This is a genomic window from Cupriavidus sp. 207A1 (genome assembly GCF_057798955.1).
This window is the reverse complement of record NZ_JBYOJO010000018.1, coordinates 110,503-155,129: the sequence shown is the minus strand read 5'-3', so window position 1 is coordinate 155,129 and position 44,627 is coordinate 110,503. Positions and strand designations below refer to the sequence as shown.

Annotated in this window: 42 protein-coding genes and 1 tRNA gene (1 of these 43 running past the window's edge); 24 read left to right on the top strand and 19 right to left on the bottom strand. The window is 66.2% G+C overall.

What is annotated here, in order from left to right; genetic code table 11:
• Positions 1-358 precede the first annotated feature (358 nt).
• Positions 359-1,057: a hypothetical protein gene (locus AC3FMM_RS27250; RefSeq protein ID WP_488686212.1), complete on the top strand. Its 699-nt coding sequence runs from the start codon at positions 359-361 to the stop codon at positions 1,055-1,057.
• Here the strand turns inward: AC3FMM_RS27250 and AC3FMM_RS27245 are convergent.
• From AC3FMM_RS27245 to AC3FMM_RS27215, 7 genes are all read right to left on the bottom strand, one after another.
• A complete protein-coding gene (locus AC3FMM_RS27245) occupies positions 1,054-1,482 on the bottom strand; it encodes a hypothetical protein (protein WP_488686213.1) in 429 nt (142 codons plus the stop codon). The two genes, AC3FMM_RS27250 and AC3FMM_RS27245, sit on opposite strands and share 4 nt — an antisense overlap.
• Positions 1,439-3,436: an integrase gene (locus tag AC3FMM_RS27240; protein WP_488686214.1), complete on the bottom strand. Its 1,998-nt coding sequence runs from the start codon at positions 3,434-3,436 to the stop codon at positions 1,439-1,441. Before AC3FMM_RS27240 ends, AC3FMM_RS27245 begins: the two co-directional genes overlap by 44 nt.
• A gap of 4 nt (positions 3,437-3,440) precedes the next feature.
• A complete protein-coding gene (locus tag AC3FMM_RS27235; protein ID WP_488686215.1) occupies positions 3,441-5,081 on the bottom strand; it encodes a hypothetical protein in 1,641 nt (546 codons plus the stop codon).
• Positions 5,078-6,274 (bottom strand): tyrosine-type recombinase/integrase, encoded by a 1,197-nt coding sequence (locus AC3FMM_RS27230; protein WP_488686216.1) that lies wholly within the window; start codon positions 6,272-6,274, stop codon positions 5,078-5,080. Before AC3FMM_RS27230 ends, AC3FMM_RS27235 begins: the two co-directional genes overlap by 4 nt.
• 137 nt (positions 6,275-6,411) lie before the next feature.
• Positions 6,412-6,882, bottom strand: a complete 471-nt coding sequence (locus AC3FMM_RS27225) for a toll/interleukin-1 receptor domain-containing protein (RefSeq protein ID WP_367394840.1) — start codon at positions 6,880-6,882, stop codon at positions 6,412-6,414.
• A gap of 606 nt (positions 6,883-7,488) precedes the next feature.
• Positions 7,489-8,031: a single-stranded DNA-binding protein gene (locus tag AC3FMM_RS27220; RefSeq protein ID WP_488687727.1), complete on the bottom strand. Its 543-nt coding sequence runs from the start codon at positions 8,029-8,031 to the stop codon at positions 7,489-7,491.
• A 216-nt stretch (positions 8,032-8,247) separates the two neighbouring features.
• A complete protein-coding gene (locus AC3FMM_RS27215; RefSeq protein WP_115708071.1) occupies positions 8,248-9,510 on the bottom strand; it encodes an MFS transporter in 1,263 nt (420 codons plus the stop codon).
• 226 nt (positions 9,511-9,736) lie between these two features.
• Here AC3FMM_RS27215 and uvrA point away from each other — a divergent pair, with 226 nt between their 5' ends.
• Positions 9,737-12,601, top strand: coding sequence for an excinuclease ABC subunit UvrA (gene uvrA, locus AC3FMM_RS27210; RefSeq protein ID WP_116312118.1), 2,865 nt, complete (start codon positions 9,737-9,739; stop codon positions 12,599-12,601).
• Between the two features lie 27 nt (positions 12,602-12,628).
• Here uvrA and AC3FMM_RS27205 read toward each other — a convergent pair whose 3' ends face one another.
• Positions 12,629-13,222: a histidine phosphatase family protein gene (locus tag AC3FMM_RS27205; RefSeq protein WP_115708067.1), complete on the bottom strand. Its 594-nt coding sequence runs from the start codon at positions 13,220-13,222 to the stop codon at positions 12,629-12,631.
• Between the two features lie 115 nt (positions 13,223-13,337).
• On the opposite strand from AC3FMM_RS27205, the gene AC3FMM_RS27200 reads away from it, so the two are divergent.
• Positions 13,338-13,823 carry an adenosine-specific kinase gene (locus AC3FMM_RS27200; protein WP_115708065.1) on the top strand — a complete coding sequence of 162 codons (486 nt, stop codon included), beginning with the start codon at positions 13,338-13,340 and terminating at the stop codon, positions 13,821-13,823.
• Positions 13,824-13,832: 9 nt separating this feature from the next.
• Here AC3FMM_RS27200 and AC3FMM_RS27195 read toward each other — a convergent pair whose 3' ends face one another.
• From AC3FMM_RS27195 to AC3FMM_RS27185, 3 genes are all read right to left on the bottom strand, one after another.
• Positions 13,833-15,512, bottom strand: coding sequence for a Na/Pi cotransporter family protein (locus tag AC3FMM_RS27195; protein ID WP_115708063.1), 1,680 nt, complete (start codon positions 15,510-15,512; stop codon positions 13,833-13,835).
• Positions 15,513-15,717: 205 nt separating this feature from the next.
• The gene (locus AC3FMM_RS27190) at positions 15,718-16,329 is read right to left on the bottom strand and encodes a LysE family translocator (protein ID WP_116312116.1); all 612 of its coding nucleotides are present in this window, start codon (positions 16,327-16,329) and stop codon (positions 15,718-15,720) included.
• A gap of 40 nt (positions 16,330-16,369) precedes the next feature.
• Positions 16,370-16,942: an adenine phosphoribosyltransferase gene (locus AC3FMM_RS27185; RefSeq protein WP_111518227.1), complete on the bottom strand. Its 573-nt coding sequence runs from the start codon at positions 16,940-16,942 to the stop codon at positions 16,370-16,372.
• Between the two features lie 205 nt (positions 16,943-17,147).
• Here AC3FMM_RS27185 and AC3FMM_RS27180 point away from each other — a divergent pair, with 205 nt between their 5' ends.
• A complete protein-coding gene (locus AC3FMM_RS27180; RefSeq protein ID WP_115708061.1) occupies positions 17,148-17,726 on the top strand; it encodes a DJ-1/PfpI family protein in 579 nt (192 codons plus the stop codon).
• Positions 17,727-17,829: 103 nt separating this feature from the next.
• Positions 17,830-18,204 (top strand): ribbon-helix-helix domain-containing protein, encoded by a 375-nt coding sequence (locus AC3FMM_RS27175; protein ID WP_062802030.1) that lies wholly within the window; start codon positions 17,830-17,832, stop codon positions 18,202-18,204.
• Positions 18,205-18,231: 27 nt separating this feature from the next.
• Here the strand turns inward: AC3FMM_RS27175 and AC3FMM_RS27170 are convergent, their stop codons facing one another.
• Positions 18,232-20,211, bottom strand: coding sequence for a monovalent cation:proton antiporter family protein (locus AC3FMM_RS27170; protein WP_116312115.1), 1,980 nt, complete (start codon positions 20,209-20,211; stop codon positions 18,232-18,234).
• A 143-nt stretch (positions 20,212-20,354) separates the two neighbouring features.
• Between AC3FMM_RS27170 and AC3FMM_RS27165 the strand changes: the two genes are divergently transcribed.
• The 11 genes from AC3FMM_RS27165 (at position 20,355) to AC3FMM_RS27115 (ending at position 29,760) form a co-directional block, all read left to right on the top strand.
• A complete protein-coding gene (locus tag AC3FMM_RS27165; protein ID WP_115681373.1) occupies positions 20,355-21,338 on the top strand; it encodes a KpsF/GutQ family sugar-phosphate isomerase in 984 nt (327 codons plus the stop codon).
• Between the two features lie 46 nt (positions 21,339-21,384).
• Positions 21,385-22,014 (top strand): LPS export ABC transporter periplasmic protein LptC, encoded by a 630-nt coding sequence (gene lptC, locus AC3FMM_RS27160; protein WP_115679311.1) that lies wholly within the window; start codon positions 21,385-21,387, stop codon positions 22,012-22,014.
• 120 nt (positions 22,015-22,134) lie between these two features.
• Positions 22,135-22,779 carry a lipopolysaccharide transport periplasmic protein LptA gene (gene lptA / locus AC3FMM_RS27155; protein ID WP_116312114.1) on the top strand — a complete coding sequence of 215 codons (645 nt, stop codon included), beginning with the start codon at positions 22,135-22,137 and terminating at the stop codon, positions 22,777-22,779.
• Positions 22,780-22,787: 8 nt separating this feature from the next.
• The gene (gene lptB / locus AC3FMM_RS27150; protein WP_115708053.1) at positions 22,788-23,588 is read left to right on the top strand and encodes an LPS export ABC transporter ATP-binding protein; all 801 of its coding nucleotides are present in this window, start codon (positions 22,788-22,790) and stop codon (positions 23,586-23,588) included.
• Between the two features lie 122 nt (positions 23,589-23,710).
• A complete protein-coding gene (locus AC3FMM_RS27145; protein WP_115679308.1) occupies positions 23,711-25,189 on the top strand; it encodes an RNA polymerase factor sigma-54 in 1,479 nt (492 codons plus the stop codon).
• Between the two features lie 48 nt (positions 25,190-25,237).
• Entirely contained in the window at positions 25,238-25,588 is a 351-nt protein-coding gene (gene hpf / locus AC3FMM_RS27140; RefSeq protein ID WP_010814386.1) for a ribosome hibernation-promoting factor, HPF/YfiA family, read from the top strand.
• 346 nt (positions 25,589-25,934) lie between these two features.
• Entirely contained in the window at positions 25,935-26,390 is a 456-nt protein-coding gene (locus tag AC3FMM_RS27135) for a PTS sugar transporter subunit IIA (protein WP_018008706.1), read from the top strand.
• A gap of 82 nt (positions 26,391-26,472) precedes the next feature.
• Entirely contained in the window at positions 26,473-27,444 is a 972-nt protein-coding gene (hprK, locus tag AC3FMM_RS27130) for an HPr(Ser) kinase/phosphatase (RefSeq protein WP_012351664.1), read from the top strand.
• A 171-nt stretch (positions 27,445-27,615) separates the two neighbouring features.
• Complete coding sequence (locus AC3FMM_RS27125) at positions 27,616-28,014, top strand: PsiF family protein (RefSeq protein ID WP_488687726.1); 399 nt, start codon at positions 27,616-27,618, stop codon at positions 28,012-28,014.
• Positions 28,015-28,129: 115 nt separating this feature from the next.
• Positions 28,130-29,008, top strand: a complete 879-nt coding sequence (rapZ, locus tag AC3FMM_RS27120; RefSeq protein ID WP_115679306.1) for an RNase adapter RapZ — start codon at positions 28,130-28,132, stop codon at positions 29,006-29,008.
• A gap of 92 nt (positions 29,009-29,100) precedes the next feature.
• Positions 29,101-29,760, top strand: coding sequence for an LON peptidase substrate-binding domain-containing protein (locus AC3FMM_RS27115; RefSeq protein WP_115708051.1), 660 nt, complete (start codon positions 29,101-29,103; stop codon positions 29,758-29,760).
• Positions 29,761-29,790: 30 nt separating this feature from the next.
• Here the strand turns inward: AC3FMM_RS27115 and mutY are convergent, their stop codons facing one another.
• The 3 genes from mutY to mutM form a co-directional block, all read right to left on the bottom strand.
• Positions 29,791-30,966 carry an A/G-specific adenine glycosylase gene (mutY, locus tag AC3FMM_RS27110; protein WP_326347017.1) on the bottom strand — a complete coding sequence of 392 codons (1,176 nt, stop codon included), beginning with the start codon at positions 30,964-30,966 and terminating at the stop codon, positions 29,791-29,793.
• A 107-nt stretch (positions 30,967-31,073) separates the two neighbouring features.
• Positions 31,074-33,026, bottom strand: coding sequence for a dynamin family protein (locus AC3FMM_RS27105; RefSeq protein ID WP_326347018.1), 1,953 nt, complete (start codon positions 33,024-33,026; stop codon positions 31,074-31,076).
• Between the two features lie 259 nt (positions 33,027-33,285).
• Positions 33,286-34,176, bottom strand: coding sequence for a bifunctional DNA-formamidopyrimidine glycosylase/DNA-(apurinic or apyrimidinic site) lyase (gene mutM, locus AC3FMM_RS27100; protein WP_488687725.1), 891 nt, complete (start codon positions 34,174-34,176; stop codon positions 33,286-33,288).
• Between the two features lie 153 nt (positions 34,177-34,329).
• Here mutM and AC3FMM_RS27095 point away from each other — a divergent pair, with 153 nt between their 5' ends.
• The 8 genes from AC3FMM_RS27095 to AC3FMM_RS27060 all read left to right on the top strand — a co-directional run bounded on the left by AC3FMM_RS27095 (position 34,330) and on the right by AC3FMM_RS27060 (position 42,619).
• Positions 34,330-36,273 (top strand): tetratricopeptide repeat protein, encoded by a 1,944-nt coding sequence (locus AC3FMM_RS27095; protein ID WP_414249810.1) that lies wholly within the window; start codon positions 34,330-34,332, stop codon positions 36,271-36,273.
• 89 nt (positions 36,274-36,362) lie between these two features.
• Entirely contained in the window at positions 36,363-36,974 is a 612-nt protein-coding gene (gene lolB, locus AC3FMM_RS27090) for a lipoprotein insertase outer membrane protein LolB (RefSeq protein WP_488687724.1), read from the top strand.
• Positions 36,975-36,993: 19 nt separating this feature from the next.
• Positions 36,994-37,872, top strand: a complete 879-nt coding sequence (ispE, locus tag AC3FMM_RS27085) for a 4-(cytidine 5'-diphospho)-2-C-methyl-D-erythritol kinase (RefSeq protein ID WP_116312108.1) — start codon at positions 36,994-36,996, stop codon at positions 37,870-37,872.
• A gap of 59 nt (positions 37,873-37,931) precedes the next feature.
• Positions 37,932-38,008, top strand: a tRNA-Gln gene (locus AC3FMM_RS27080).
• 96 nt (positions 38,009-38,104) lie between these two features.
• Positions 38,105-39,058, top strand: coding sequence for a ribose-phosphate pyrophosphokinase (locus AC3FMM_RS27075; protein ID WP_115663107.1), 954 nt, complete (start codon positions 38,105-38,107; stop codon positions 39,056-39,058).
• A 133-nt stretch (positions 39,059-39,191) separates the two neighbouring features.
• Positions 39,192-39,809 (top strand): 50S ribosomal protein L25/general stress protein Ctc, encoded by a 618-nt coding sequence (locus AC3FMM_RS27070; RefSeq protein WP_012351653.1) that lies wholly within the window; start codon positions 39,192-39,194, stop codon positions 39,807-39,809.
• Between the two features lie 148 nt (positions 39,810-39,957).
• Entirely contained in the window at positions 39,958-40,554 is a 597-nt protein-coding gene (gene pth, locus AC3FMM_RS27065) for an aminoacyl-tRNA hydrolase (protein ID WP_115711530.1), read from the top strand.
• A gap of 205 nt (positions 40,555-40,759) precedes the next feature.
• Positions 40,760-42,619, top strand: coding sequence for a PhoX family protein (locus AC3FMM_RS27060; RefSeq protein WP_115708037.1), 1,860 nt, complete (start codon positions 40,760-40,762; stop codon positions 42,617-42,619).
• A gap of 129 nt (positions 42,620-42,748) precedes the next feature.
• On the opposite strand, the gene AC3FMM_RS27055 is transcribed toward AC3FMM_RS27060, so the two are convergent.
• From AC3FMM_RS27055 to AC3FMM_RS27040, 4 genes are all read right to left on the bottom strand, one after another.
• Complete coding sequence (locus AC3FMM_RS27055) at positions 42,749-43,009, bottom strand: YfhL family 4Fe-4S dicluster ferredoxin (RefSeq protein ID WP_012351650.1); 261 nt, start codon at positions 43,007-43,009, stop codon at positions 42,749-42,751.
• Between the two features lie 67 nt (positions 43,010-43,076).
• The gene (coaD, locus tag AC3FMM_RS27050; RefSeq protein WP_012351649.1) at positions 43,077-43,562 is read right to left on the bottom strand and encodes a pantetheine-phosphate adenylyltransferase; all 486 of its coding nucleotides are present in this window, start codon (positions 43,560-43,562) and stop codon (positions 43,077-43,079) included.
• A 245-nt stretch (positions 43,563-43,807) separates the two neighbouring features.
• Complete coding sequence (gene rsmD / locus AC3FMM_RS27045) at positions 43,808-44,455, bottom strand: 16S rRNA (guanine(966)-N(2))-methyltransferase RsmD (RefSeq protein WP_488687723.1); 648 nt, start codon at positions 44,453-44,455, stop codon at positions 43,808-43,810.
• Positions 44,456-44,528: 73 nt separating this feature from the next.
• Positions 44,529-44,627, bottom strand: the final stretch of a protein-coding gene (locus AC3FMM_RS27040; RefSeq protein ID WP_115708033.1) for a M16 family metallopeptidase. 1,284 nt of this gene lie beyond the right edge of the window; 99 of the gene's 1,383 nt are visible here — the last part of the coding sequence; its start codon lies off the right edge, out of view; the stop codon is at positions 44,529-44,531.

Sequence of the window (44,627 nt, the reverse complement as noted above, 5' to 3'; positions counted from 1 at the left end):
GAACGGTTCTGTTATGCAACGGCGTAAACATTGACCGCCAACCGGCGTGGATGGTCGCTTTGGGAGAGCTGCGACCCGGCCATCGTAAAGATTGAGGATCGTGGGGGCCCAGGCTAGGACCGAGGATCGATGCGCGGTTCGCGCTGCGGTGATGCTATTTTGCGCCGCTCGCGAGCTCATTTGGGCGTGAATGCTCGGCAATTTCAGGTAGCGTTCTCAGAAGCCCTATAAATCACATTTTCCAATGGCAGAATGCTGCAGTTCCCCCGCGCGAACGGAGTCGCCCGTGTCTGCCATGCCTAAAGGAATCGCCCCGTCGTCCCCTCGCGAACTAGTTGAACGCGCTATCGGCCACTGGATGAAGCAGTTGGAGACCTACCCCGGGTGGTCCGACTGGCGCAAGGGGCGCTTGGCGCGAACTCTCTACGACGACGACTTCCCGCTGCCAAAGGACGACATCCATCCAGAGGAATTCGCTTTCGCTCCGGAGATCGAGCAACAGCGCGACCTGGTTGTCCAGTACCTGGGCATCGAGCAAGCCCTTCAAGCCCTAAGGGACTGTGAGTACTATTTCCGCCGGTTTCCCTTTCATGGCCTGCCCGTGAGCAAGCACGAACATCTCACGTACATGTGCGAGATGTACTTCAATCGGTTCTACGAACTCAAGGAGCGGATCAAGAGATACCTCAATTCGATGAAGAAGGCTGAACCACATCACCGAATCGATATCGGACAGTTCCTCAAGTTGTTCGAGAGGGATTTTGACCAGGAGCTTCGCGAGCGGAACCAGGTGCATCACCACCGCCGCTTCGAGGATCTCGCCATTGACCGCGTCTACCTCGCCTACGTCATGTCCGATCGAAGCAGCGACTGGAAGGAGGAGTCCGAGCGTTTTTATCGCAAGGCCACCAACGAATGGGCACAGCGGGTTCGAAGGCGAGCAGCCCAAGCAGAGAAGTACGTCGATGCCGTTGCCCAGACGACGTTGGACGGCTGCACCTTTCTCAAGGCCGCGACACCGAACGCTGATGTCGCCGCAACCGCTAATTCCGCCTAGGCTTTCCGGTTCAAGGGATCCAGCGGACGATCCAGATCATCGATACTGAGTCCGCGCTGCAGGCATTGATTGGCAATGCGTTGCCAGCGCTGTAGCCACAGCGCTTCAAGGTTTTCATACCAGCGTATCTTTGCGCGCAGGCTCTCCACCGTTTGATCGAGATAGGCAAGCTCGTCGCGACGCGTGCGTGATCTGGATTTTCGGCCGCTGTCGGCCAGCGCACGCTTGGCCTCCTGGTATGCGTGCACGATCTCCGGATGACGGCTCAGCGCCTGGCGGGTGTATCCGGAGAACGCTTCGACACGCTCCCAGGTCAGTCGCGTACCCAATTCCCTGCCCTGCCAGCGCTCAAGCTCGGCGATGATGCCCGCCTTCTTACTCTCATTTATCTTTGCGCTTGCCCGGATGCTTTTCGGCACTTCCATACTCCTCTACGTATCGCACCAGATCAGCTTGATGGAAGCCTATCGTTGCAAGCTGCTCCGTCAGCTGTCCATATCGAGTCTCAAGATGCCGGTACCAATCCGAGTGCATCAAGGATAGCGACCTCGCACGTGCCGTCACTGCATGCAGGCTGATGTATGCCACCGCAGCCTGTCTTTTCAGTTCATGCGCTCTGGCCGCTTCGCCCTTGATCCACAGATATTCCTCGCATTTCGCCGTGCATTGCAGATGGCGCTCGCAGGGGGACATCTGGAAGTCGTGGACGCATAAGCCCGGCCCTACATCGTGGACTGCCTGGATGCGTGCAGTCAGGAATGTCTTTGCCACTTCAAGCGGCAGGGCTTTGGCAACCTCAACAATGCCTCCCGCCAACTTGTCTTCCAGAACCTCCTTAACCACCTGCGCCGCGCGTTGGGCAGTCGTCAGATGTTGATAGGCTCTCGTGTCCGCCTCATGCTTTCGCCCAAACCATTTCGTTTGCACGAGATCCGGCGCTCCACCTTCGTCCAGCAGATGGTTAAGGAAGTGCCGGAGTCCATGCGATCGCAAACGCAGTACCAGGCCGTCTTCACCCGCAAGCCCATATCGCTCGAACGCCGACCGAATGGCGGGCCGTCCGGTCAGGAAGTCCGTTACGTTCTGGTCCGATACGGGTCGAGCGGCATACTTAAGCGTTGTCCGCGTCCCGCGATGGAACTGATTCGCGTAAGCCACGCACAACGCTTCGTGAAGCTTGAGCCCTTGACCGGCAGGCCCCGGGATCATCGGCCCAAACCAATGGTCTTTGGCGATGCCACACAGCAAAGCTTCCCGATCAACACGTAGCCCCCGGTTTTCTATCTCGAATGGAATTTCCCTACTCCTAAGGAACTGCGCAATATTTCGACTCTCCAACCCAAGTGCAGTTTGTATGTCACACGTGTAGAGCCTCTCGGGAAGGGAGCGTAGTAACAGCAGCGACCCGCGGCGACTGGCTTTCAGGGCGACCTGCCGCGGCCCAGCCGTTGCTTTCTGCAGTTCCGCCAGCGCAGCCTCCACCAATTCCACCGTCTCGGATAGCAATGGCTTCGTATGCCATTCGACCATCACGTCGTCAGCTCGACCTTTCAGCCTTGCATAGCGCAAGTTCCGACTACCGTCCTTCGCAATGGAGATCGGATTCACCGGCAGCGTCAGCATCTCGCCAACTCTGAGGCCAGTGCATGCCATGATCGTGGCGATCAGAACCAGCATGCGGTCGCCGGTGCCCGCATCATCCGTGGGTTCGGCTTGCGGGATCTTCTGGTAAAGCCATCCAAGCGCCCGGATCGCTTCCTCTTTTGGCAGCCTGTCCGATACCTCTGTCGAGCGGTCTCCAATCCTGTCCGGCGTCAGTGATCGGGGCCGCGCTTTTCGCCTGCACCGCCAGTCCAGCCTCACGCGGCTGAGACGATATCGGTCCAGCATATCGGCGAACTCTTCCATGTGACCAAGGACCTTGTACGCGGATGTCTCCAGTTCTCTTTGGATAACCATGGCCGCCGCCCGGTCCAGGTCATCCTTGCGCAGTTCGCCGAGTTGATGCCCAGTCCTTCGGATTGCCTCACACACGTAGCGTGTAGCCCGGATGAACACGCTGTGGCTGCTCACAGACTGGCCTCGCTTCTGATGCCGGACGCATACAAGAGCCTTGACGAGATCCGCGAAGGCCTCTGGCAGCGGCTCGCCCACACCCTTGGCCGTTCGCCTATGCTGGGTGAATGGCAGTCGCAGTCCCCCGGCGTTGGCCTTGTATCCTCGCGTGCGATGTTCATAGGCAGCCGAGACATCCCAGACCGGTGCATCCCACTCGACATCACCGAACGGCATCAACGCTTTCGCCTTGCCGATCAGCTGCATTCCATTCTCGATCCAGTCATCTCCTGCGGGTGCTTCCAGGCGGCCGACGGCCGCCATCGTCTTACGCCTTCCCGCCGTTCCGTTTACCATGGTGGGCCACCAGTTGTACAACCTCCGCTACTGCGTAGATCACCTCATCCATCTGGACTGACAGGCGCATGCCGAGCCGACCACGACGCTCATCCCTCCCTTTGAGCAGCGCATCCAGTACGGCCTGATGGTCGGCTTCCAGGTACGGCTGGAACTTGGGACAGACGTAGCAAGAGAATGGTGGGTCCAGCAGGCAGCGAGGTGACTGGCCACATGCGCCGATCTCAACCGGCTCCACAGCGTCTACGTCACCGACGAAGCGGACCCTTTTTTCCTGGCAAACGTCCCTCGCCGCTTCGGAGTCCACTCCGATGGGCATCCCTTTGAACAGCTTCATGAGGGGGCCTAGCCGTAGTGCAGCGGCGCGGTTCAGAATGCGGGTCAGACGGGCTCCCTTCAAAGCGTAGTAGACCCGCACATGTTGCGTATCGGAATGGTCCAACATCGTGGCGAGCATGGTCTTGGATGCGCCGAGCTCCACCATCGTCGTGGCAAACGTGTACCGCAAGCGGCGTGAACTCAAGCGGAGCTGCCGTCCGGTGCGCGGCGATTGGATTGCCATTCGTGTAGCGAACCCCCGTATGAGTCTCAGGAATTCCTTTCCTGTCATGTGGTACGCATACTCCTCGACACCAGTACCGACCCGCCATTCGTCCACACTATCGCGCATAAACAGCGGACGCGGATACCCTTCACAATCGATACTCCCGTTGGCCACTAGCAGGTCATGTATCAACGGCAGCAGATCGTTGCTCACCCGCTCTTGCACGAACTGCTGGCGCACACCGATCCCCCATTTCTTGATGCGGGGAATGGACAGTCTCCACTGTGGCGGCACGTCGAACCCGGCCAACTGATTTGACAGATCCTCCTCTCTGAGGAGGCAATAGTTCGATGGATTCCGACCATATGCCAAGCTCAATGCAATCGCGGCACGCTGCATCACGTGCGAGCGCTCTTGGGAGCGATCACCCACCAATGCGGCACGCAGAACAGCCACCTCCGTGTCCCAGAGCGGTCCGCGCTCCTCGTCTTCCAACTCCACCGCAAGTAGAGACGAGCGTGCGGGTATGGAAACCTCATCTAGTTCAAGCGCGAACTGTTCATCGAACCCCAGGCTCGCAAGCATTGTTGCTGACCAACGATACCAGCTGCGCAGAAGGTAGAACTCGTCCATCGCCTTCCTGGTCCGTAGTGCGCAAACAGCTGCCTCGACATGCCGGCACAACGCATCCTTCAGATCTTCCGTCTGTTCCTCCGACGCCAAGGCTCGCCATTGCTCCAACAGCAATAGCCCCTGCGTACCAATGCCTGATGATCTTCCTCTCAGGGCCCCTAGCACTTTGGTCAACGCATTCATGACGCTCCGGCTCGCTTGTTGCGTCATTAGCATCGATGCCCATCGACGCAACGCGTAGCCCACTACGGCGCTTCCGTCCGACTGCCTCTCCCAGTGAAACGCGACGTTGTTGGTAGGCACATTGAACTTCCAGTACGTTCCACTCATCTCCATACGACGACCATCTCGGTCGATGACGTAGCTCGGCAACGGTGGAAGGTTGTTCTTTCGCAGCAACGACATGATTGCGCGATTGATCTCGGCGTTCGTCATTCGATATCCGACGTCGATGCATTAAAGACCGTGGACTGGTATTCAAGGCTGAGCTCACAGGACTCCCGCCGGATCGCATGCCAGACGTACGGCCGGATAGACTCTGACGAGCGCCAACCGAAGAAGTACATCATGTGTTTCTCGACGCGCTCCTCGTCCAGCCCGTTGCGCAACGCTTCCGCACGGAAGTTCGTTGCGCACGTGCTACGCAGGCAGTGCGGATGCAAATCGCGGAATTCGGCGTGTGCTGCGCCAACTTGGGTGAGCAATCCGTTGACGCGCGCCAGGCTCATCGGCATCCCATTCCGGCCCAGGAACAGGAACGGACTTTTGTCTGAACCCGGTATGGCTCGACGGGTACGACAGATATAGGCGTTCAACAGTCCAGCTAACGCCCGATCGCAAGGCAACTGTCGCGACTCCGTCTTCACCTGGGGTTCATTGCGACGAGGATCCCTAGCGTCGTCGGGCGAGCGCTCAACCCTGATCTCCGGAATGGCGCCCGATAGGACGCAGTCAGCAACGCGCAGTTTGAGGAGTTCGCCCCGCCTGATACCCAACAGCAGCAACACCAGGACGATGAGGTAATTGCGGTCCTGATAGGGGACCTTCCAGGGATTTTCGTCGTTGCCGGGACGGCAGATGCTCAGCAGACGGTTCACACGCTCCTCGGACAGCGGGGAGGCATGATGCACTGGCGCGGCGCGCCTTGGCCCGGCCGTGGCAATCGTGTGCTGCATCGTCGCCAGTCGTTGTCTGATATCAGTCAGTTCCCGGCTACCGATCGGCAGACGCCCCATGGCGCCTTCCACATGCCAACGAATGAACTGCATGACGACTTGAAGACGCTGCGCTACGGTGGTCGGAGCCACGACCAGCCGGCGTACCGCCCCTCGTGACTTGAAGTCGCGTCTTAGCCAGGGGTAAAGTTGGCTGGCAATTTCGTCCGGTGAGAGTCCCTCGCCGGTAATCAGTCTGGCCTGTAGCGGAATGCCATGCTGGACCGCCCACTGCCACAGCAACCCGATGACCTGCAGTGATTTTGACAGACTGTTGGCCGACAGCCGTGAACGCAGTCGCTGAATCGCATACTCGTTGATCCAGCCGATAGGTTGCCGGTCTGCGTCCAGCAGGATCGGCAGGCGCTCGCCGTCCGGATGCCGGACCGTCACCACATGAAATTGGGCATGCATTGGCGCTCCTTCGGCCGACGCGTCCCAATTACCGTAGACAATGTTTACGACTTTTCCATGTCACGAAGCGGTGATCGCAGCCCCAGAAGCAAAAAACCGGCTCTCGCCGGCGTTTCCCCCCACGGAAGCTTCACCTGTCAGCTCCAGATAGCGACCAGCTCGGCAATTTTGGTTGCGACCACCGCCATCGTGTCTTCGGACGTGTCAAGTCCGCTTCGCGAAGCAAGCATGGGGCTAACATCGCGGAGCGCAGTGTACGTAGTGCCATGCACGATGGGCACGAGACGGTTACCCTGCAGAAGAGTCGAAAGCTCTTTGTCGGCGACGCCCTCTTTCGGAAGGCGTGCCAACAATGCGGGGGTCACCAGGACGAGTCCAATTTTCGAGGCCGCCAAGCCTTTATCGATGGCTCGCATCATCGGTACGCCCAGACCTAGATCCTTCTCGCTGAACCAGACCTTGACCCCAGCCGCCTCGAGCAAATCGTGCAGCTCCTTGGCCGCGCCCTGCCTGTCATCCCAAGCGTGGCAGAGGAAGCAATCCCGAAGGTCCGGCTTCGCCGCCGCTTCTTTTTCAACAGCCTCGCGAATCGGAGTGAGGGACGCCACCTGAGCGGGCGTGTACGAAACGGACGAACCGGCACGCGACCAGCGCGGCCTTGAACTGCCGCCTCCGCTGGACCTGCCACCGCTGCTGTAGCTGCTCCCGCCACCAGAAGCGTAGGACGAGCCATAGCCACTGCCGTACCCGCCTCCATAGCTGCTGCGGTACCCGCCATAGCGGGAACTACATGCCGGACAGGCTGCTGCCGCGGCCGCCGAGTGGTGCCCTCGAACTGGTGCTGTGCATCGTGCCATTGCTGTGCAATCTCCCTTGTGGTGATGGCGATGTCTCTAATGATAAGCGCAGTAATGGAAGCGATCGCTGTCACAGCCCCAGCTGCACCTGAACAACAGCAGAGTGTCGTTATCCAAGTATCAGCAGTGGTGAGCACTAGCTCACGTTCTTCCCTCGTTGGAGGTTGAAGATCCCGCCTGAGATCTTAGCTTCTGGGCGCCGAAGTTGACACTTTCGCTTCCTGACGAAAATCTCATGCCCTTCCGCAAAACCACCTTCTGATCTTTCCAACGCACCACCGCCCATAAAGTACTGATCAAAAAGAAAAACCCCGCGCGAACACGGGGCTAATCTTTACAAGTATTACTTACTCAAGGTTAGAACGGAATATCGTCGTCCATATCCTCGAAGCCGTTCGAGGCCGGTTGCTGCGGACGGCGCGCCGCGCCGCCCTGCTGGCCACCGCCGCCCTGGGCACCACGGCCGCCGCCATAGCCGCCGCCCGACGATTCGCGGCTATAACCGCTACCGCCGCCGCCGCCACCGCCGTAGCCGCCTTCATCGCCGCCACCGCCGCCACCGCCCTGGCGCGAACCCAGCATCTGCATCTGGTCGGCAACGATCTCGGTGGAGTACTTGTCCTGGCCGGACTGGTCCTGCCACTTGCGGGTGCGGATGCGGCCTTCGATATAGACCGACGAGCCCTTGCGCAGGTACTGGGCGGCAATCTCGGCCAGCTTGCCGAACATCGCCACGCGGTGCCATTCGGTGGCTTCCTTCATCTCGCCGGACTGCTTGTCCTTGTAGCGGTCGGTGGTCGCCAGGCGCAGGTTGGTGACGGCGTCGCCGCTGGGCATGTAGCGCGTTTCGGGGTCTGCGCCGAGGTTGCCGACGAGAATGACTTTGTTGACCGATGCCATGTAAATGTTCTCCAAAAGCCACGCGCGGTGTTGAAAAGCGTGGCAATACGATGACGGTGAAAGCGGGTTGTAGTTTGACGCGATCGTGCCGCGACGTAAACGAACACGCGACGTAAACGAACATCGCGCCCCCGCCAGAATGCCGGGTGGCGCGATGATGCTAGGCCTCTTTCCGGCCCAAATGCTTTACGAAATGATGCGAAACCAGGCGCCGGATCAGGCCGCGGCGGCCGGTGCGGCTTCCTGCCCGCGCGCCGGCGGCGCCTTCATGCTCCAGGCGATTATAAGCCACAGCAACAGCACCGCCGCGCAGCCCACGAACACGGCACTGCGGCCCTCGTGCTTGAGCAGCCAGCCGCCGGCGGCACCGCCCAGGAACAGGCCCAGGGCCTGCGTGGTGTTGTAGACGCCGAGCGCCGCGCCGCGCGCGGCCGCGGCGTAGCGCGACACCAGCGACGGCTGCATTGCCTCCAGCACATTGAAGGCGACGAAGAACAGCAGCAAGACCCCGACGATCGCCCACAGCCCGTGCACCGCGGCAAACAGCAGCTGCACCGCGGTCATCAGCGCGACCGCGCCCAGCAGCACCGGGCGCACGCGGCCGTAGCGCTCGGCCGCCATCATCGGCCCCAGCATCAGCACGAATGACACCAGCACGACGGGCAGGTAGACCTTCCAGTGCTGGTCCAGCGGCATGCCGGCATCGGCCAGCATCGCCGGCACCACCATGAACATCGCCACCTGCGACGCGTGCAGCGCCAGCACGCCGACATTGAGCCGAGCCAGGTCGCCGTTGAGCAGCACCTTTCGGAAAGGCAGCCGCACCGGGTGCGGCGGCGGCGGGGTCGGCACCAGGAACACGGTCACGCCGATGGCGACCAGCCCCAGCACCGACATCAGCCCGAAGATGCCGGACATGCCGATGCTGTGCAGCAGCGGCGAGGCAATCACCAGCGACAGCGCGAAGGTCAGCCCGATGCTGCCGCCCACCATCGCCATGGCCTTGGTGCGATGGCGCTCGCGGGTCAGGTCGGCGATGCAGGCGGTGATGGCGGCCGAGATCGCGCCCATGCCCTGCAGCGCGCGCCCGGCGATGATGCCGGAGAGCGTGTCGGAAAACGCGGCGACCAGGCCGCCGGCGATAAACAGCAGCAGGCCGCCCACCATCACCGGCTTGCGCCCGACGCGGTCGGACAGCCAGCCCAGCGGGATGTGCAGGAAGGCCTGCATCAGGCCGTAGATGCCCATCGCCAGGCCCACGCGCTGGGCGTCCTGCCCGTCGGGCAGCGTCCGGGCGTATTCGGCAAAGACCGGCAGGATCAGGAACAGGCCCAGCATGCGCAACGCGAAGATGCTGGCCAGCGATACCGCGGCGCGCAGTTCGGCGCGCGTCATGCGTTCGCGCGCGGGAGCCTGGGATGCGTCGGCGGCACCCGTTTCCGGGGAAGTTTCCGTGGAAGAAGAAGGGATCGACGGCATTGCGATCGTGGGATCGTGTGGGATTCGGGGTCGGGCTGGTTGCCGTTGGGCGGCAATGGTCGGGTCCGCTGGTGGCCGGACAACCCCGGAAACCGAAGTTGGGTATATTAACAGGTTTGCTCCTTCGCGCTTCCCGGGTCACCTGGCCATGCCGGCTGCCCCCGAGAGGTGCGCCCGGGCGCGCATTCCGGCCGGGGCGGCCCGCCTGGCGACGACTTTTCGGCATATGGAAGAAATCAAGATCCGTGGGGCGCGTACCCACAACCTGAAGAACATCAATCTCGACCTGCCGCGCAACCGGCTGATCGTGATTACGGGGCTGTCCGGCTCGGGCAAGTCCTCGCTCGCCTTCGACACGCTCTATGCCGAGGGCCAGCGCCGCTACGTGGAATCGCTCTCCGCCTACGCGCGCCAGTTCCTGCAGCTGATGGAGAAGCCCGATGTCGACCTGATCGAAGGGCTGTCGCCGGCGATCTCGATCGAGCAGAAGGCCACCAGCCACAACCCGCGCTCGACCGTCGGCACCGTCACCGAGATCCATGACTACCTGCGCCTGCTGTACGCGCGCGCCGGCACCCCTTACTGCCCCGACCACAACCTGCCGCTGCAGGCGCAAAGCGTGTCGCAGATGGTCGATGCGGCGCTGGCGCTGCCGGAAGACACCAAGCTGATGATCCTGGCGCCGGTGGTGGTGGACCGCAAGGGCGAGCACTCGGACCTGTTCGACAGCATGCAGGCGCAGGGCTTCGTGCGCTTCCGCATCCGCTCGGGCGGCGGCACCGCGCACGAGGCGCAGGCCAGGGTTTATGAAGTCGACCAGCTGCCCAAGCTGAAGAAGACCGAGAAGCACAGCATCGACGTGGTGGTCGACCGCGTGAAGGTCCGCGCCGACATCAAGCAGCGCCTGGCCGAATCGTTCGAGACCGCGCTGCGGCTGGCCGACGGCCGCGCGCTGGCGCTGGAGATGGACAGCGGCAAGGAGCACACCTTCAGCTCGCGCTTTGCCTGCCCGATCTGCTCGTATTCGCTGCAGGAGCTGGAGCCGCGGCTGTTCTCGTTCAACAACCCGATGGGCGCGTGCCCGAGCTGCGACGGGCTGGGGCAGATCACGTTCTTCGACCCGAAGCGGGTGGTGGCGTTTCCCAACCTGTCGCTGGCGTCGGGCGCGATCAAGGGCTGGGACCGCCGCAACCAGTTCTACTTCCAGATGCTGCAAAGCCTGGCGGCGTACTACGACTTCGATACCGACACCGCGTTCGAGGACCTGCCCGAAACGGTGCAGCAGGTGGTGCTGCACGGCTCGGGCGAGCAGGAAATCCCGTTCACCTATATCAACGAGCGCGGCCGCGCCACGGTGCGCGAGCATGTGTTCGAAGGGATCATTCCCAACCTGGAACGTCGCTACCGCGAGACCGATTCCGTCGCCGTGCGCGAGGAACTGGCCAAGTACCAGAACAACCAGCCCTGCCCGGCCTGCCACGGCACCCGGCTGCGCACCGAGGCGCGCCACGTCAAGCTGGGCGAGAACGAGCAGGCACGCGCGATCTTCGAGATCAACGGCTGGCCGCTGCGCGATGCGCTGACCTATTTCCTGACGCTGGACATGCACGGCGCCAAGCGCGAGATCGCCGACAAGATCGTCAAGGAGATCACCGCGCGGCTGAACTTCCTTAATAACGTGGGGCTGGACTACCTGTCGCTGGAGCGCAGCGCCGACACGCTGTCTGGCGGCGAGGCGCAGCGCATCCGGCTGGCGTCGCAGATCGGCTCGGGCCTGACCGGCGTGATGTACGTGCTGGACGAGCCCTCGATCGGCCTGCACCAGCGCGACAACGACCGCCTGATCGGCACGCTCAAGCACCTGCGCGACATCGGCAACTCGGTGCTGGTGGTCGAGCATGACGAGGACATGATCCGCGCCTGCGACTACGTGGTCGATATCGGTCCCGGCGCCGGCGTGCACGGCGGCATGATCGTGGCCGAGGGCACGCCGCGGCAGATCGAGGCGTCGCCGGCCTCGCTGACCGGGCAATACCTGTCCGGCCAGCGGCGCATCGAAGTGCCGAAGCAGCGCACCGCGCCCGACGACGAGCGGCTGCTGCGCATCGTCAACGCCAGCGGCAACAACCTGCGCAACGTCACCGCCGAAGTGCCGGTTGGCCTGCTGACCTGCATCACCGGCGTGTCCGGCTCGGGCAAGTCGACGCTGATCAACGACACCCTGTACCACGCGGTGGCGCGCCACCTGTACGGCTCGACGCCGGAGCCGGCGCAGCACGACCGCATCGAGGGGCTGGAGCATTTCGACAAGGTCATCAACGTCGACCAGAGCCCGATCGGCCGCACGCCGCGTTCCAACCCGGCTACCTACACCGGCCTGTTCACGCCCATCCGCGAGCTGTTCGCCGGCGTGCCCTCGGCCAAGGAGCGCGGCTACGATCCGGGCCGCTTCTCGTTCAACGTCAAGGGCGGGCGCTGCGAGTCCTGCCAGGGCGACGGCGTGCTCAAGGTCGAGATGCACTTCCTGCCCGACGTGTACGTGCCCTGCGACGTCTGCCACGGCAAGCGCTACAACCGCGAAACGCTGGAGGTGCTGTACAAGGGCAAGAACATCTCCGAGGTGCTCGACCTGACCGTCGAGCAGGCGCACGAATTCTTCAGCGCGGTGCCGGTGGTGCGGCGCAAGCTGCAGACGCTGCTGGACGTGGGCCTGGGCTACATCCGGCTGGGACAGTCGGCGACCACGCTGTCCGGCGGCGAGGCGCAGCGCGTGAAACTGTCGCTGGAGCTGTCCAAGCGCGACACCGGGCGCACGCTCTATATCCTGGACGAGCCCACCACGGGCCTGCACTTCCATGACATCGAGCTGCTGCTCAAGGTCATCCACAAGCTGCGCGACCAGGGCAATACCGTCGTCATCATCGAGCACAACCTCGACGTCATCAAGACCGCCGACTGGCTGATCGACATGGGGCCAGAAGGCGGCGCCGGCGGCGGCCAGGTGATTGCGCGCGGCACGCCGGAGGTGGTGGCGAAGAGCAAGGCGAGCTTTACGGGGAAGTATCTGGCGCCGCTGCTCAAGCGCGCGTGACACGCGGACTGTCCGCCGGACCGCGGCTCAATCCAGCCCGCCAGCCGGCAACACCCGCGTGCGCCGCGCCGCGCCGCCCTGCGGCAACTCGATCACCACGCCGCCACCGCTGTCGGCACCGTGCCCGCTCAGCGCGGTGATCACCACCTGGTGCGTGACCATCAGGTAAGGCCCGCCGCGCGGGTCGAGACCGTCGATCAGCCGCGACAGCTGCGCGACCTGCGCGTCGCGGCGCTGCGCATCGGCGCCGAAGAATGAATTGAGCAGCGGCTGCACCTGCACCGGTCCCAGCCCGATCAGCCGCGCCGTGTCCTGGCAACGGCACCAGGCGCTGCTCCACACCTGCGTCGGCCGGAACCCGGCTGCCTTCCAGCTCGCGCCCAGCCGCGCCGCCTGCTCGCGGCCGCGCGCGTCGAGGTTGCGCTGGGTGGCGCAATCGGCCAGCCGGAAGCCGGGCGGATCGCCGACGCCCGGCGCGCTGGCATGGCGCAATACCACCACGACATTCGGGTGCCGCAGTTCGGTCAGCGCGACCTCGCGCTGTGATGCCGGAGCGACCTGTGCGGCGGCAAGCGTCGGGACGATGGCAAGCACCGCAAGCCATCTGCAAATTGCGGGCATGGGCGGCTCCGGTGGTGGGCGAACCCCTCCGGTATAGCAGGCGCCGGCTTGCTTTCGCTACCTCGCGCCCTACCATGGAGCGGACGGCGACACGCATCGCCACAGGAGCCACGCCATGGAACTGACGGTCGTACCGGTCACCAAGCCGGAAGCCACCAACTTCATCTTCGGCCAGTCGCATTTCATCAAGACCGTGGAAGACCTGCACGAAGCGCTGGTCGGCGCGGTGCCCGGCATCCGCTTCGGGCTGGCCTTCTGCGAGGCCTCGGGCAAGCGGCTGGTGCGCTGGTCGGGCACTGACGAGCACCTGATCGACATGGCCTGCGAGAACGCGCGCGCCATCGGCGCGGGGCACAGCTTCCTGATTTTCCTGGGCGACGGCTTCTTCCCGGTGAACGTGCTGGGCGCGGTGCGCGCGGTGCCGGAGGTATGCCGGATCTACTGCGCGAGCGCGAACCCGACGCAGGTGATCGTCGCGCAGACCGATGCCGGGCGCGGCGTGGTGGGGGTGATCGACGGCGCCTCGCCGCTGGGGATCGAGACCGAGGCGGATGTGGCCGAGCGCAAGGCGCTGCTGCGCAAGTTCGGCTACAAGCTGTAGCCGTGCCGCTCAGTGCTGCGCCGCCTGCACGCTCGTGACCGGCGCCACATCGTCTTCCTTCATCCGGCTGCGGTTGAGCACGCCAGCCTGCTCCAGCACCGGATAGGCGGTCGCGCAGAACAGCGAATTCAGCCGCTTCAGCTCGCTGATCACGTCCAGGTGCAGCGAGCTGGTCTCGATGCTTTCCGCGGTCTGCACCGCCACGCGCTGCAGATGGGTGCGTGCGTACTTGCGCTCAAGTTCGCGGAAGTTGGCCTTCTCCGCCATCAGCGCCTGCGCGCTCTTGAGGTCGCCGTTGAGAAAGACCGACAAACCCAGCCGCAGGTTGGCGACCAGGCGCGCGTGCATCTCGGCGATCTCCTGCATGCCGGCCTCGGAGAACATCAGGTTGTGGGCGATCTTCTTGTCCTTGGTATCGAGCAGGATGCGCTCGATGATATCGCCGGCATGCTCCAGGTTGATCGTCAGCGAGATGATCTCGGTCCAGCGCTGGCCGTCGCGCTCGTCCAGCGCTTCCAGGCTGATGCGGGTCAGGTAGAGCTTGATCGCGGTGTAGAGGTCGTCGACCTCGTTGTCGATGCGGCAGGTGGCCGTGGCCAGCTTGGCGTCGTTGGTGCGCATCACGCGCAGCATGTTGTCGAGCATCTGCTCGACGCGGTCACCGATGCGCAGCACTTCGCGCGCGGCATTGGACAGCGCCAGCGTGGGCGTCGATAGTGCGGCGGTATCGAGATGGCGCGGCGTGACCTGGCTGTCGCCGGTATTGCGCCCGGGCAGCACCTTTTCGCACAGGCGCGCCAGCGGCGCGGTGGCGCCGAGCAGCAGGACCGCCAGCGCAACGTTGAACAGCAGGTGGAAATTGACGATCAGCCGTTGCGGCTCATGGTCGACCAGCGCCAGCAGTTCCTCGGCCTGGCCCAGCAGCGGCAGCGCGATCAGGCAGCCCAGCAGGCGCGACAGCAGGTTGCCCAGCGTCACGCGCTTGCCCGGCTGGTTGTTGCCCGAGGTAGTCAGCAGCGCCGACACGCCCGAGCCCAGGTTGGCACCCAGCACCAGCGCCAGCGCCACGTGGATCGACACCACCCCGGCGGAGGCCAGCGCGCCGCAGAACAGCACCACGGCCAGGCTGGAATAGCACAGGATGGTCAGGAACGCGCCGACCAGCATGTCGAGGCCCGCATCGCCGGTCAGCGAGGCGAACAGCACCTTGACGCCGGCGGCCTGCACCACCGGCCGGGTCGCGATCGAGATCAGCTCCAGCGCCAGCGTGATCAGGCCCAGGCCGATCAGCACGCGGCCGACGTGGCCGGGCTTGCTGCCCTTCCAGGTCAGGTGGCAGATCACGCCGACGAAGATCAGCAGCGGCGACAGCCACGACAGGTCCAGCGAGAACACCTGCACCATCAGCGCGGTGCCGACGTTGGCGCCCAGCATGATCGCCAGCGCCGGCGCCACGGCGATCAGGCCCTGGCCGACGAAGGAACTGACGATGACCGCGGTGGCGTTGCTGCTCTGGACCAGCCCGGTGACACCCAGGCCGGCAAGGAAGGCGGTGAAGCGGTTGGAGACGCTGGTCGACAGCACATGGCGCAAGTTGGCGCCGTAGACGCGCAGGATGCCGACCTTGACGATGTTGGTGCCCCAGACGAGCAGGGCCACGCCCGATAACAGGTGAAGGAGAACGCCCATGTTGCGCCTTTGCGTGACCGGTGCCGAATACTGAATGGAGGCTCCGCCCGGTCATCGTGTCGTTGTCAAGGGCTCATTATGCGCCCGGCCCCCGGCACCGGCAACGGCATGGGGCCGCGCTGCGGGGCGCGGGCAACATGGCAACGCCGCCATCGGCCGACGCGACGATGCGGCGGCGCAGCGTGCGGCCCGCCAGCGACGCGGCTCAGGGCAGCGCGACCTTGATCCCCAGCCCGACGAAGATGGCCCCGGCAGCGCGGTCCAGCCAGCGCCCGGTCGCCGGCCGCCGGCGCAGCCAGGCGCCCAGCCAGCCCGCGCACAGCCCGAACAGCGAGAACACCACCGCGGTCTGCACCATGAAGACCACGCCCAGCAGCAGGAACTGCAGCCCGGGGTGCGCGGCATCGGCGCGCACGAACTGCGGCAGGAACACCAGGAAGAACAGCGTCACCTTGGGGTTCAGCATGTTGCCCAGCACGCTCTGGCGGAATACGCGCGCCAGCGGCACCGCATCGACAGTGCCGCCCTGCGCCAGACCGCCCTGCGCGCGCAGCGCCTGGATGCCGATCCAGATCAGGTAGGCCGCTCCGGCGTACTTGATCAGCTGGAAGGCCAGCGGCGAGGAACGCAGCACCGCGGCCAGCCCCACCGCCGCGATCACGGTATGGAACAGGCAGCCGACCGAAAAGCCCAGCGCCGCCACCAGTCCCGCGCGCCGCCCCTGCGCCATGCCGCGTGCCAGCACCTGCAGGTTGTCCGGCCCGGGGGCCACGGTCACGGCGATGGAGGTCAGCAAAAACAGCAGCAGGTCAGGCATGGACACTCCTTGCGTGGGTCTTTAGTTGCGCGCGCATCGCTCAGTGGCCCTCGAACTTGCACACGGTGAACAGCGGCAGCCCGGCACCGTGCAGCAGTTTCGATCCGCCCAGCTCGGGCAGGTCGACGATGGCGGCGCCCTCGACCACGGTCGCGCCCAGGCGCTCGAGCAGCTTGCGCCCGGCCATCATGGTGCCGCCGGTGGCGATCAGGTCGTCGACCAGCAGCACGCGGTCGCCGGCCTTGCAGGCGTCGGCGTGGATCTCGACCGTGGCGCTGCCGTACTCAAGCTCGTATTCCTCGGCCACGGTCTGGAACGGCAGCTTGCCCTTCTTGCGGATCGGCACGAAGCCGAGGTTCAGCTCGTACGCGACGATCGCGCCCAGGATAAAGCCGCGCGCATCGATGCCCGCGACCAGGTCCAGTTGCGCATCCATATAGCGGTGCACGAACACGTCGATCAGCACGCGCAGGGTCTTGGGATCCTGCAGCAGCGGCGTGATGTCGCGGAACATCACGCCGGGCTGGGGCCAGTCCGGAACGGTACGGATGCGCTCGCGCAGGTAGCCGGTGACGTCGCCGAGGTCGGGGGACTGGATGATGGAATCTGCCATAGGGATCAGGGGATGGGCGCGCGGCGCGCCAGTCAGAAAGCGGCGGCGGCAACCTGCGGACGCGCGGTAACCCGCCGTGGTAACCCATTACCACCCGCGCCACCGGGGCGCCCAGCACAATGGCCCTGCCGGCCGGACCGGCTGCCCGAGCCGGCTTGCCGCGTCCGGCACCCGCCGGACACCCGTAACCATACAGGAGACCACGATGGCAAAAAAGATTCTGATGCTGGTGGGCGACTACGCCGAAGACTACGAAACCATGGTGCCGTTCCAGGCGCTGCAGATGGTGGGCCACAGCGTCGATGCCGTGTGTCCCGACAAGCGCGCGGGCGACGCGTGCGCCACCGCGATCCACGATTTCGAGGGCGACCAGACCTACAGCGAGAAGCGCGGCCACAACTTCACCCTCAACGCCAGCTTTGCCGAGATCGACCCGGCCAGCTACGACGCGCTGGTCATCCCGGGCGGGCGCGCCCCCGAATACCTGCGCCTGAACGCGCGCGTGCTGGAGATCGTGCGGCACTTCGCCCAGGCCGGCAAGCCGATTGCCGCGGTGTGCCACGGCGCCCAGCTGCTGGCGGCCGCGGGCGTGCTGGAAGGCAAGACCTGCTCGGCCTACCCGGCCTGCGCGCCAGAGGTGAAGCTGGCCGGCGGCACCTATGCCGAGATCCCGGTCGACCAGGCCCACACCGACGGCAACCTCGTCACCGCCCCGGCCTGGCCGGCGCATCCGGCCTGGCTGGCGCAGTTTCTTGCGGTGCTGGGCACGCGGATCGTACATTAGTGCTTTCCGCACGCGGCGCCGCCACGCGCGATGCATGGCTTGCCGACCCGGCAGGCCATGCACGGCCTGCCGGCCGCGCCGCCCGCCCGCCAGGGAGCCCTCGATGTGTGAAATCTTTATCCGCGCCAATCCGGCGTCTTACCAGAGCCAGTCGCGCTCGCTGCGCCTGCACGGCGCGGCCACCAGCATCCGGCTGGAAAGCCTGTTCTGGGAAGTGCTGGAAGAACTGGCGCAGCGCGACGGCATGACCGTCAACCAGCTGATCACGCGCCTGCACGACGAACTCACCGAACACCGTGGCAGCGAGGCCGTGGCGGGCAACTTCTCATCCTTCCTGCGGGTGTGCTGCCTGCGCTACCTGATGCTGCAGGGCGAAGGCCGCATCCCGGCCGATCGCGACGTGCCGATCCGCTCGCTGGATCCGCGCGCCGTGCTGGACAACCTGCCGGAGTCCTGGGTCGAGCCGCGCCCGCACTAAGGCTTGCTGCGGCGCCAGATCCGGCGCTCAGCCGTTCAGGATGCGCGTCTCGGCGGCCTCCAGCGCCTCGGGCGGGCCGCGCAGCACGACGATATCGCCGGGCTCCAGCACGGTCTCGGGCTGCGGGTCGAAGGCGCGGATGCCGCGCCGGCGCACCGCGGTCACCTCGACCCCGATGCGCTCCAGCCCCAGCACGCCCAGGCGCCTGCCCACCGCGGTGGATTGCGGGCCGAGCGACACCGAATGCAGCCGCACGGAGTCGCGCTCGACCATGTCCTCTTCGTCGTCGCGCCCGTGGAAATAGCCGCGCAGCAGGCTGTAGCGCGCGTCGCGCGCCTGCTGCACGCCGCGCACCACGCGCCGCATCGGCACGCCCAGCAGCACCAGCGCGTGCGAGGCCAGCATCAGGCTGCCTTCGATGATTTCGGGCACCACCTCGGTGGCGCCGGCCTTTTGCAGCGTGTCGAGCTCAGAATCGTCGACCGTGCGCACGATCACCGGCAGCGCCGGCGCCAGCTCCTGCACATGGTGCAGCACCTTCAGCGCCGACGGCGTGTTGGCATAGGTCACGATCAGCGCCGCGGCGCGGTGCAGGCCCGCCGCGATCAGCGCCTCGCGCCGGCCGGCGTCGCCGTAGACCACGGTATCGCCCGCGGCGGCGGCCTCGCGCACCCGGTCGGGGTCCAGGTCAAGCGCCACGTAGTTGATACCCTCGCGCTCCAGCATGTGCGCCAGGTTCTGGCCGCTGCGGCCGAAGCCGCAGATGATGGCGTGCTTCTCGGTCTGCAGGCTCTGCGCGGCGATGCGGGTCATGTTGAGCGACTGCATCAGCCATTCGTTGGCGGCAAAGCGCAGCACGATGGCGTCGCTGTACTGGATCAGGAAGGGCGCGGCCAGCATCGACAGCAGCATCGACGCCAGGATCACCTGGATCAGCACCGGGTCGACCAGGTTCAGGCCGTCGATCTGGTTCAGCAGCACGAAGCCGAACTCACCCGCCTGCGCCAGCCCCAGCCCGGTGCGGATGGCCACCCCCTGGCGCGAGCCGAAGACCCGCGCCAGCACCGCGATCAGCACCAGCTTGAACAGCACCGGCACCACCAGCAGCGCCAGCACCAGCCATACGTGGTCCAGCACCACGCGGATATTGAGCAGCATGCCGATGGTGACGAAGAACAGGCCCAGCAGCACGTCGCGGAACGGCTTGATGTCTTCTTCCACCTGGTGGCGGTAGGGCGTCTCGGAGATCAGCATGCCCGCCATGAAGGCGCCCAGCGCCATCGACAGGCCCAGCCGCTCGGTCAACGCCGCCATGCCCAGCGTCACCAGCAGCAGGTTCAGCATGAACAGTTCCTGCGAACGGCGCGCCGCCACCACATGGAACCAGCGGCTCATCAGGCGCTGGCCCAGGAAGAAGATCGTGCCCAGCGCCACCACGATCTTGAGCGTGGCCAGTCCGAGCGCCATCACCAGGTCGCCCGGGTCGCGCGACAGCGCCGGAATCACGATCAGCAGCGGCACCACCGCCAGGTCCTGGAACAACAGGATGCTGATGATGTTGCGCCCGTGCTCGCTTTCCAGCTCCATGCGCTCGGACAGCATCTTGGACACGATCGCGGTGGACGACATCGCCAGGGCCCCGCCCAGCGCCACCGAGGCCTGCCACGACAACGGGAACAGCCAGTTGAAGGCCCAGCTGGCCGGCACCACCGCCAGCATCGACAGCACCACCTGCGAGCCGCCCAGGCCGAATACCAGCCGCTTCATCGCGCGCAGCTTGGCCAGGCTGAATTCCAGCCCGATCGAGAACATCAGGAAGACCACGCCGAATTCGGCCAGGTACTTGGTCTGCGCGGTATCGCTGGCCAGCCCCAGCGCATGCGGCCCGATCAGGATGCCGACGGCCAGGTATCCCAGCATCGGCGGCAGCTGCAGCATGCGGAACGCGACCACGCCGAACACGGCGGCGGCCAGCAGCACCAAGGTCAGTTCCAGCGGAGAATGCATCAGGCGGTCAGGGTGACCGGCGAGGCGCGCGGCCGACCCGGCACGGGCACCCTGCCGGCGGAAATACGGCGAGCACGGGCGAGCACGACGCGCGCCAGGGGTCGGCTCAGGTGCGGTCGCATTCGTTGGTATACTTCGTCGCCATGATAGCCAATTTCGATGCGGATCGAGCACTCAGGCTCGCCCGCGACACGCTCCAGACTGAAGCCGATGCGGTTTCCGCACTTTCCGGCCGCCTGAACGGCGACTTTGCCCGTGCCGTGCAGCTGATCCTGCTATGCACCGGGCGCGTGGTCGTTTCCGGGATCGGCAAGTCCGGCCATATCGGCCGCAAGGTCGCGGCCACGCTGGCCTCGACCGGCACCCCCGCGTTCTTCGTGCATCCGGCCGAAGCCAGCCACGGCGACCTCGGCATGGTCACGCGCGACGACGTGCTGATCGCCTTCTCCAATTCCGGCGAGACCGGCGAGCTGCTGTCGATCATCCCGATCGTCAAGCGCATCGGCGCGCGCCTGATCTCGGTCACCGGCAACCCGGACTCCAACCTCGCCAAGCTGGCCGACGTCCATCTGGACGCTGCGGTCGAGAAGGAAGCCTGCCCGCTGAACCTGGCGCCGACCGCCAGCACCACCGCCGCGCTGGCGCTGGGCGACGCGCTCGCGGTGGCGGTGCTGGATGCGCGCGGCTTCGGCGAGGAAGACTTCGCCCGCTCGCACCCCGGCGGGGCGCTCGGGCGCAAGCTGCTGACCCACGTGCGCGACGTGATGCGCACCGGCAACGCCGTGCCCGAGGTGCGCGAAAGCACGCCGCTGGCCCAGGCGCTGATGGAAATCACGCGCAAGGGCATGGCCATGACCGCGGTGGTCGATCCCGACGGACGCGCCATCGGCGTGTTCACCGACGGCGACCTGCGCCGCCTGCTGGAAACCCCGCGCGACTGGAAGACCGTGCCGATCGGCGAGGTCATGCACCGCAACCCGCACGTGGTCAACCAGGACCAGCTGGCGGTGGAAGCCGTGCAGGTGATGGAAGCCAACCGCATCAACCAGCTGCTGGTGGTGGACGACGACGGGCGCCTGACCGGCGCGCTGCATATCCACGACCTGACCCGCGCCAAGGTCATCTGAGCCGGCGCGCCACCGACGGCACCAGCAGCACAACGCCAAGGACACCATGCAGGCACTCCTCGCCTCCCTCAGCGGCATCGTCATGCGGCTGCTGCCGCTGCTGCTGATGGCCATCGTGGCGGGCAGCACGTTCTGGCTGGTCCAGATCAACTCCCCCAAGGAAGACCAGGCCGCGCAGACCACCAAGAAGCACGAGCCGGACTACTTCATGGACCGCTTCTCGGCCACCGAGCTGGCGCCCGACGGTAGTACCAAGATCCGCTTCACCGGCGAGCGCATGGTCCATTTCGAGGACGACCAGACCTACGAGGTCACGCGCCCCGCGATGCGCGCCTACGAGCCGGACCGCCCGCCGGTGACCGCGCGCGCCGACATCGGCCGCATGAACGCCGAAGGCACGGTGATCGACCTGTACGGCAATGGCCACGTGCTGCGCCAGCAGGGCAAGGACCCGTCCAAGGATCCGCAGCTGACCGCGGCGTCGAGTTATTTCCAGCTGCTGGTCAATGACGACATCGTCAAGACCGACAAGCCGGTCAAGCTGACGCGCGGGCCCTCGGTCATGACCGCCAACGGACTGATCTTCAACAACGTCACCCGCGAAGTACAATTGCTCGGCAATGTACGCGGCACCATCATCACCGGGCCGTCCCCGGGCCGTGCGCCAGGATCCTGAGTCCCGGTCCGGCGCAGCCGTGCATGCGGTGCCGGCCGGCACCGCCCTGCAGCGCACGCGCCAAAGTCCGCGCAAACCGCACCACCACGCATCCAGACGCCCTCAAGCAACCCTGCCAACATGACCGCTTCCCTGACGACATCGTCCCGTCGACGCACCGCCCCGGCCCTGCTCGCGCTGGCCCTGGCCTTCGGCCTGCTGGCCCAGCCTGCCCTAGCCGAGCGCGCGGACCGCGACAAGCCGATGGTGCTGGAGGCGGACAACGCCAGCTATGACGACGTCAAGCAGATCTATACGCTGACCGGCAACGTGGTGCTGACCAAGGGCACCATGATCCTGAAGTCCGACGCCGCCGAGCTGCGCACCGACCCCGAGGGCTACCAGTTCGCCGTGGCCACCTCGAAGCCGGGCAGGCAGGCCTATATCCGCCAGAAGCGCGAGGGTGTCGACGAATACATCGACGGCTGGGGCGACCGCATCGAGTACGACGGCAAGCAGGAATTCTCAAAGCTGATCGGCAATGCCCGCATGGCGCGGCTGCAGGGCGCCAAGCTGGTCGACGAGATCCGCGGCGCGGTGCTGACCTACGACAGCCGCAAGGAACTCTATACCGCGGCGGGCGGCGGCAGCGGCGATGCCGCGGCGGCCAACCCGTCCGGCCGCGTGCGCGCGGTGCTGTCGCCGCGCCAGGACCAGAAGTCCGGCACCGCAGGCGGCTCGCCGCTGGACCTGAAGTCGGCGCCCGCGCCCGCCAACAAACCCTGACCGTACCCATGACCGATACCGCCACCATTGCCGACAAGCCTGTCGTCGAAGCCAACTCCGTCCTGCCCGGCGGCAGCACGCTGGTCGTGCGCCACCTGAAGAAGCGCTATGGCTCGCGCACGGTGGTCAAGGACGTCTCGCTCGACGTCAAGAGCGGCGAGGTGGTCGGGCTGCTCGGCCCCAACGGCGCGGGCAAGACCACGTCGTTCTACATGATCGTCGGCCTGGTGGCACTGGACGAAGGCGATATCGTGCTCGACGGCGACCACATCAGCGGCCTGCCGATCCACGAGCGCGCGCGCATGGGGCTGTCGTACCTGCCGCAGGAAGCCTCGGTGTTCCGCAAGCTCAACGTCGAGGAGAACATCCGCGCGGTGCTGGAGCTGCAGCTGGACAAGGGCAAGCCGCTGGCCAAGGCCGAGATCGAGCGCCGCCTCGATGCCCTGCTCGACGACCTGCAGATCGCGCACCTGCGCAACAACCCGGCGCTGTCGCTGTCCGGCGGCGAGCGCCGCCGCGTGGAAATCGCGCGCGCGCTGGCGTCGTCGCCGCGCTTCATCCTGCTCGACGAACCCTTCGCCGGCGTGGACCCGATCGCCGTGGGCGAGATCCAGCGCATCGTCAGCTTCCTCAAGGCGCGCAATATCGGCGTGCTGATCACCGACCACAACGTGCGCGAGACGCTCGGCATCTGCGACCACGCCTACATCATCAGCGAAGGCACGGTGCTGGCCGCGGGCCAGCCCGAAGACATCATCGCCAATGACGCCGTGCGGCGCGTCTACCTGGGCGAGAACTTCCGCATGTGACAAGACGGCTGCCCGGCACGGGCAGCCATGGCTGCGCGGCGGGAGAGTCAGCGGCGATCACGGCGCATAAGCGATAGCAATTTCCGTTCCAACATCGGAAAGATGCGCATAAAATAGGTCGCATGAAACCGTCGCTACAGCTCCGCCTCTCCCAGCACCTGGCACTGACCCCGCAGCTGCAACAGTCGATCCGGCTGCTGCAGCTTTCCACGCTGGAACTGCAGCAGGAAGTCGAACAGGCGCTGACGGAAAACCCGCTGCTCGAGCGGGAGAACGACTGGATCGAAAGCCCGCTGCGCGTGGCGGCCGATGGCTCGGTCAACGTACAGAGCGCGCCCGCGCCCGCCCCCGCCGAGCCCCAGGGCAATGGCGACGCCCGCGCCGAAGGCGCCGCCGATGACAGCTACGGCGACAACAGCAGCGGCGACGACTACGGCAACAGCGACTGGAGCCTGGACGACTTCGCCCGCCGGCCGCAAGGCGACGAGGACGAAAAGACGCCGATGCAGCTGCGCGATGCCGAGCCCACGCTGCGCGAATACCTGATGGAGCAACTCACACCGCTGAAGATCTCGGCGCGCGACAAGGGGCTCGCCATCTTCCTGATCGAATCGCTCGACGACGACGGCTACCTGAGCGCCTCGCTCGAAGAGATCTGCGCGGAGCTGCCCGAAGAGCTGGAGTTCGACCCCGACGAAGTCCACGCCATCCTGACGCTGCTGCAGAGCTTCGATCCGGCCGGCGTCGGCGCACGCAATGCCGCCGAATGCCTGGCGCTGCAATTGCGCCGCCTGACCCACCCGCAGCGCGAACTGGCGCTGACCATCGTCACCCATCATCTGGAACTGCTTGCGGTACGCGACTACACGCGGCTGAAGAAGGCGCTGCAGGTCGACGAAGTCGCGCTGAAGGCCGCGCACGACCTGATCCGCTCGCTGGCCCCCTACCCCGGCCACGCGTACAGCCGGCCGGAGGCGGATTTCGTCGTGCCGGACGTATTCGTGCGCAAAAGCGGCAGCGGCTGGATCGCGCAGCTCAATCCGGATGTGATGCCGAGGCTGCGCATCAACGACATGTACGCGCAGATCCTGCGCGGCGCCAAGGGCGAGACCGGCACCGCGGGGCTGCAGCAAAAGCTGCAGGAGGCGCGCTGGCTGATCAAGAACATCCAGCAAAGGTTCGACACGATCCTGCGTGTCTCGCAAGCCATTGTCGAGCGTCAAAAGAACTTTTTCACCCACGGTGAAATCGCCATGCGCCCCTTGGTTTTGCGGGAGATTGCCGATACACTGGGTTTACACGAGTCAACCATCTCCCGGGTGACGACCAATAAATACATGGCCACGCCGATGGGTACTTTCGAACTGAAGTACTTCTTCGGCAGCCACGTGTCCACCGAAACCGGTGGCGCGGCTTCATCAACGGCCATCCGCGCCTTGATCAAGCAACTGATAGGAGCCGAAGACCCGAGGAATCCCCTTTCCGACAGTCGCATCGCCGAACTGCTGGGTGAGCAAGGCTTCGTTGTCGCACGCCGCACCGTTGCCAAATATCGCGAAGCCCTGAAGATCCCCGCAGTGAATCTCCGCAAGTCTTTGTAGCCGAGCCCACCGCCTGCCTGGTGAGGCTCTTTCAGAAGGAGAAGCGCTATGAACTTCAAGATCAGTGGACACCACCTGGACATCACGCCCCCTCTGCGTGAGTACGTGGAAACGAAGCTGGAGCGAATCGTCAGGCATTTCGATCAAGTCATTGGCGTTAGCGTGCTGCTCTCTGTCGACAATCACAAGGAAAAGGACCGGCGTCAGTACGCGGAAATCAATCTGCATCTAAAGGGCAAGGACATCTTTGTCGAGGCGCATCACGAAGACCTGTATGCGGCGATCGACGCACTCGTCGACAAGCTGGACCGTCAGGTGATTCGCTACAAGGATCGCGTGCAAGGCCACGACCGCGAAGCGGTCAAGTACCAGATGGCCGCAGCGCAAATGCAGCAATAAACCCGTGCCCGGCAGCCCCGCAGAGGGCTGCTGAACCAGGATTCCACAGGCAAGCCGCGCCGAAGCGCGGCTTTTTTGCGCCCTGGCACAGTGCCGGCTGTGGCAGCGGAGCAAACCTTGCCACGCAGGGAAGCCCGAAATGTTCGCAAGCGCAGCGCCAAGGTGTATGCTGCGCCATACAAAGAGAGAGAACTCGTGGCCGCGCCTGCTCGCGCTGCACCGCACAATGCAAGGGTAGCCGCTGCTCTATAATGGGCCGGACGTCTCCTCCGCCGGCGGCGGTCAGGGAGCCAGCCGCTGCCCGGCGGAACGATCCGCCCGCTAACTGAAATCCTGCGCATCGCCCATGAATCGTTTGGCCAAATTGCTGCCACCCGGCAACATCACCCTCGACGTCAGCGTCACCAGCAAGAAGCGTGTGTTCGAGCAGGCCGGGCTCCTCTTCGAGAACAACCATGGCGTGGCGCGCGCCATCGTCACCGACAACCTGTTCGCGCGCGAGTCGCTGGGTTCGACCGGACTGGGCGCCGGCGTGGCGATTCCGCACGGGCGCATCAAGGGCCTGAAGCAGCCCCTTGCCGCCTTCATGCGCCTGGCCGAGCCGATTCCGTTCGAATCGCCGGACGGCAAGCCGGTGTCGCTGCTGATCTTCCTGCTGGTGCCGGAACAGGCCACACAGCAGCACCTGGAAATTTTGTCCGAGATCGCGCAACTGCTGTCGGATCGCGACATGCGCGAGGGCCTGGCGACCCTGCCCACGCCCGATGCCGTGCACGAACTGCTGATCGCATGGCATCCCTGATCCACTGACTCCCCCGGAGCGGGCCGGCACCAGACCGGGCAAGCGCCACGCGCTTCGAACACCGCCTTACCAGCCATACCGCATGGAACTCACCGGCGTCACCTCCCAGTCCATCTTCGACGACAACGCAGCCGACCTCAAACTCTCGTGGGTCGCCGGCCTGGAGGGCGCGGACCGCGCCTTTGACGTGGAATTCGCCCGCGAAGCGACCTCCGCCGCAGACCTGGTGGGCCACCTCAACCTGATCCACCCGAACCGGATCCAGGTCCTCGGCAAGCCCGAAATCACGTACTACCAGCGGCTCGACGACGAGACCCGCAAGCGCCAGATGGGCGAACTGATCCTGCTGGAGCCGCCGTTCCTGGTGATCGCCGACGGCATGGAGCCGCCGCCGGACCTGGAACTGCGCTGCACGCGCTCGTCGACGCCGCTGTTCACCACGCCGGTGTCGTCCGCCGCGGTGATCGACCACCTGCGCCTGTACCTGTCGCGCATCTCGGCGCCGCGCGTGACCATGCACGGGGTGTTCCTCGACATCCTCGGCATGGGCGTGCTGATCATGGGCGAATCGGGCCTCGGCAAGAGCGAACTGGGCCTGGAACTGATCTCGCGCGGCCACGGGCTGGTGGCCGACGACGCCGTCGATTTCGTCCGGCTGGGGCCGGATTTCATCGAAGGCCGCTGCCCCCCGCTGCTGCAGAACCTGCTGGAAGTGCGCGGCCTGGGGCTGCTCGACATCAAGACCATCTTCGGCGAGACCGCGGTGCGGCGGAAGATGAAGATCAAGCTGGTGGTGCAGCTGGTGCGGCGCAACGACGGCGAATTCGAGCGGCTGCCGCTGGATTCGCAGTACCTGGACGTGCTCGGGCTTCCCATCCACATGGTCAAGATCCAGGTGGCGGCCGGTCGCAACCTTGCCGTGCTGGTCGAGGCCGCCGTGCGCAACACCATCCTGCGCCTGCGCGGCATCGACACGCTGCGCGACTTCATGGACCGCCAGCGCGCCGCGATGCAGGCCGATGCGGTCTCGCGCGGCCAGGGCCGGCTGCTGTAAGCCACCGTCCGCCGCGGTTTTCAATTGCTTACAACGGCGTGGCAAGCGCTCGTCAACGTTTCTCAGGCATGCTCCGTTTTGTGCTGTAATGGGCATCACGCCCGTTGCGGAAGCTGCAACGCCGACCCCGGCGCGCGGCGATAAGGTTGTCCACCCCCGAGGAGAGCAAGCATGAAGACCCTGATTGCAGTGTGCGCGTTAGTGACCCCGCTGTTCGCAGCCAGCGCCTTTGCGCAGACCGCCACGCCGGCCACCCCTGCTACGCCGGCCAAGCCGTCGGCCGCGGCCCCGGCCCCGGCAACGCCTGCCGTGCCGGCCACGCCTGCCACCCCGGCCAATCCGGACAAGCCCGCGGCCAACACCCAGCAGGACAAGATGAAGGCTTGCAATGCGCAGGCCTCCGGCAAGAAGGGCGACGAACGCAAGGCGTTCATGAAGGAATGCCTGTCGAAGTCCGGCGCGCCCAAGACCCAGCAGGACAAGATGGCTGCCTGCAGCAAGTCTGGCAAGGGCAAGAAGGGCGATGAATACAAGGCCTACATGAAGGAATGCCTGTCGAAGGCAGCCTGAGCGCCACCACCGGCGAAATGGCGACCCAAATGGCGAACCGGGCGGTTCGCCATTTTTTCTGCTGTCAAACTGCTGTCATGACGCAGCCGGCACCTGATGCTATGCTTCAGTTGCTATGCGCATCATCCTCATCACCGGCATATCCGGTTCCGGCAAATCCGTCGCACTGAACGTCCTCGAAGATGCAGGCTACTACTGCGTGGACAACCTGCCGGCGCAGTTCATCCCTGAACTGACCCGCTACCTCGACAGCCAGGGCTACACGCACCTGGGCGTGGCTACCGACATCCGCAGCCGCGAGTCGCTCGACCAGTTGCCCGACACCGTGCGCGCGCTGGCCGCCGAGCACCAGGTCGAGGTCATTTTCCTGACCGCCAGCACCGACGCCCTGGTGCAGCGCTACTCCGAGACGCGGCGCCGCCATCCGCTGTCGGCACGCACCGACGGCGTGGCCGGTGGCGGCGGCGCGTTCAACGACACGGCGCTGATGGAAGCGATCGAGATGGAGCGCGCGCTGCTGAGCCCGCTTGCCGAGGCCGCGCACCGCATCGACACCAGCAATGTGCGCACCAATACGCTGCGCAGCTGGATCAAGGAGCTGATCCGCGACGACAGCCAGCGCCTGACGCTGCTGTTCGAGTCGTTCGGCTTCAAGCACGGCGTGCCCAGCGATGCCGATATGGTGTTCGACGTGCGCTCGCTGCCGAACCCGTACTACGACCTGGCGCTGCGGCCGCTGACGGGCCGCGACACGCCGGTAATCGACTTCCTGCAGGCGCAGCCGATGGTGCTGGCGATGGCCGAGGATATCCGCGCCTACGTGGAAAAGTGGCTGCCAAGCTTCATCGCCGACAACCGCAGCTACCTGACCGTGGCGATCGGCTGCACCGGCGGACAGCATCGCTCGGTCTATATTGCCGAAAGGCTCGCCAACTATTTCCGGGCACATGGTAATGTGCTGGTCAGACACCGAGAGCTCGCACCGGCGGGCTGACGCACGCGGCATGGCACCCCGGGCTGCACGGGGCATCTGAGCGCGGCGTTGGCCTGGCGGCCCAATGCTGCGCGACCCCAAGCCTGCACCGCATGTCCTCGACCGACCTCTACCGTCCCGCAGGGTCCGAAGACCCGCCACGGACGCTCGAAAACCTGCCGCTGTTTCCCCTGCACACCGTGCTGTTTCCCGGTGGACGGCTACCGTTGCGCGTGTTCGAGGCGCGCTATGTCGACATGGTGCGCAACTGCCTGCGCGACAGCGCGCCGTTCGGCGTCTGCCTGATCGCCAGCGGCGAGGAAGTGGCCCGGCCCAACCAGCCCACCGTGCCCGAACTGGTCGGCTGCCTCGCGGAAATCGTCGACTGCAACATGGAGCAGCTGGGCGTGCTGCTGATCCGCACGCGCGGCCGCGAGCGCTTCCATATCATCAGCCACGAAACCCGCGACGACGGCCTGCTGGTGGCGCGCGCCGACGTGCTCCCGCCCGACATCATCGACTGCAAGCTGGAACTGCTGGGCGAATGCCTGGACGCGCTGCGCCGCATCGTCACGCGGCTGCACGCCGAGCAGCCCGACCGCATGCCCTTCGACGAGCCCTACCTGTGGGACGACCCGAGCTGGGTCGCCAACCGGCTGTGCGAGCTGCTGCCGGTGCCGCTGAAGGCCAAGCAGATGCTGATGGCCTTGCCCGACGCGGGCATGCGCATCGAGATCGTGCACCGCTACATGCGGCAGAACCACATGCTGTAGGCGGTCTCTCCTCCCGCGCCCACTCCCGCTTCAGAACAAGCCCACCCGCGCCTGGTCCTCAAGCAGCCGGCGCACCGGCGCGGGCGTGCCCAGCGCATCGAGATCGTCGAGCGACAGCCAGCGCTGCCCGGCCGGCGTCGCGCTGTCCTGCCGCAGCACGTTCGCCTCCACATTCAGGTCGACCCGGATGGCGCGGATCAGCAGGCGGAAGTGCGTGAACACATGGGTCAGCTCGCCGGCCAGCACGGCGCGCGCGGGGGTGCCGAAAGCGCGCGCGTAGTCGAGCGCGCGGGCCTCGGCGTCTTCCGCGTCGAAGGGCACGGTGTCGACCGGCATCTCCGGCAGGCTCCACAGGCCGCCCCAGATGCCGCTGTCCGGACGCAGGCGCAGCAGCACTTCACGCTCGCGCCGCACCAGCAGCATCACCGTGCTGCGCTCGGGGATCGCCACGCGCGGCTTGGGCGCGGGCAGCACGCCGGTCAGGCCGTCGCGGCGCGCGACGCAATCTGCGGACAGCGGGCACGCTGCGGCATCGGCCAGGCAGGCGGGCTTGCCGCGCGAGCACACCGTCGCGCCAAGGTCCATCAGCCCCTGCGTATAGGCCACCATGTCGTCGGCCTGGCGTGGGCCAGGCGCAGGCAAGGCCAACTCGGCCAGTTGCCACATGCGCGTTTCCACCACGCGCTCGCCCGGATGGCCATGGATGCCGAAGCAGCGCGCGAACACGCGCTTGACGTTGCCGTCCAGGATCGGCGAACGCACGCCCGCGCTGAACGCGGCAATGGCCGCCGCGGTGGAACGGCCGATGCCCGGCAACGTGACCAGCACCGCGGGGTCGGTGGGGAAGCACCCGCCATGCTCGCCGACCACTTGCATGGCGCAGCGGTGCAGGTTGCGCGCGCGCGAGTAATAGCCCAGCCCGGCCCACAGCGCCATGACCTGGTCGGCAGGCGCCGCCGCCAGGTCCTGCACCGTGGGCAACTGCGCGACGAAACGCTGGAAGTACTCGATCACCGCGCTGACCTGGGTCTGCTGCAGCATGATCTCGGACAGCCAGATCCGGTACGGGTCGCGGGTGTTCTGCCACGGCAGGTCGTGCCGGCCGTGCCGGCGCTGCCAGTCGACCACGCGCGCGCCGAAGTCAAGGGGCACACGGAGGTCATCAGGCAGGGCTGGTGCGGTACGGGGGGCTGGTTTGCGGGGCATCGGTGTGGCAACTGCGTGGCGAGCGGACATGGGCATCGGCGCGCCAAAGAAAAAGGCGCCGCAAGGCGCGGCGCCACATGATATACCGGTCGGCAAGAGCTGCCCGGCTACGCTACCGCAAGGCTGGCACTGTCCGCATCCGCCGCCGGCCGCATCAGCCGCTGGGCAAACGCCTCGATGCGCCCGCTGCGTTCATCCAGCCCGTTCAGCACTTCCTCCAGCTGCGCGATGCGGCTTTCCAGCGTGTCGGTGGCTTCATGGATGCGCTCGATCGAATCGACACGCCGGCGCAGCTGCTTCTGGTGTTCGCGCACCTGGGCTTCCAGCGGCGTCATCACCGACTTGAGCCAGACCTCGATGTCGCGGTTGAGGCCGCGGAAATTCTCCAGCACGCGGCTGGCCATGGTGTTGAAAGCGCTTTGCACCAGCTGCGGGCGCGAGCGCGTCAGCATGCTGATCGTGCCGAAATGCGCCTGCACCAGCCGCAGCGTCTCCTGCAGCTCGGTCAGGTAGCGTTCGGCGGTGAACTGCATCGGCGCGGGCAGCGTGAAGCCGTGCTCGGCATTGAAGCGCCGGTACATGCTTTCGATCAACTGGTGCAGCTGGCCGATCTTGTTGTCGGCATCGCTCACCAGCCCGCTCAGCTGCGCGAACAATGCGTCCATGTCCTCGCGCAGGCCGCGCGAAAAGAAGCGCTCCTTCATATGCTCGCGCGCGCTGCGCATGGTGCGGCGCACGTCGCGCAATTGCAGGCTCTTGATGATGTCGGCGCTGTGGCGGCCGAAGACCAGGCGCAGCGCCTGGAACTTGCTGATGCTCTGCTCGAACTCGTCCTTCTCGCCCTGCACCCGCATCAGCATGTGCTTGACCATCGCATGGTTCTTGCCGCGCAGTCCGCGCAGCTCGAACAACTGCTCGACGATATCGCGGCGGCGGCTCTGCAGCAGCTGCTGCGCGGCGCGCGCCATGTCCTGCACCAGCCGGTAGACCTGGTCAGAGACGATCTCGCGCCGGCGCGGAATCAGCTGGTCCGACAGCACGTGCTCGAACTCCGGCAGGCCGCTGCGCGCGAGCAGGGTGTCGTCGCGCGTGACCTTGGCCACCAGCCCCTTCTGCGCCGACACCGGATACACGCGCGACTGCTCGATGCCCAGCACCTGCGCGGTGGTCGACACCTGCCGCGCGATTTCCTGCGCGATTTCGCCGGGCTGGCGCAGCGGATCCCACAGGCCGTCGATCTTGTTGAGCACCGCCAGGCAGCCGCGCCGGTGCCCGGCGCCGACATGGCTGCGCCACAGCTCGAGGTCGCTCTTGGTCACGCCCGCGTCGGCGGCCAGCACGAACACCACCACGTGCGCATCCGGGATCAGCCGCAGCGTCAGTTCGGGTTCGGTGCCGATCGCGTTCAGGCCCGGCGTGTCGAGGATCACCAGGCCCTGGCGCAGCAGCGGATGCGGAAAATTGATGACGGCGTGGCGCCAGCGCGAGATCTCGACCATGCCCTCGGCATCGACCGCATAGGCGGCATCGGGGTCGTTCTCGTGGTACAGCCCCAGCGCCTCGGCCTGCTCGGGCGGCACGCGCATGGTCTGCACCACATGCTGGAACGCCTCCAGCATGCCCTCGGGCGACGACGGGTCCAGCGGCACCGAATGCCAGTGCGATGCCGAAGTGCCGGCCTCGATGAAGTCGGCGGTGGAGGCGTCCTGCAGGCGCGTCTCGATCGGCAGCAGGCGGATGCTGGGCGGCTCGGCTTCGTCGTAGCGCAGCTCGGTCGGGCACATGGTGGTGCGCCCCGCCGACGACGGCAGGATGCGGCGCCCGTAGTCGGCAAAGAAGATGGCGTTGATCAGCTCGCTCTTGCCGCGCGAGAACTCGGCGATGAAGGCGACCTTGAGGCGGTCGCTGCGCAGCACGCTCTGGATGCGCTGCACGCGGTCGTCGGCCTGTGCATCGTACAGGTCGTGCTGCTGCAGCCAGGACTGGAATTCGGCCAGTGACTGGAGGACCCCGGTTCTCCAGGCGCCGTATTGTTCGAATTGGTGGGCGAGCGTTGTCATGGAGCTGTTGGGCTGACTTGGTTTTGCCTCGGGGCCCGCCACCCTGCGCGGCATGCCCGTGTTCACGCAATGCCGGTCCGCCCCCTGCCGTACATGCGCGGCCGACCATTTTGTAACTTTTTATGACTGCGCACACGATACAGGTTTCCACGGCGCTTTTGTGGAATTCGCGTCCCTTGGATGGCAGTCGCCCCGCCAGTGTTGCGCCGACCCATCGACCCGCGGCAGCGGGCGGTCCCTGAAGCACTCCGGATGCTGGTCAGTGCTGGCAGTTGGTGCAATAGAAGGTGGAACGCTGGCCCTGGACGATCTGGCGCACCGGTTTGGCGCACACCTTGCATGGCAGGCCGGCGCGGTCGTAGACAAAGCAATCGAGCTGGAAGTAGCCGCTGGCACCGTCGCTGCCGACAAAGTCGCGCAGCGTGCTGCCGCCGCGCTCGATCGCCTGCGCCAGGGTGTCCCGCACCGCCTGCGCCAGCCGGTCGCAACGCGCGCGGCTCAGGCGCCCGGCCGGGGTGGTCGGGTGGATGCCGGCACGGAACAGGCTTTCGGACGCGTAGATGTTGCCCACCCCGACCACGATCGCACCGGACAGCAGCACGGTCTTGATCGCGGCACTGCGGCAGCGCGTATGGCGGTGCAGCCAGGCGCCATCGAAGGCGGGATCGAACGGCTCGATGCCGAGGGTGCTCAGCAACGGATGCGACGGCAGTTCGGCCTCCGGCAGCGTGGTCCAGAGGATGGCGCCGAAGCGGCGCGGATCACGGAAGCGCAGCACGATGGTACCCGGCTGCTGTCCTGGCGTTGCCGCCGACGCTGCGCCGGGCCCCGCGTCGAGCACCAGGTCGAAGTGGTCGTGCACGCCCGGCGGCGGTGCCTCGGGCAACACCCTCAGCGTGCCCGTCATGCCCAGGTGCACCAACAGCCAGCCATCCGGCTGCGCCGCGTCGGCGCTGACGCATTCGAGCAGCAGATACTTGCCGCGGCGCTCGATGCGGCGCACCAGGCGCTGGGCCAGGCAGGTTTCGAGTTCAGGGTCGACCGGCCAGCGCAGGCCGCGGTGGCGCACCGTGACCGCGGCGATGCGCCGCCCCACCACATGCGGCAGCAAGCCGCGCCGGGTCACCTCGACCTCGGGCAATTCAGGCATCGAACCTCTCCGTTGGTTACCGCTCAAAACTCCTGCAGCGCCTGGCGGCGCCGGCCTGCGGCGCCAAGCAGCGCATTGTAGCGGCAGGCTACAATGCCCTTATCAATGCGCAATCTCCCATCCTTCGCCAGCGTGCGCCGGAGCACTCAATACATGTCGGACCTGATGCCGGACCTGATGCCGGACTCCTCGTTGCAAGCCACCGCGGGCGGCGGCCTGACCACATCGACGGGCGCCGGCTCGCGCACGGCGCGCCGTGCCGGCACCCTGGCCCGCTGGTGGCAGGCGCCGCGGCGCCATGTGCGCGCCCTGGCCGCCGGCGCGCTGCTGGCAGCGGCGGCGGGCGCCAGCCACGCCGCGCCGCCGGTCGGCGCCGGTTCGCTGCCCATGCTGCAGCTGGCCGCGGCGGACACCCCGGCGGCCAAACCCGCGCGGCCGGCACTGCCGTCGCTGGAGCTGACCGACGATATCGTCTATATGGTGCTGGCCGCCGAGATTTCCATCCAGCGCGGCCTGGTCGGCCCGGCCTATCGCACCTACCTGGAACTGGCGCGCCAGACCCGCGACCCGCGCTTCGCCCAGCGTGCCACCGAGATCGCCTTCAACGCGCGCATCCCGCAGCAGGCGCTTGACGCCGCGCGCCTGTGGAAAGAGATTTCTCCCTCCTCGCCGGCGGCCGGCCAGGTGCTGTCGACCCTGCTGGTACTCAACGGCCGCTGGGACGATGCCCGCCCGCTGCTGCAGCAGCAACTGGCTGCGGTCCCGGCCAGCCAGCGCGGCGATGCCATCCTGCAGCTGCAGCAGCAGTTGTCGCGCACCAGCGATCCGGCCGGCGCGGCCACGCTGCTGCAGGACCTGACCCGCAACGAAACCAAGCTGCCCGAGACCCAGCTGGCGCTGGCGCGCGCGCGCGAAGTCGCCGGCGACGAGCCGGGCGCGCTGGCCGCGCTCGACCAGGCCTTGCGGCTGCGGCCCGGCTATGAAGCGGCCGCGCTGATGTCGGCCGAACTGCGCGCCGAGAAGCAGCCCGACGAAGCCGTGGCGGTGCTCAAGCGCTTCCTGGAAAAGTCGCCCGAATCGGTCAACGGCCATATCACGCTGGCGCGGCTGTACCTGCTGAAGAACGACATGCCGGCGGCCCGCCAGGAATTCGAGACGCTGCGCAAGGTGGCTCCCGCCGACCCGCGCGTGCCGCTGGCGCTGGGCCTGACCAGCCTGCAGGCGAAGAACTACGGCGAGGCCGAGCAGTACCTGCAGGAATACCTGCAGCTGGTCGAAAAGCAGCCCAGCGCCAATCCCGACATTGCCTACCAGTACCTGGCGCAGATCGCCGAGGAGCGCAAGGACTACGCCGGCGCGATCCGCTGGCTCGACCGCATCGAGGACATCCGCCTGGCACCGGCGGCCACCGCCAAGCGCGCCCAGTTGCTGGCGCGCATGGGCAAGCTCGACGACGCCCAGGCGCTGTTCGGCGAGATGCTCACCGACGCCGAGGACATCCCCGACCCCGGCCAGCGCTCGCAGCGCGTGACCGCCATTCGCCAGGCCGAAGTAGCCACGCTGATGGAGAGCAAGGCCTACGACCGCGCCCGCAAGGTGCTGAACGACCGCATCGCGGCGGAGCCCGACAACGCCGACTGGATCTATGAGCTGGCCATGCTCGACGAGCGCCAGAAGCGCTACGCCAGCATGGAAACCGGGCTGCGCCGCGTGATTGCGCTGCAGCCGCAGCAGAAGCAGGGCTACAACGCCCTCGGCTATTCGCTGGCGGACCGCAACGAGCGCCTGCCCGAGGCACTCAAGCTGCTGGAGCGTGCCTCAGAGCTGGGTCCGGACGATCCGTACATCATGGACAGCCTGGCCTGGGTCAAATTCCGCATGGGCGACCTGCAGCCCGCGGCCGCACTGCTGCGCAACGCCTATGCCAAGGCCCCCGAGGCTGAAATCGGCGCGCACCTCGGCGAGGTGCTGTGGCAGCTCGGCGAACACGATGAGGCGCGCAAGACCTGGACCGAGGCCGTGCGCATCGATCCCGAGAACGAGACCCTGATCGATACGCTGCGCCGCTACAAATTCAACCTGCAGCCGTCCAAGTAAGCCCGCGCGCCGCGGCCGGCAGCCCGGCCGGCGGCGCCGGTTTCCCGTCAGCCGGCGGCCGCCGTGCCGCCGTCCTCACGACCATGCCCATGAACCGATCCCGACGCCTGGCGCTGCTTTGCCTTGGCGCGCCCCTGCTGCTGCAGGCATGCGCCAGCGTGGCGCCGTCGCGCAACTTCGATGTCGACCAGGACGCCGCCAGCCGGCAGTACACCGGCCGCTTTTCCGCCAGCTACGTGCGCTACGGGCGCGACGAGGGCGTGCAGGGCAGCTTCCGCTGGGAGGAGCAGGGCCGCAACGTGCGGCTCGACCTGGTCTCGCCGCTGGGCCAGACCCTGGCCGTGGTCACCGCCACGCCGTCGGGCGCCACGCTCGACCTGCCCAACCAGCCGCCGCGCAACGCGCCCGAAGTCGATACCCTGATGGAGGAAGCGCTGGGCTTCGCGCTGCCGGTGGCCGGCTTGCGCGACTGGCTGCACGGGCGTCCCACCCAGGGCACGCCGGCGCGCGCCACGCGCGACGAGCAGGGCCGGCTGGCGACGCTGGCGCAGAACGGCTGGACCGTGCGCTACGTCGCCTGGCAGGAGACGCCCGACACAGGCGCTGCCGCAACGCAGGTGCCACGCCGTATCGACCTGGCGCGCGACGCCGGCAGCAATCCGCTGTCGGTACGTCTGGTCATCGATCAGCAGACGCCATAACTGCCCCCATCACCGCACCATGCCAAGCAGCCATCCCCTGCCTCCACCCGAACTGCGCAACTGCCCCGCGCCGGCCAAGCTCAACCTGTTCCTGCACGTGACCGGCCGCCGCGCCGACGGCTACCACACGCTGCAGACCGTGTTCCAGCTGGTCGACTGGTGCGACACGCTGCATTTCCGCCGTCGCGACGACGGCGTGGTCACGCGCGTCACCGAGGTGCCCGGCGTACCGGCCGAGACCGACCTGGTGGTGCGGGCCGCGCGCGCGCTGAAGGCCGCCAGCGGCACCAGCTTCGGCGCCGACATCGCCATCGACAAGGTGCTGCCGATGGGCGGCGGCATCGGCGGCGGTTCTTCCGACGCCGCCACCACGCTGCTGGCGCTGAACCACCTGTGGGGCCTGGGGTTGACGCGCGCCGAGCTGATGCGGATCGGGCTGACGCTGGGCGCCGACGTGCCGGTATTCGTGCTCGGGCAGAACGCCTTTGCGCAGGGCATCGGCGAGGAGCTCACGCCGGTCGAGCTGCCCGACAGCTGGTTCGTGATCATCCACCCGAAGCAGCACGTGCCGACCGCTGAAATTTTTTCGGACGAGTGCTTGACAAGGGATACACCGATCTCCATAATTGCGGTCTTCGCTGCTCGCACAAACAAATTCGATTTCGGTCGCAACGACCTGGAACCGATAGCAACAGCGAAGTTCGGCGAAGTCGCCCGAGCCCTGGCATGGCTGAAGCAACACAATCAGCATGCCCGGATGACCGGTTCCGGAGCCTGCGTGTTTGCGCGTTTTCCCGACGCAAAAACAGCGCAGCAGGTTTTGGAAAGGGTGCCTCCCGAATGGGATGGCAGGTGTGTGAGAAGTCTGGCACAGCACCCGCTCGCGACGTTCGCATAGCAAGTTATCGTTCGGCGCGGTACGGCAGTTTGGTACCACGAAGAACGGCCCGGTTGTGTAGGGGAGTCGCCAAGTTGGTCAAGGCACCGGATTTTGATTCCGGCATTCGAAGGTTCGAATCCTTCTTCCCCTGCCATTACTTCCTATAGTGTCCTAACGGAACACGATATCCCCAAGTCACCGGCTTCGCCGGTGACACCAAGCTCCCCCAGCAGCAAGACAGGTGCCCCGAATGAGCAGCGAAGGCTTGATGGTATTTACCGGCAACGCCAACCCCAAACTCGCGGAGGCTGTCGTACAGCACCTCGGCATTCCGCTGGGCAAGGCTCAGGTTGGCCGTTTCTCCGACGGAGAAGTCCAGGTCGAAATCCAGGAAAACGTTCGCGGCAAGCACGTCATCGTGCTGCAGTCCACCTGCGCGCCGACCAACGACAACCTGATGGAACTGATGGTGATGGTCGATGCGCTCAAGCGCGCCTCGGCCCGCAGCATCACCGCCGCCATGCCCTACTTCGGCTATGCCCGCCAGGATCGCCGCCCGCGTTCGGCGCGCGTGGCGATTTCGGCCAAGGTGGTTGCCAACATGCTGGAAGTCGCCGGGGTCGAGCGCGTGCTGACGATGGACCTGCACGCCGACCAGATTCAGGGCTTCTTCGATATCCCGGTCGACAACATCTACGCTTCGCCGGTACTGCTGGGCGACCTGCGCGAGAAGAACTACGGCGACCTGCTGGTGGTCTCGCCGGACGTCGGCGGCGTGGTCCGTGCCCGCGCGCTGGCCAAGGAACTGAACTGCGACCTGGCCATCATCGACAAGCGCCGTCCCAAGGCCAACGTGGCCGAGGTGATGAACATCATCGGTGAAGTCGAAGGCCGCAACTGCGTCATCATGGACGACATGATCGACACCGGCGGCACGCTGTGCAAGGCCGCCCAGGTGCTGAAGGAGCGCGGCGCGCTGAAGGTCTTCGCCTACTGCACGCACCCCGTGCTGTCGGGCGGCGCGGCGGCCCGCATCGCGGATTCGGCGCTGGACGAAGTGGTGGTGTGCGACACCATCCCGCTGTCCGAAGAAGCCGCCAAGTGCGCCAAGATCCGCCAGCTCTCGACCGCCCCGCTGCTGGCCGAGACCTTCACCCGCATCGTCAAGGGCGACTCGATCATGTCGCTGTTTGCGGGTTCCTGATAGAATCTAAGGCTTTACTGCGTTGATCATCGTTGTCTGGTGATCAACGTGACTTGATCGGCGCATAATTTTGCCTTTGCGCCGCAACGAGGCTGTCTGGTCGCGGACAGCCTTCTTACTTTTTGGAGTCATCATGAAAGTTGTCGCTTTCGAGCGTAGCGTACAGGGAACGGGTGCGAGCCGCCGCCTGCGCAATTCGGGCAAGACCCCCGGCATCATCTACGGCGGCGCTGCCGAGCCGAAGATGATCGAACTGGATCACAACGCCCTGTGGCACGCCCTGAAGAAGGAAGCGTTCCACTCGTCGATCCTGGACCTGGAAGTCGCGGGCAAGTCGGAAAAGGCGCTGCTGCGCGCATTCCAGATGCACCCGTTCAAGCCGCTGGTGCTGCACGTCGATTTCCAGCGCGTGTCGGCCAACGACAAGATCCACGTCAAGGTGCCGCTGCACTTCATGAACCAGGAAACCGCTCCTGGCGTGAAGCTGGGCCACGGCCTGGTCAACCACATCGTCAATGACCTGGAAGTGTCGTGCCTGCCGGCCGACCTGCCCGAGTTCATCGAAGTGGACGTCGGCGCGATGGAGCTGGGCCAGACCCTGCACCTGTCCGACCTGAAGCTGCCGAAGGGCGTGACCGTGATCACCCACGGTGACGACAACCCGGCCATCGCCAGCATCTCGCAACCGGCTGGTGCCGTGTCGGAAGCTGCCGAAGGCGGCGAAGCCGCTGGCGAAACCCCGGCTGCCTAAGCTGCCGCAGCGGTGGCGGCCCGCGGGCCGCGCCACGCAGAAACCGCCGCTCCTGCGGCGGTTTTTTTTCGCCCGGCAGCTGACTGCCGGTTTTTCGGTATCCTTGGCGCCTGTGGCGCAGTCGCGCGCCAACGACACAGTCAAACGCATGATCAAGCTTATCGTCGGCCTCGGCAATCCCGGTGCGGAGTACGAGGCCACCCGACACAACGCCGGCTTCTGGCTGGTGGACCAGCTGGCCCGCATGGGCGGCGCCACGCTGCGCGTGGAAGGCCGCTTCCATGGGCTGGCCGCGCGCGCACGGCTCTGGGACCAGGAGATCTGGCTGCTCAAGCCGTCGACCTTCATGAACCGCTCCGGCCTGGCGGTGGTGTCGCTGGCGCGCTTCTACAAGATCCTGCCCGGCGAGATCGTGGTCGTGCATGACGAGATGGACCTGCCCGCAGGCGCCGCCAAGCTCAAGCGCGGCGGCGGCGCCGGCGGCCACAACGGCCTGAAGGACATCTCGGCCCACCTGGGCACGCAGGACTACTGGCGCCTGCGCCTGGGCGTGGGCCATCCGCGCAATGGCCCCGGCGGTGCCGGCGCGGGCCGCGAGGACGTGGTCAACTTCGTGCTCAAGCCCCCGCGGCGCGAGGAGCAGGAAGCCATCGATGCCGCCATCGACCGCTGCATCGAGCCGCTCGGCCTGATGGCCCGCGGCGATGCCGAGCGCGCCATGGCGCAGCTGCATACCGCGCGCTGAGCGCCGCACGCAGCCAGCATATTTCTGCGACAGCAGCATGAAAACGGGCCGCATCCGCGGCCCGCCGTCGTTTGGCCGCACCGGTCTGCAGTTGCAGACATAGTGTCATCAAAGTGCCATGGGCACCACCTAAATTGCGGGGTTTCCAATCGCGTCGGTATCGCATGGTTGCCGATGCGCATGACATCCCACAGGAGGAAAGCCCATGTCGTACCTGACCGACGAAGCGCGCGCCGCAAGCCGCGCCGCCAAGCCCGACGTTGACGTGCCCGGCCAGATGCTCGAGGACATCGTCGCCGCCAACCCGGCCCGCCGCCGGGTGCTGCGCGGCGGCCTGGGCCTGTCGCTGGTGTCGGCATTCGGCAGCGGCCTGCTGGCCGCCTGCGGCGGCGATGACGATCCTGCGCCGGCTCCGGCGCCCGCACCGGCCCCTGCCCCGGCACCCGCTCCGGCCCCGGCGCCGGCCACGCCGAGCTACGAGGTCACCTTCGAGCCGATCGCCAAGTCCACCGCCGACACCGTGGTGGTGCCGAGCGGCTACAGCGTCGACGTTTTGTTCTCCGCCGGCGACCCGGTCGAAGCCGGTGCCACCGGCTATGCCGGCGCCTTCCAGTCGTCGGCCGAGACCGAGCGCCAGGCTGGCGGCAACCACGACGGCATGCACTTCTTCACGCTGCCGGGCGTGGATCCGCAGAAGGGCGGCCTGCTGGCAATCAACCACGAACTGCCGGACTACAACATCCTGTTCCCGACCGCCTACGATGCCGCTACCGCAAGCCCGGAGCAGAAGCGCATCGCGCTGTCGGCGGTCGGCATTTCGGTGATCGAAGTGGAGCTGGCCGCCAGCGGCAAGTGGCAGGTCAAGCGCGACTCGATCTACAACAAGCGCTACACCGGCAACACGCTGTACCGCGTCGGCGGCCCGGCCGCACCGGTGATCGGCGCCACCGTGGTCGGCATGCTCAACAACTGCTCGAGCGGCCACACCCCGTGGGGCACCTACCTGACCTGCGAAGAAAGCACCGACAACTACATCGACCCGATCCAGGCCGACAACGGCTACGGCTGGGTGGTGGAGATCGACCCGTACGGCACGCTGGGCGCGCCGGCCAAGCGCACCGCGATGGGCCGCTTCGACCACGAGAACGTCGCCTACATCACCGATGCCAGCAACAACGTGGCCTTCTACATGGGCGACGACGGCACCCCGGGCTGCATCTACAAGTTCGTGCCGAGCAAGGCCTTCGACCCGAACAACCGCGCCGCCAACGCCAACCTGCTGGACACCGGCACGCTGTACGTGGCGAAGTTCAACGCCGACGGCAGCGGCCAGTGGATCGAACTGTCGCAGGGCAAGAACGGCCTCACCGTCGGTGCCTCGGACCCGGGCAACTGGACCCAGTCGGCGGTGTCGCCGGCACCGACCACGGTCGACTTCGCCACCCAGGCAGACGTGCTGATCAACACCAAGTCGGCCGCGCGCGTGGCCGGCGGCACGCTGATGGACCGCCCCGAGTGGATCACCGCCGCGCCGGACAACACGCTGTACTGCACGCTGACCAACAACAGCGGCCGCCAGCAGACCGACGCCGCCAACCCGCGCAAGAACAACCTGCACGGCCATATCGTCAAGTGGAATGAAGCCGGCAATTCGCCGCTGGCCACGACCTTCACCTGGAGCATCCTGCTGCAGGCCGGCGACCCGTCGCTGGCCACGGACAACCTGAAGGGCAACATCAACGGCGATACGTTCTCGAGCCCGGACGGCCTGCGCGTCGATCCCAAGGGCCGCCTGTGGGTGCAGACCGATTCGAGCACCAGCGCCACCTACACCGGCACCTTCGGCAACAACAGCATGTACTACATCTCGCCGACGGGCCAGTCGAAGCGCTTCCTGGCGGGCCCGACCGGTTGCGAGATCACCGGCATCGCCTACACGCCGGACCTGACCACCTGCTTCATCAACATCCAGCACCCGACCGGCAAGTGGCCGGATGCGGCCAAGCCGCCGCGCTCGTCCACCATCGTGGTGCGTCGTGCCGACGGCAAGCCGATCGGTGCCTGACCGCGCAGTGCCGTAGGCAGTAACCGTAGTAATTGGGGAAAGGTTAAGCCCCCGTCACCTTGCGGTGCCGGGGGCTTTTTTTGCGCGGCGCAAGCCGGGATGGCGAGGCCGGGCCAGGGTGATCCGGTATCAGGCCGCGTGCCGGGCCGCCGTCAGCAGGCGGTACCGCTGCATCAGGACCTCATGGGTCTCCACGCGGTTCGGATCCTTGGGAATGCACGCGACCGGGCAGACCTGCTGGCATTGCGGCTCGTCGAAGTGGCCGACGCACTCGGTGCACTTGTTGGGGTCGATTTCATAGATCTCGGGCCCCATCGAAATGGCTTCGTTCGGGCACTCGGGTTCACAAACGTCGCAGTTGATGCAGTCGTCGGTGATCATCAGCGCCATGGTGTTTCCTTCCTGCGGACACGCCCGCGCCCGACTGGCCGCGGTCTGACGTGTCTGAAGCCATATTTTATTCCGGTTTCGCGATTTTCTCTTGCAGCCAGCGTTCCACCGACGGGAACACGAACTTGCTGACATCGCCGCCCAGCACCGCGATCTCGCGCACGAAGGTGCCGGAGATGAACTGGTACTGGTCCGACGGGGTCAGGAACATGGTCTCCACGTCGGGCAGCAGGTAGCGGTTCATGCCCGCCATCTGGAACTCGTACTCGAAGTCGGACACCGCGCGCAGGCCGCGCACGATCACGCGCGCATTGTTCTTGCGCACGAAATCCTTGAGCAGTCCGGAAAAGCCCTCGACCCGCACGTTCGGATAATGCCCGAGCACTTCGCGGGCAATGCTGATGCGCTCTTCGAGCGAAAAGAACGGGCGCTTGTTGGGGCTGTGCGCCACGCCGACCACCAGTTCGTCGAAGATATTCGACGCACGGCGGACCAGATCCTCGTGTCCCCGGGTCATTGGATCGAAGGTGCCGGGATAGACCGCGCTGACCATACTTCCTCCTTGATCTGCCCGCTGCCGGCCGTGGAAGGGCCGCCTCTTGCGCCGGCCGGGCCGGCGTGGGTGCTGCGTCGCGAGCGTTGTGACAGCGGCGTAGTGTAACCCTAAATGCCCCGCTTGGAAGTCGCCGCAGGCACCGTTTTGCGGCAGTGCACCCAAGAATCGGTTTCGCAATCGGGAAGGGGCCCTTCCCCTTTCCGAAACCGCGGCGCCAGGCAGCGGCCCGCGGGCCTGGCGCATCAGGCGGCGCCGTGGCCCGGCACGTGGTGCTGCAGCAGGTGGAAATGCACCGCTCCGGCGCGCGCGTGCCGCACGATCTCGAGCGATGCCGGCACCGGTGCATCGGCGCCGGTCAGCGGGTGGTCGGTCTCGACATAGACCGCCCCGCCCGGCCGCGACAGCCGCGCCGCGTGCGCCAGCGACGGGCCGATCCAGTCCTCGGCGAAGGGCGGGTCCAGGAACACCACGTCGAAGCTGGCATCCGGCAGCTGCGCGGCAATGGCGAAGGCGTCGCCTTGCAGCACGCGCACCTGCCCGGCATCCAGCCGCGTCACGTTGTCTCGCAATTGCCTGGCCACGCGCGCATTGGACTCGACCAGCGTCACCACGGCCGCGCCACGCGAGGCGGCCTCGAAACCGAGCGCGCCGGAGCCGGCGAACAGATCCAGGCATTCCATGCCGGACAGGTCCTGGCCCAGCCAGTTGAAGAGCGTTTCGCGCACGCGGTCGGGCGTGGGCCGCAGGCCCTGGGCGTCAGGCACGGGCAGCAGCGTACGCTTCCAGCGTCCGCCGATGATGCGGACCTGTGCGGGTGCCTGGCGCGGCACGGGAGAGACGGGAGATCGCCCGCGAGGCGCGGGCGAGGGCAATCGGGAACGCGAATTCATGCCGTGATTGTAGAGCCTGCGGCAGGCTCCGCCGCAGGCGATGCCGCCGTCACCGCCGACATCATCGCTGACATCACTGCCGCGAAGCCGTGGGCGCGCTGCCCACCGGGCCGCCGACGATCACCGTCGCCATGTTGTCCGGGTGCACGTGGCGCTGGAACGCCGCCCTGAC

Excerpts from the sequence above, each read along its gene's own strand:
- AC3FMM_RS27075 (WP_115663107.1), top strand. The coding sequence starts at position 38,105 with ATGAGCAGCGAAGGCTTGATGGTATTTACCGGCAACGCCAACCCCAAA.
- AC3FMM_RS27185 (WP_111518227.1), bottom strand. The coding sequence starts at position 16,942 with ATGGCAGATTCCATCATCCAGTCCCCCGACCTCGGCGACGTCACCGGC.
- lptC (WP_115679311.1), top strand. The coding sequence starts at position 21,385 with ATGCAGGCACTCCTCGCCTCCCTCAGCGGCATCGTCATGCGGCTGCTG.
- AC3FMM_RS27060 (WP_115708037.1), top strand. The coding sequence starts at position 40,760 with ATGTCGTACCTGACCGACGAAGCGCGCGCCGCAAGCCGCGCCGCCAAG.
- AC3FMM_RS27245 (WP_488686213.1), bottom strand. The coding sequence starts at position 1,482 with ATGGAAGTGCCGAAAAGCATCCGGGCAAGCGCAAAGATAAATGAGAGT.
- AC3FMM_RS27205 (WP_115708067.1), bottom strand. The coding sequence starts at position 13,222 with ATGCCCGCAATTTGCAGATGGCTTGCGGTGCTTGCCATCGTCCCGACG.
- rapZ (WP_115679306.1), top strand. The coding sequence starts at position 28,130 with ATGCGCATCATCCTCATCACCGGCATATCCGGTTCCGGCAAATCCGTC.
- AC3FMM_RS27115 (WP_115708051.1), top strand. The coding sequence starts at position 29,101 with ATGTCCTCGACCGACCTCTACCGTCCCGCAGGGTCCGAAGACCCGCCA.
- AC3FMM_RS27215 (WP_115708071.1), bottom strand. The coding sequence starts at position 9,510 with ATGCCGTCGATCCCTTCTTCTTCCACGGAAACTTCCCCGGAAACGGGT.
- AC3FMM_RS27180 (WP_115708061.1), top strand. The coding sequence starts at position 17,148 with ATGGCAAAAAAGATTCTGATGCTGGTGGGCGACTACGCCGAAGACTAC.
- AC3FMM_RS27230 (WP_488686216.1), bottom strand. The coding sequence starts at position 6,274 with ATGCATGCCCAATTTCATGTGGTGACGGTCCGGCATCCGGACGGCGAG.
- AC3FMM_RS27220 (WP_488687727.1), bottom strand. The coding sequence starts at position 8,031 with ATGGCATCGGTCAACAAAGTCATTCTCGTCGGCAACCTCGGCGCAGAC.
- lptA (WP_116312114.1), top strand. The coding sequence starts at position 22,135 with ATGACCGCTTCCCTGACGACATCGTCCCGTCGACGCACCGCCCCGGCC.
- pth (WP_115711530.1), top strand. The coding sequence starts at position 39,958 with ATGATCAAGCTTATCGTCGGCCTCGGCAATCCCGGTGCGGAGTACGAG.
- AC3FMM_RS27190 (WP_116312116.1), bottom strand. The coding sequence starts at position 16,329 with ATGCCTGACCTGCTGCTGTTTTTGCTGACCTCCATCGCCGTGACCGTG.
- AC3FMM_RS27195 (WP_115708063.1), bottom strand. The coding sequence starts at position 15,512 with ATGGGCGTTCTCCTTCACCTGTTATCGGGCGTGGCCCTGCTCGTCTGG.
- AC3FMM_RS27145 (WP_115679308.1), top strand. The coding sequence starts at position 23,711 with ATGAAACCGTCGCTACAGCTCCGCCTCTCCCAGCACCTGGCACTGACC.
- hprK (WP_012351664.1), top strand. The coding sequence starts at position 26,473 with ATGGAACTCACCGGCGTCACCTCCCAGTCCATCTTCGACGACAACGCA.
- AC3FMM_RS27170 (WP_116312115.1), bottom strand. The coding sequence starts at position 20,211 with ATGCATTCTCCGCTGGAACTGACCTTGGTGCTGCTGGCCGCCGCCGTG.
- AC3FMM_RS27250 (WP_488686212.1), top strand. The coding sequence starts at position 359 with ATGAAGCAGTTGGAGACCTACCCCGGGTGGTCCGACTGGCGCAAGGGG.
- AC3FMM_RS27055 (WP_012351650.1), bottom strand. The coding sequence starts at position 43,009 with ATGGCGCTGATGATCACCGACGACTGCATCAACTGCGACGTTTGTGAA.
- mutY (WP_326347017.1), bottom strand. The coding sequence starts at position 30,966 with ATGCCCCGCAAACCAGCCCCCCGTACCGCACCAGCCCTGCCTGATGAC.
- ispE (WP_116312108.1), top strand. The coding sequence starts at position 36,994 with ATGCCAAGCAGCCATCCCCTGCCTCCACCCGAACTGCGCAACTGCCCC.
- AC3FMM_RS27125 (WP_488687726.1), top strand. The coding sequence starts at position 27,616 with ATGAAGACCCTGATTGCAGTGTGCGCGTTAGTGACCCCGCTGTTCGCA.
- AC3FMM_RS27070 (WP_012351653.1), top strand. The coding sequence starts at position 39,192 with ATGAAAGTTGTCGCTTTCGAGCGTAGCGTACAGGGAACGGGTGCGAGC.
- AC3FMM_RS27095 (WP_414249810.1), top strand. The coding sequence starts at position 34,330 with ATGTCGGACCTGATGCCGGACCTGATGCCGGACTCCTCGTTGCAAGCC.
- uvrA (WP_116312118.1), top strand. The coding sequence starts at position 9,737 with ATGGAAGAAATCAAGATCCGTGGGGCGCGTACCCACAACCTGAAGAAC.
- AC3FMM_RS27175 (WP_062802030.1), top strand. The coding sequence starts at position 17,830 with ATGTGTGAAATCTTTATCCGCGCCAATCCGGCGTCTTACCAGAGCCAG.
- AC3FMM_RS27235 (WP_488686215.1), bottom strand. The coding sequence starts at position 5,081 with ATGACGAACGCCGAGATCAATCGCGCAATCATGTCGTTGCTGCGAAAG.
- AC3FMM_RS27105 (WP_326347018.1), bottom strand. The coding sequence starts at position 33,026 with ATGACAACGCTCGCCCACCAATTCGAACAATACGGCGCCTGGAGAACC.
- hpf (WP_010814386.1), top strand. The coding sequence starts at position 25,238 with ATGAACTTCAAGATCAGTGGACACCACCTGGACATCACGCCCCCTCTG.
- AC3FMM_RS27135 (WP_018008706.1), top strand. The coding sequence starts at position 25,935 with ATGAATCGTTTGGCCAAATTGCTGCCACCCGGCAACATCACCCTCGAC.
- AC3FMM_RS27165 (WP_115681373.1), top strand. The coding sequence starts at position 20,355 with ATGATAGCCAATTTCGATGCGGATCGAGCACTCAGGCTCGCCCGCGAC.
- lolB (WP_488687724.1), top strand. The coding sequence starts at position 36,363 with ATGAACCGATCCCGACGCCTGGCGCTGCTTTGCCTTGGCGCGCCCCTG.
- rsmD (WP_488687723.1), bottom strand. The coding sequence starts at position 44,455 with ATGAATTCGCGTTCCCGATTGCCCTCGCCCGCGCCTCGCGGGCGATCT.
- lptB (WP_115708053.1), top strand. The coding sequence starts at position 22,788 with ATGACCGATACCGCCACCATTGCCGACAAGCCTGTCGTCGAAGCCAAC.
- AC3FMM_RS27200 (WP_115708065.1), top strand. The coding sequence starts at position 13,338 with ATGGAACTGACGGTCGTACCGGTCACCAAGCCGGAAGCCACCAACTTC.
- AC3FMM_RS27240 (WP_488686214.1), bottom strand. The coding sequence starts at position 3,436 with ATGGCGGCCGTCGGCCGCCTGGAAGCACCCGCAGGAGATGACTGGATC.
- coaD (WP_012351649.1), bottom strand. The coding sequence starts at position 43,562 with ATGGTCAGCGCGGTCTATCCCGGCACCTTCGATCCAATGACCCGGGGA.
- mutM (WP_488687725.1), bottom strand. The coding sequence starts at position 34,176 with ATGCCTGAATTGCCCGAGGTCGAGGTGACCCGGCGCGGCTTGCTGCCG.